General features: G+C 59.8%; 53 protein-coding genes and 2 pseudogenes (2 of these 55 only partly in view). 27 read left to right on the forward strand and 28 right to left on the reverse strand.

What is annotated here, in order from left to right:
- The 4 genes from mgtA to BK660_RS26050 all read left to right on the forward strand — a co-directional run.
- A protein-coding gene (mgtA, locus tag BK660_RS26030; RefSeq protein ID WP_123435733.1) for a magnesium-translocating P-type ATPase crosses the window boundary here: on the forward strand, positions 1–240 show its end. Its footprint begins 2,481 nt before the window's first position; 240 of the gene's 2,721 nt are visible here — the last part of the coding sequence; its start codon lies beyond the left edge, outside the window; the stop codon is at positions 238–240.
- A 140-nt stretch (positions 241–380) separates the two neighbouring features.
- Positions 381–2,036, forward strand: a complete 1,656-nt coding sequence (locus BK660_RS26040) for a Na/Pi cotransporter family protein (RefSeq protein WP_123435734.1) — start codon at positions 381–383, stop codon at positions 2,034–2,036.
- 225 nt (positions 2,037–2,261) lie between these two features.
- A complete protein-coding gene (locus BK660_RS26045; RefSeq protein WP_123435735.1) occupies positions 2,262–3,035 on the forward strand; it encodes a hypothetical protein in 774 nt (257 codons plus the stop codon).
- 95 nt (positions 3,036–3,130) lie between these two features.
- Positions 3,131–3,433 (forward strand): DUF2388 domain-containing protein, encoded by a 303-nt coding sequence (locus BK660_RS26050; protein WP_123435736.1) that lies wholly within the window; start codon positions 3,131–3,133, stop codon positions 3,431–3,433.
- 43 nt (positions 3,434–3,476) lie between these two features.
- On the opposite strand, the gene BK660_RS26055 is transcribed toward BK660_RS26050, so the two are convergent.
- Entirely contained in the window at positions 3,477–4,406 is a 930-nt protein-coding gene (locus BK660_RS26055) for a pyridoxal-phosphate dependent enzyme (protein WP_123435737.1), read from the reverse strand.
- A gap of 221 nt (positions 4,407–4,627) precedes the next feature.
- Complete coding sequence (locus BK660_RS26060) at positions 4,628–5,419, reverse strand: SDR family NAD(P)-dependent oxidoreductase (RefSeq protein WP_123435738.1); 792 nt, start codon at positions 5,417–5,419, stop codon at positions 4,628–4,630.
- A gap of 124 nt (positions 5,420–5,543) precedes the next feature.
- Between BK660_RS26060 and BK660_RS26065 the strand changes: the two genes are divergently transcribed.
- On the forward strand, positions 5,544–6,491 hold the full coding sequence (locus BK660_RS26065; protein ID WP_123435739.1) for a GlxA family transcriptional regulator: 948 nt from the start codon (positions 5,544–5,546) through the stop codon (positions 6,489–6,491).
- On the opposite strand, the gene BK660_RS26070 is transcribed toward BK660_RS26065, so the two are convergent.
- Complete coding sequence (locus BK660_RS26070; protein WP_123435740.1) at positions 6,426–7,523, reverse strand: MBL fold metallo-hydrolase; 1,098 nt, start codon at positions 7,521–7,523, stop codon at positions 6,426–6,428. The two genes, BK660_RS26065 and BK660_RS26070, sit on opposite strands and share 66 nt — an antisense overlap.
- A 107-nt stretch (positions 7,524–7,630) precedes the next feature.
- Here BK660_RS26070 and BK660_RS26075 point away from each other — a divergent pair, with 107 nt between their 5' ends.
- Entirely contained in the window at positions 7,631–8,290 is a 660-nt protein-coding gene (locus BK660_RS26075) for a methyltransferase family protein (protein WP_123435741.1), read from the forward strand.
- A 106-nt stretch (positions 8,291–8,396) separates the two neighbouring features.
- Here BK660_RS26075 and BK660_RS26080 read toward each other — a convergent pair whose 3' ends face one another.
- From BK660_RS26080 to BK660_RS26115, 7 genes are all read right to left on the reverse strand, one after another.
- Positions 8,397–9,065 carry an HAD-IA family hydrolase gene (locus BK660_RS26080; protein WP_123435742.1) on the reverse strand — a complete coding sequence of 223 codons (669 nt, stop codon included), beginning with the start codon at positions 9,063–9,065 and terminating at the stop codon, positions 8,397–8,399.
- A gap of 89 nt (positions 9,066–9,154) precedes the next feature.
- Complete coding sequence (locus tag BK660_RS26085; RefSeq protein ID WP_123435743.1) at positions 9,155–9,562, reverse strand: response regulator; 408 nt, start codon at positions 9,560–9,562, stop codon at positions 9,155–9,157.
- Between the two features lie 112 nt (positions 9,563–9,674).
- On the reverse strand, positions 9,675–11,282 hold the full coding sequence (locus BK660_RS26090; RefSeq protein WP_123435744.1) for a GMC family oxidoreductase: 1,608 nt from the start codon (positions 11,280–11,282) through the stop codon (positions 9,675–9,677).
- A 162-nt stretch (positions 11,283–11,444) separates the two neighbouring features.
- The gene (locus BK660_RS26095; protein ID WP_123435745.1) at positions 11,445–12,662 is read right to left on the reverse strand and encodes a mandelate racemase/muconate lactonizing enzyme family protein; all 1,218 of its coding nucleotides are present in this window, start codon (positions 12,660–12,662) and stop codon (positions 11,445–11,447) included.
- A 1-nt stretch (position 12,663) separates the two neighbouring features.
- Entirely contained in the window at positions 12,664–13,983 is a 1,320-nt protein-coding gene (locus BK660_RS26100; RefSeq protein WP_123435746.1) for an MFS transporter, read from the reverse strand.
- 158 nt (positions 13,984–14,141) lie between these two features.
- Complete coding sequence (gene aldA / locus BK660_RS26105; RefSeq protein ID WP_123435860.1) at positions 14,142–15,566, reverse strand: aldehyde dehydrogenase; 1,425 nt, start codon at positions 15,564–15,566, stop codon at positions 14,142–14,144.
- 283 nt (positions 15,567–15,849) lie between these two features.
- A complete protein-coding gene (locus BK660_RS26115) occupies positions 15,850–16,782 on the reverse strand; it encodes a LysR substrate-binding domain-containing protein (protein ID WP_123435748.1) in 933 nt (310 codons plus the stop codon).
- Positions 16,783–16,967: 185 nt separating this feature from the next.
- Here BK660_RS26115 and BK660_RS26120 point away from each other — a divergent pair, with 185 nt between their 5' ends.
- Complete coding sequence (locus tag BK660_RS26120) at positions 16,968–18,146, forward strand: hypothetical protein (protein ID WP_123435749.1); 1,179 nt, start codon at positions 16,968–16,970, stop codon at positions 18,144–18,146.
- Positions 18,147–18,383: 237 nt separating this feature from the next.
- On the forward strand, positions 18,384–19,259 hold the full coding sequence (locus BK660_RS26125; RefSeq protein ID WP_123435750.1) for a LysR substrate-binding domain-containing protein: 876 nt from the start codon (positions 18,384–18,386) through the stop codon (positions 19,257–19,259).
- Positions 19,260–19,384: 125 nt separating this feature from the next.
- Here BK660_RS26125 and BK660_RS26135 read toward each other — a convergent pair whose 3' ends face one another.
- The 4 genes from BK660_RS26135 to fae all read right to left on the reverse strand — a co-directional run bounded on the left by BK660_RS26135 (position 19,385) and on the right by fae (position 23,895).
- Positions 19,385–20,749 carry an MFS transporter gene (locus BK660_RS26135; protein ID WP_123435751.1) on the reverse strand — a complete coding sequence of 455 codons (1,365 nt, stop codon included), beginning with the start codon at positions 20,747–20,749 and terminating at the stop codon, positions 19,385–19,387.
- A gap of 158 nt (positions 20,750–20,907) precedes the next feature.
- Positions 20,908–22,341: an NAD-dependent succinate-semialdehyde dehydrogenase gene (locus BK660_RS26145; protein WP_123435752.1), complete on the reverse strand. Its 1,434-nt coding sequence runs from the start codon at positions 22,339–22,341 to the stop codon at positions 20,908–20,910.
- Positions 22,338–23,372: an aldo/keto reductase gene (locus BK660_RS26150; protein ID WP_123435753.1), complete on the reverse strand. Its 1,035-nt coding sequence runs from the start codon at positions 23,370–23,372 to the stop codon at positions 22,338–22,340. Before BK660_RS26150 ends, BK660_RS26145 begins: the two co-directional genes overlap by 4 nt.
- A gap of 10 nt (positions 23,373–23,382) precedes the next feature.
- Positions 23,383–23,895, reverse strand: a complete 513-nt coding sequence (gene fae, locus BK660_RS26155; RefSeq protein WP_123435754.1) for a formaldehyde-activating enzyme — start codon at positions 23,893–23,895, stop codon at positions 23,383–23,385.
- Positions 23,896–24,218: 323 nt separating this feature from the next.
- On the opposite strand from fae, the gene BK660_RS26160 reads away from it, so the two are divergent.
- Positions 24,219–25,160, forward strand: a complete 942-nt coding sequence (locus BK660_RS26160; RefSeq protein ID WP_123435755.1) for a class I SAM-dependent methyltransferase — start codon at positions 24,219–24,221, stop codon at positions 25,158–25,160.
- A gap of 135 nt (positions 25,161–25,295) precedes the next feature.
- On the opposite strand, the gene BK660_RS26165 is transcribed toward BK660_RS26160, so the two are convergent.
- A complete protein-coding gene (locus BK660_RS26165) occupies positions 25,296–26,069 on the reverse strand; it encodes a helix-turn-helix transcriptional regulator (RefSeq protein WP_123435756.1) in 774 nt (257 codons plus the stop codon).
- Between the two features lie 111 nt (positions 26,070–26,180).
- On the opposite strand from BK660_RS26165, the gene BK660_RS26170 reads away from it, so the two are divergent.
- The gene (locus tag BK660_RS26170; RefSeq protein WP_123435757.1) at positions 26,181–27,284 is read left to right on the forward strand and encodes a polyamine ABC transporter substrate-binding protein; all 1,104 of its coding nucleotides are present in this window, start codon (positions 26,181–26,183) and stop codon (positions 27,282–27,284) included.
- 84 nt (positions 27,285–27,368) lie between these two features.
- On the forward strand, positions 27,369–28,487 hold the full coding sequence (locus tag BK660_RS26175; RefSeq protein ID WP_123435758.1) for a DmpA family aminopeptidase: 1,119 nt from the start codon (positions 27,369–27,371) through the stop codon (positions 28,485–28,487).
- Between the two features lie 36 nt (positions 28,488–28,523).
- Here BK660_RS26175 and BK660_RS26180 read toward each other — a convergent pair whose 3' ends face one another.
- Positions 28,524–28,979, reverse strand: coding sequence for a cupin domain-containing protein (locus tag BK660_RS26180; protein WP_123435759.1), 456 nt, complete (start codon positions 28,977–28,979; stop codon positions 28,524–28,526).
- Positions 28,980–29,198: 219 nt separating this feature from the next.
- The gene (locus tag BK660_RS26185) at positions 29,199–29,717 is read right to left on the reverse strand and encodes a winged helix-turn-helix transcriptional regulator (RefSeq protein ID WP_123435760.1); all 519 of its coding nucleotides are present in this window, start codon (positions 29,715–29,717) and stop codon (positions 29,199–29,201) included.
- A 99-nt stretch (positions 29,718–29,816) separates the two neighbouring features.
- Here BK660_RS26185 and BK660_RS26190 point away from each other — a divergent pair, with 99 nt between their 5' ends.
- Positions 29,817–30,452 carry a cysteine hydrolase family protein gene (locus tag BK660_RS26190; protein WP_123435761.1) on the forward strand — a complete coding sequence of 212 codons (636 nt, stop codon included), beginning with the start codon at positions 29,817–29,819 and terminating at the stop codon, positions 30,450–30,452.
- A complete protein-coding gene (locus BK660_RS26195) occupies positions 30,449–32,014 on the forward strand; it encodes an aldehyde dehydrogenase (NADP(+)) (RefSeq protein ID WP_123435762.1) in 1,566 nt (521 codons plus the stop codon). Before BK660_RS26190 ends, BK660_RS26195 begins: the two co-directional genes overlap by 4 nt.
- Positions 32,015–32,030: 16 nt before the next feature.
- On the opposite strand, the gene BK660_RS26200 is transcribed toward BK660_RS26195, so the two are convergent.
- Positions 32,031–32,966, reverse strand: a complete 936-nt coding sequence (locus BK660_RS26200; RefSeq protein WP_027924718.1) for a Ppx/GppA family phosphatase — start codon at positions 32,964–32,966, stop codon at positions 32,031–32,033.
- A gap of 197 nt (positions 32,967–33,163) precedes the next feature.
- Between BK660_RS26200 and ppk2 the strand changes: the two genes are divergently transcribed.
- Positions 33,164–34,081 carry a polyphosphate kinase 2 gene (gene ppk2 / locus BK660_RS26205; protein WP_123435763.1) on the forward strand — a complete coding sequence of 306 codons (918 nt, stop codon included), beginning with the start codon at positions 33,164–33,166 and terminating at the stop codon, positions 34,079–34,081.
- A gap of 186 nt (positions 34,082–34,267) precedes the next feature.
- On the opposite strand, the gene BK660_RS26210 is transcribed toward ppk2, so the two are convergent.
- Both BK660_RS26210 and BK660_RS26215 read right to left on the reverse strand, forming a co-directional pair.
- On the reverse strand, positions 34,268–34,681 hold the full coding sequence (locus tag BK660_RS26210) for a cupin domain-containing protein (RefSeq protein WP_123435764.1): 414 nt from the start codon (positions 34,679–34,681) through the stop codon (positions 34,268–34,270).
- Positions 34,682–34,723: 42 nt separating this feature from the next.
- The gene (locus BK660_RS26215; protein WP_123435765.1) at positions 34,724–35,476 is read right to left on the reverse strand and encodes an SDR family oxidoreductase; all 753 of its coding nucleotides are present in this window, start codon (positions 35,474–35,476) and stop codon (positions 34,724–34,726) included.
- A gap of 255 nt (positions 35,477–35,731) precedes the next feature.
- Here BK660_RS26215 and BK660_RS26220 point away from each other — a divergent pair, with 255 nt between their 5' ends.
- The 6 genes from BK660_RS26220 to tcuC all read left to right on the forward strand — a co-directional run bounded on the left by BK660_RS26220 (position 35,732) and on the right by tcuC (position 44,371).
- Positions 35,732–37,315, forward strand: a complete 1,584-nt coding sequence (locus BK660_RS26220) for a winged helix-turn-helix domain-containing tetratricopeptide repeat protein (protein ID WP_123435766.1) — start codon at positions 35,732–35,734, stop codon at positions 37,313–37,315.
- A gap of 196 nt (positions 37,316–37,511) precedes the next feature.
- Positions 37,512–38,978: a DUF1254 domain-containing protein gene (locus BK660_RS26225; protein ID WP_185045217.1), complete on the forward strand. Its 1,467-nt coding sequence runs from the start codon at positions 37,512–37,514 to the stop codon at positions 38,976–38,978.
- A gap of 350 nt (positions 38,979–39,328) precedes the next feature.
- A complete protein-coding gene (locus BK660_RS26230) occupies positions 39,329–40,264 on the forward strand; it encodes a LysR family transcriptional regulator (protein WP_123435767.1) in 936 nt (311 codons plus the stop codon).
- A gap of 159 nt (positions 40,265–40,423) precedes the next feature.
- Positions 40,424–41,878: an FAD-dependent tricarballylate dehydrogenase TcuA gene (tcuA, locus tag BK660_RS26235; RefSeq protein WP_123435768.1), complete on the forward strand. Its 1,455-nt coding sequence runs from the start codon at positions 40,424–40,426 to the stop codon at positions 41,876–41,878.
- Complete coding sequence (gene tcuB, locus BK660_RS26240) at positions 41,865–43,022, forward strand: tricarballylate utilization 4Fe-4S protein TcuB (protein WP_123435769.1); 1,158 nt, start codon at positions 41,865–41,867, stop codon at positions 43,020–43,022. The genes tcuA and tcuB overlap by 14 nt, the downstream gene beginning before the upstream one ends.
- A gap of 47 nt (positions 43,023–43,069) precedes the next feature.
- Positions 43,070–44,371 (forward strand): MFS transporter, encoded by a 1,302-nt coding sequence (gene tcuC / locus BK660_RS26245; RefSeq protein ID WP_123435770.1) that lies wholly within the window; start codon positions 43,070–43,072, stop codon positions 44,369–44,371.
- A gap of 87 nt (positions 44,372–44,458) precedes the next feature.
- On the opposite strand, the gene BK660_RS26250 is transcribed toward tcuC, so the two are convergent.
- The 3 genes from BK660_RS26250 to BK660_RS26260 all read right to left on the reverse strand — a co-directional run bounded on the left by BK660_RS26250 (position 44,459) and on the right by BK660_RS26260 (position 46,158).
- Positions 44,459–44,773, reverse strand: coding sequence for an antibiotic biosynthesis monooxygenase family protein (locus BK660_RS26250; protein ID WP_123435771.1), 315 nt, complete (start codon positions 44,771–44,773; stop codon positions 44,459–44,461).
- A 43-nt stretch (positions 44,774–44,816) separates the two neighbouring features.
- Positions 44,817–45,791 (reverse strand): zinc-dependent alcohol dehydrogenase family protein, encoded by a 975-nt coding sequence (locus tag BK660_RS26255; protein ID WP_123435772.1) that lies wholly within the window; start codon positions 45,789–45,791, stop codon positions 44,817–44,819.
- A 64-nt stretch (positions 45,792–45,855) separates the two neighbouring features.
- Positions 45,856–46,158, reverse strand: coding sequence for an ArsR/SmtB family transcription factor (locus BK660_RS26260; protein ID WP_123435773.1), 303 nt, complete (start codon positions 46,156–46,158; stop codon positions 45,856–45,858).
- A 169-nt stretch (positions 46,159–46,327) separates the two neighbouring features.
- On the opposite strand from BK660_RS26260, the gene BK660_RS26265 reads away from it, so the two are divergent.
- Positions 46,328–47,572, forward strand: a complete 1,245-nt coding sequence (locus BK660_RS26265; protein WP_123435774.1) for a serine hydrolase domain-containing protein — start codon at positions 46,328–46,330, stop codon at positions 47,570–47,572.
- A gap of 104 nt (positions 47,573–47,676) precedes the next feature.
- Here the strand turns inward: BK660_RS26265 and BK660_RS26270 are convergent.
- A pseudogene (locus BK660_RS26270) lies at positions 47,677–47,997 on the reverse strand (phage infection protein); the annotation flags it as partial.
- Between the two features lie 345 nt (positions 47,998–48,342).
- On the opposite strand from BK660_RS26270, the gene BK660_RS26275 reads away from it, so the two are divergent.
- From BK660_RS26275 to BK660_RS26285, 3 genes and pseudogenes are all read left to right on the forward strand, one after another.
- Positions 48,343–48,837, forward strand: a complete 495-nt coding sequence (locus BK660_RS26275; protein ID WP_123435776.1) for a cupin domain-containing protein — start codon at positions 48,343–48,345, stop codon at positions 48,835–48,837.
- Positions 48,838–49,275: 438 nt separating this feature from the next.
- Positions 49,276–49,680, forward strand: a pseudogene (locus tag BK660_RS26280) (DUF6632 domain-containing protein).
- Between the two features lie 454 nt (positions 49,681–50,134).
- Positions 50,135–50,530: a DUF6124 family protein gene (locus BK660_RS26285; protein ID WP_123435777.1), complete on the forward strand. Its 396-nt coding sequence runs from the start codon at positions 50,135–50,137 to the stop codon at positions 50,528–50,530.
- Between the two features lie 29 nt (positions 50,531–50,559).
- On the opposite strand, the gene BK660_RS26290 is transcribed toward BK660_RS26285, so the two are convergent.
- Positions 50,560–50,994 carry a GNAT family N-acetyltransferase gene (locus tag BK660_RS26290; protein WP_123435778.1) on the reverse strand — a complete coding sequence of 145 codons (435 nt, stop codon included), beginning with the start codon at positions 50,992–50,994 and terminating at the stop codon, positions 50,560–50,562.
- Positions 50,995–51,227: 233 nt separating this feature from the next.
- Here BK660_RS26290 and BK660_RS26295 point away from each other — a divergent pair, with 233 nt between their 5' ends.
- Both BK660_RS26295 and msrA read left to right on the forward strand, forming a co-directional pair.
- Entirely contained in the window at positions 51,228–51,647 is a 420-nt protein-coding gene (locus BK660_RS26295) for an organic hydroperoxide resistance protein (RefSeq protein ID WP_123435779.1), read from the forward strand.
- A gap of 481 nt (positions 51,648–52,128) precedes the next feature.
- On the forward strand, positions 52,129–52,638 hold the full coding sequence (gene msrA, locus BK660_RS26300) for a peptide-methionine (S)-S-oxide reductase MsrA (protein ID WP_123435780.1): 510 nt from the start codon (positions 52,129–52,131) through the stop codon (positions 52,636–52,638).
- Between the two features lie 39 nt (positions 52,639–52,677).
- On the opposite strand, the gene BK660_RS26305 is transcribed toward msrA, so the two are convergent.
- Positions 52,678–53,766 carry a polyamine ABC transporter substrate-binding protein gene (locus tag BK660_RS26305; protein ID WP_123435781.1) on the reverse strand — a complete coding sequence of 363 codons (1,089 nt, stop codon included), beginning with the start codon at positions 53,764–53,766 and terminating at the stop codon, positions 52,678–52,680.
- A 39-nt stretch (positions 53,767–53,805) separates the two neighbouring features.
- A complete protein-coding gene (locus tag BK660_RS26310) occupies positions 53,806–55,107 on the reverse strand; it encodes an NAD(P)/FAD-dependent oxidoreductase (protein ID WP_123435782.1) in 1,302 nt (433 codons plus the stop codon).
- Between the two features lie 146 nt (positions 55,108–55,253).
- On the opposite strand from BK660_RS26310, the gene BK660_RS26315 reads away from it, so the two are divergent.
- Positions 55,254–56,165 (forward strand): LysR substrate-binding domain-containing protein, encoded by a 912-nt coding sequence (locus BK660_RS26315; RefSeq protein ID WP_123435783.1) that lies wholly within the window; start codon positions 55,254–55,256, stop codon positions 56,163–56,165.
- A gap of 161 nt (positions 56,166–56,326) precedes the next feature.
- Here BK660_RS26315 and ptrR read toward each other — a convergent pair whose 3' ends face one another.
- Positions 56,327–56,781, reverse strand: partial view of a putrescine utilization regulator PtrR gene (gene ptrR / locus BK660_RS26320; RefSeq protein ID WP_123435784.1) — the 3' portion only. It continues 424 nt past the right edge of the window; only the last 455 of its 879 coding nucleotides appear in the window; its start codon lies off the right edge, out of view; its stop codon occupies positions 56,327–56,329.

A 56,781-nucleotide genomic window follows, 5' to 3' on the forward strand; every position in this document is an offset into this window, starting at 1 on the left:
CTGCGCACACAGAAGATCCCGTTCTTCCAGAGCACGGCGGCGTTGCCGGTGATTCTGATGACCGGGTTGGTGATGGTGCTGGGCATCTACATTCCGTTCTCGCCGCTGGGTACGCTGGTTGGTTTGCAGCCATTGCCGTGGGCGTACTTCCCTTGGCTGGTGGGCACCTTGCTCAGCTACTGCGTCTTCGCGCAGGTCATGAAAACCCTCTACATCCGCCGCTTCAAGCAGTGGTTCTGATGACCTGCCCCCTGTAGGAGTGAGCCTGCTCGCGATGGCATCAGCACATTCAACATCAATGTTGACTGACACACCGCTATCGCGAGCAGGCTCGCTCCCACATGAACCGCGCTCAACCCTACTAAAAAAGGAGAGTTCTCATGTCGGGAACGACTCTACTGATCAACCTCGCAGGCGCTATCGCATTGCTGCTGTGGGGCACTCACATGATTTCTTCGGCGTTGCTGCGCGGCTTTGGTTCGCCATTGCGCCAGTGGCTGGGCCACAACCTGAACAACCGCTGGATGGCATTGCTGTCGGGGATCGGCATCACCGGTCTCCTGCAAAGCAGCACCGCCGTCAGCCTGATGGCGACCTCGTTCACCGCCGCCGGCACCCTCGCGCTGGCCCCGGCGCTGGCCATGATGCTGGGCGCCAATATCGGTTCGACCCTGGTGGTGCAACTGCTCAGCCTCGACATGTCGATGCTCATGCCGTTGATGCTGCTGACAGGGTTGATCGTCTTTCGCCTGCGCGATGACTCACGCTTTGAAAGTATCGGCTGCGCGCTGATCGGCCTGGGGCTGATGCTGCTGGCCCTGCACATGCTCGGTTCAACCCTGGCGCAGGTCGAAACCACGCCGGTGTTTCAACTGATCATGCAAAGCCTGGACGGCGATCTGCTGATTGCACTGTTGGTGGCGCTGCTGCTCACCTGGCTCTGCCATTCCAGCGTGGCTGTCGTGCTTCTGATCGTCTCGCTGGCCGCGACCGGCATGCTCTCGGCGACCACCCTGGTGGCGTTGGTCCTGGGCGTGAACATTGGCGGCACCTTGCCGTCAGTGATCAACGCTGGATCGAGCGTCGGCCGACGTTTGCCGCTGGGCAATCTGCTGGTGCGGGTGATCGGTGCGCTGGCGGTGTTGCCGTTTGCCGGGTGGCTGGCCGGGACGAACCTGAATCCGTCGACGCTGGTTGTGGTCCTGCACAGCGGTTTCAATGTGGTGTTGGCGCTGGTATTCATCGGCCTGACCGACGTACTCGCCAACGCCCTGACCCGACTGCTTCCGGATCCGGTACGGGAAGTCGATCCCGGAATGCCGCACTACCTGGACGAAGCCGGCCTGGAAGTGGCCAACATCGGCTTGTCCAACGCTGCCCGGGAAGCCCTGCGCATGGCGGATATGTTCTCGGCGATGCTCGGGCGCCTGTTGCAGTTGTTCCACTCCTCGGCGCCGACCTGTGTCGACGACATCAGACGCATCGATCAATCCCTGGACCTGCTCAGCGCAGCGATTCGTGCCTATCTGGCCGACATCGGCAAGGAAGGCCTCAGTGACGACGATGCCGATCGCGCCCAGGAAATCCTCTTGTTCGTGATCAACCTCGAACACGCGGCGGACATTCTCTCCAGCAGCCTCGCGCAATTGGCCATGCGCCGGGTACGCCGGGGTGAACAGTTCTCGGCGTTCGAGCTGGGCAACATCGCTCCTCTGCACGACGCCTTGCTGGAAAGCCTGAGCCTGGCGATCAGCGTGTTCCTGCGCGAAGACATTGCCACCGCCCATCAACTGATCAGTCGCAAGGAAACCGTCAGACAACTGGAAGCGCACGCCAGCCGTGAGCACTTCCGCAAGTTGCAGGACGACAAAAACACCTGGGCCGAATCCGGTGACCTCTTCCAGCGCGTGCTGCGCGATTACCGCCGCGTGCATCACCACATCGCCGCCCTCGCCTATCCACTGCTTGAACGCGCGGGTGAGCGGGCGATCGAGAACAATGATCCGGGGAAGGAAAACCCGTCATGCGCCTGCTGATTTGTGCGGATCCCGCGCTCCCTATGTAGCAGCTGTCGAGCCTGCGAGGCTGCGTTCCGCGACGCAGTCGCCGTAAACCCTGCAAATGCGGTTTTCCTGTCACACCGCGATGCCTGATTTCACGACGACTTCGTCGCCGAACGCAGCCTCGCAGGCTCGACAGCTGCTACAGGGGTTTGCGGTTAGGGGGGCTGCTGTTCAAATGAAAACTTCGAGGTAAACCTCATGCAGAAACCGACGCGTGAATTCATGTCCTTTGTGCGCAACCTGCCGCCCGTGCAAGCCCGAAGGGTGCGGCGCAATGTGTTGTTCGTCAGTATCACCCTGAGCCTGATCGCACTCCTGACGGTGATCTCCAAAGCCAAAGCGGCCGGCGGTGCGTACGTGGTGGATGATGCCGCGATCAATGCACCGGGCGAATGCAACATCGACACCTGGTACCAGAGCGGTCGCCACAATCATTCATCGAACAATGCATCGTTGTCCCAGGACTGCACGTTGACGGGGCTGCCCACCCTGCAACTCGGCGCGGCCATTGCGTACAGTCGCGATGACGCAGACTCGGAAACTCAACTGAGCCCGCAGTTCAAGACTTCGCTGTTTGCGCGAGAAGATCTCGGTCTTGAATGGGCGCTGGCAGGCGCGGCGCATTTCGCTTTCAACCGGGCACATGCCTTCGATGGCGCTGAACTGAACCTTCCCTTCACCTACCAGCCGATTCAAGCGCTGCGCCTGAACCTCAACACGGGATGGGGTCAGGCCTATGACGACGGTGCACAAAACCATCGCTGGACCTGGGGCACCGGCGTCGAATACGACCTGGCCCGGTCACTGACACTGATCGCCGAACGCTATGGCCAACGGGGTGCTGAACAGGCATGGCAGGCTGGGCCACGGTTTCACCTTGGCGAGCGTATCGACGTTGATGTGGTGGCGGGACGCAACCTGACAGGGTCCCGTGATCAATGGCTGACCACCGGAGCAACCCTGCGGTTTTGAACGAAATCGCGCGGTCAAGGAACTCCTGGCGATCGCCGTGCATCCTAAGCTATGAGGTACTTCCTATTTGCTTCACGCTTTCAGAGGACACTGTCATGCGCCGTCTGATTATCATCTCTTCCCTGATGCTGTGTTTACCCTTCGGCTCGGCTATGGCCAAAGTGGATGCGGGCGATGTTGCCACGTCGGCCGGGGTCTCGGCCTCGCTGTACTCGACGTTCAAGGACCATAAACTGATGATTCCCGCCCGGGATGACGCTTCCAGCTTCGTGGCCAGTGGCGGTGCGATTCGCGGGGTTTATCTGGAGTCGGTACTGAAAAAAATCCGTCAGGACAATCCCGGCCTCAACGCCACCGATGAAGACCTGGCTCGGGCCATCCTGATCCAGGGGCAATGAAGGCAGCGGTGGGGCTTGTGACACCTGGATAGCGTTTCCAGCCCTACTTAGCTTTCCCTGCGGACAAACGTGCCCACCCGGCGACCAATTGCGCACTGACACTCACCCCGCCACAGACCACGATCACCACGTCGTGCGCATCGGCTATGGCGGGATGGTCGAGGTACGCCACCGCCAATGACACACCGCAGGCGGGCTCCACCAATTGGCGCAGGTCGCTGGCGAAACGCACGACGCCCATGATCGCGTCCTCATCGCTTAGCACGACGCAGTGGTGAGTGAAATCGCGCAGGTGCTGCACCGGCCAGGCCGCCACTTTCGCCGCGCCCAGCGAGGTCGCCACGGTATCGATGCGCGGCAACCGGACCGGATGCCCGGCCTCCATGGCCGCTGCGAAAGAAGCCGCACCCTCGGTTTCGCAAGCGATGATCCGGCAATCCGTGCGCCCATGGCGAATCAACCCCGTGAGGATTCCCGCCAATAATCCGCCCCCGCCCACCGACGTCACTAACACATCGACTTCAGGACACACCTCCAGCACTTCATCGACCAGCGTGCTGTGCCCTTCCCACAACACCGGGTGATCGAAGGCCGGCACGTATTCGGTGTCAGCGTCCTGTGAAAGTTCTTTGGCCCGTTGATTGGCCTCGTCCCAGACCTTGCCGTGCACAATCACCTCAGCACCGGTCTTGCGGATCCTCGCGCGGGTCGATTCAGGGGTGGTGTGCGGCACGACAATGCAGGCGCTCAACCCAAGGCTGGCGGCAGCAATAGCGGTGGCAAAACCGGCATTGCCACCGGAAGGACAAACGACTCGGCGTTTGCCCTGCGCCTTGGCCTGACTGCACAGAAACCCCATGCCACGCAGCTTGAACGAACCACTGGGTTGCAGGTTTTCCAGCTTCAACCAGATCCGTCGGGTCGGTGTCGACAGGCCCAGGTGCAGGATCAACGGTGTCTTGATGTGAAGCATCGCAGGTGTCCCAAAAGTGAACCCTTCTTATCCAAGCTTAGTTCACCCTGCCCAGCTCACGGCCCCCCCGCTGAACAACTGTGGCGAGGGGGCTTGCCCCCGTTGGAGTGCGCAGCGCTCCCAGCTTTTGGGGCCGCTTCGCAGCCCAACGGGGGCAAGCCCCCTCGCCACAGGATTTGTGTCGTGATTTAAGTGACGGGGGTTTACCCGAAGCCCCTGTTTTAGCGATAACGCGGTGCGGCGCTGGAGTTGCCGAACAACCCGGAAAGGGTCTGACGCTGCGCTTCATAACGGTCCCATTGCTCGCCATCGTGCAGGCTCGGAACGGTCACCACTTCGCCATTTGCCAACCCCGTCAGCGCGGCATCGACCATCTCTTGCGCCGACATCACGATCTCTTGCGGCAGGTTTTCCACCGGGTTGCCGGCCTCGCTCCAGAAGTCGGTCGCGGTCGCGCCGGGCAATACCGCCTGGACACGAATGCCTTTGTCCGCCAGTTCGTGGTGCATTGACTGGCTCAAGCCCAGGACAAAAGCCTTGCTCCCGCCGTACACGCCGTTGAGGATTTCTGGCGCGATGGCAACGATCGACGAGATGTTAATGACAGTGCCAGTGCCACGGGCGACGAAGCCTGGCACCACGGCGTAGGCCAAACGCATCAGCGCGGTAACGTTGAGGGTGATCATGTCTTCCATCTCGTCGACCGGGCTGCCCAGTAATGGCATGACAGCACCGACGCCGGCGTTGTTGACCAACAAGGTGATGCTGGCGTCGTTACGCAGGATTTCCTCGACCCGCAACACATCGGTTTTGACTTTCAAATCGGCGGCGACCACTTCCACCGCACGCCCGGTTTCATTGCTCAAGTGGTTCGCCAGCGCGTTCAGTCTGGTCTGACTGCGGGCGACCAGAATCAGGTCGTAACCCTGCCGGGCGAGACGGTCGGCATACACCGCGCCGATGCCCGAGGAAGCGCCAGTGATCAGTGCGGTGCCTTTGGATGAGAGAGCCATGTCGAGTTTCCTTCACAGTGAGGCGATCAGTTCGCCGGGTGTGAACCGTTATAAAGTGACTTACGCTTGTCTCAAATGACGTTTAAAGTACGTATTCAGGACATGTTCTTTTGAGGGTCTGGCAATGACTAGCGTGGCATTTGTGGTGTTCGAGGGTTTCCAGTCCATGGCGCTGGCCGCCATGCCGGTGTTCGAGTACGCCAACTTCAGCGCTGGTGAGACGCTGTATGACGTCAGCGTGATCTCCGAGGATGGCAGCACACTGCGCGCCTCCGGGGGATTAAGTGTCGGGACCCAGGCGTTCGGTGAGCGGGTATTCGATACGGTCATCGTGGTCGGCGGCGATTGCATCGTCCAACAGGCGCCCGACAGCGTGCTGACCTACCTGCGCGACAACGTGAGCACCGTTCGGCGGATGGCATCGATTTGTTCGGGGGCGTTTGTGCTGGCCCAGGCGGGTTTGCTCGACGGACGGCGGGCCACCACGCACTGGGCCTATGCCCGGGACCTGCAAGCGCGCTTTCCTTCGATCAAAGTGGAAGAAGATCGCATCTACGTGGTCGACGGCTCGATCTGGACCTCGGCCGGCATGACTGCCGGCATCGACCTGGCGCTGGCCATGGTCGAGAAGGATCACGGTGCCGAACTGGCGCGTTCCGTGGCGCAGAAACTGGTGATGTACCAACGTCGTGCGGGCGGCCAGTCCCAGCATTCGGCATTGCTCGAACTGGCACCAAAATCTGACCGCATTCAGACCGTTCTTGGCTACGCCCGGGAACACCTGGCCTCGCCGTTGTCGGTGGAGCAACTGGCCGAGGTGGCGCGCCTGAGCCCGCGGCAATTCAGCCGCAGCTTTCGCGCCGAGACCGGGCAGACGCCGGCCAAGGCCATCGAAAACCTGCGTCTGGAAGCGGCGCGGCAGATGCTCGAACGTGGGCGCCTGACCCTGGATCAGATCGCCACCGAAGCCGGTTTCACTGACCGACGCCGCATGCGCGAAGCCTTTCTAAGGGCATTCGGCCAACCGCCGCAAGTGATCCGGCGCAATGCCAGGGCCGACATCAACACGTGAACGCGAGTGTGCCGCCAGCGCTGCCCGCACATCGACCGGGTCAAACAACGGCATCAATCGCAGGTTCACGCCATCGGCCAGGGCCATCGGCATTAGTCGCTGCATCGCAACATCGAAAGGGTCCATCCACTCCGGCATCGGTTGCAATCCCTTGTCGAGTGGTTCGAAAAAATCATCCCAGTGAATCGGAACCACCAGCCGCGCGCCGGTGGTTTGTACCACTTCGTGCCAGTAGTCCTGCGCGAACCGCAGGTCTTGCTTGCCGAGGGTGCCTATGCCCAGAAACACGATGTCGGCCTTGACGTCCTTGAACAGGCCCGGCGTGAAATTGGCACTGGGGTGGATGAGAATCCGCAAACCGTTGTGGTCGATCAGATAGGAGTAATTGCCACCTTCCTTGTACGCGCTGGCTTTGGCGGGCGGGGTCAGCGGCGCAGTGATGGTCCCGGGGAATTTCGCGTCAGGCGAGTGTGGCGACTGGAATGCTTGAACCTTGAAGTCGCCGAAACAGAAAGGTCGATGAGTATCGACGGACTTGAAACGTTCTGGCGCCAGGCCCGCGCCCAGGCCGATATTGGCCACCGATGCCGATCCCACCAACATGGCCCCGGTACGCGACGCGACCACCGCCGAATCGAGCGCATGGTCAAAATGGGAGTGCGCCACCATCAACGCGGCCAATGGCGGATTGCCAAGGGTTTGCAACGCCGCGTCAATGCGTTCGTTGTCCGGCCCGATCCGACCGAGCAGAACCTTGAACAGTCCCGGCCGGGAAAAAAAGCCGTCGGTCATGATCGATGTCTGTCCATCGCTGAGCATCAGGGTCGACACGCCCATGAACCGCACACTCAGCTCACCTGTCGATGACGTTGACCGCGGGAGAATGATCACTGAATAAGGTGAAAGCGAGGGTGGCGGACGTGAAGCGCACGCGACGATGCCCGCGCCAATGAGGGCGAGCAGCACCACCATGGAACGTCTGGCGATGACACCGTTGCAGGTCTTCTCGTTCGCTCGCTTGAAAGGCCACATTGTCCTCTCCTTCGCCTGACTCAACCGTCAGATGAGGCTAGCTCAATCCGATGGATCAGCCTGAGCATCTACACTCAACGTACCGGTTCAAACCAGGAACGTGTGCCATGAAAATCTCGGCCAGACTGGCGTTCTTCGCCATCGTCGGCACCCTTGCCTACCTCGGCCTCGCCGTGTGGGGCATGGGCGGGTTTGCGGCGTTTTTTGCGCATGGGTCGCTGGTGGTGGTTGCCCTCGCTACCGTGGTAATGACTGTGTTGTCGCTGTTCACCGAGGTCAATCTGAGTTCCGGCGAACGTGAAGACCGGGCCAATCGCTGGGTGCTTCCGGCGTTCGGGGTGATCGGGTTGCTCAGCGGGTTCCTGCCGGCCTACACCGACCGGATCGACTTATGGACCTTTGGCGGTGAAGGCCTGCGCTGGATCGGCGCGTTGCTGTTCTGCCTCGGCGGCGCACTTCGATTGTGGCCGGTGTTTGTACTGGGCAAGCGCTTCAGCGGCCTGGTGGCGATTCAGCCGGGGCACACGCTGGTCACCGACGGGATTTACCGGCGCCTGCGCAATCCCAGTTACCTGGGGATGCTGGTGATTGCCGTGGGCTGGGCGCTGGCATTTCGATCGGGTGTCGGGCTGTTGCTGGCGACGTTGACGGTGATTCCGCTGATTGCGCGGATTCACTCGGAAGAGGCGTTGTTGAGGGCGCAGTTTGGTGGGGAATATGAGGCGTATTGCGCCACGACCTGGCGGCTGGTTCCCGGAGTCTATTAGCCACGCCCCCGAACAAATGTGGGAGCGGGCTTGCTCGCGAAGGCGGTATGTCAGGTAAATAAATGCTAACTGACCCACCGCTTTCGCGAGCAAGCCCGCTCCCACATTAGATTTGATTGAGGCGGATATGGTGGTCGGGATCGACGGATGCGCTGACCGACTGATAGTTGGCCAACGTGGCATGTTGCGTCTGGATAGGATGCTCGTGCGTCTCGGTGATAATCACCAAATCCGCCCCCGCCGCCTCAGCAGCCTGAATGCCTACCGTGGCATCTTCGAAGATCAGGCAGTCCGTCACCTCGACACCCAGCCGCTTGGCTGCCAACCGGTAACCCGCCGGATCCGGTTTCCCGGCGCTGACCTCTTCAGCCGTCACCATGACATCCGGCTCGGGAATCCCCGCCGCCGCCATCCGGCGCAACGCCAACGCTCTGGGCGCGGACGTCACGATCGCCCATTGACCGGCCGGTAATGACCGAAGAAATGCCGCCGCCCCACGGACCTCGACCACTCCCTCCACATCCTCGATTTCCGCCTCGGTAATCCACGCGGCTTCAACTTTGGCATCAATACCCGGCAAACCCTGGCGGTTCACCGTGTCGATGGCGCGGGCGCCGTGAATGGTTGGCAGGAAAGACGCGACATCCACCCCATGGCGCACAGCCCAGATCGTCCAGATCCGCTCGGCGGCGGCAATGGAGTTGAGCACGGTGCCGTCCATGTCGAACAGGAATGCGCGGTACGGTGTGTTGAAAACGGATCGATGAGCAGACAAGGATGAGCTTCCTCTCGCAAGGGCCTGGCGGGTGTGCCGAGCAATGTAGCATTTACTTGCGAGATGGACTCATGCCGTGCAATAACGTTTCAGCTGAGGGGCTTGGACTTCAAGGCGCCCTCGACGCAGTCCAGCAATTGGCCGAGTGCCCAGGGCTTCTTGATGAACGAAACGGCATGTCTGACCCCGGAGCTTTGCGGGGTTTCGAAACCGGACATGATCATGATCGGCTTGTCGGGCCAGCGGTCGCCAAACTGATTGGCCAGGTCAGCGCCATTCAGTTTGCCCGGCATAGTGATGTCGGTGAGCAACAGGCAGACGTTGTCCGAGTGTTGTTCCAAGTACACAGAAGCGTCATCCGCGCTGGTCTGTGGCTGAACAACAAAGCCCTCTTCCTGAAGAATTTCGCAGAGAAATTCCAGGATCAGCGGGTCATCCTCGACCACAAGAATCAACCCGCCAGTTACGTTCGCGCCCACCTTCGATACTGGCCCCATGATTTCGCCACTCCCTGAATACACCCATGATTTCGCGCGATAAATCCGCTGCCTATCAAGTATGAGCAGCGGCCTTCGCGGAAATTCATTTTTGATACGGGAGATGTCGAAATCAGGCGTCCTGCAAAATCAGGTCGGCGCCCTTCTCGGCCACCATCAACACTGCCGCGTGGGTATTGCCCGACGTCACGTTAGGAAAAATCGACGCATCGACGATGCGCAATCCCTGAAGACCATGGACTTTCAAACGCGGGTCGACCACGGACTTCTGCTCGTCCGCACCCATGGCGCAGGAACCACACAGGTGGTAGATCGAACCACTGTTGTCGCGGAAATACTGCAGCATCTGTTCGTCGGTTTCGACGACCGGCCCCGGCAACACTTCTTCAACCGTGATGCCCTTGAGTGCCGGTGCCTGCATGATCTTGCGCATCAAGCGACTGCCCTGAATGACCTCGTCGATGTCCTTCTGGGTGCTCAGGTAATTCGGGTCAATCAGTGCGGCGTCCCGTGGGTTTTTCGAGGCGATCTCGATGTGCCCCCGGCTGGTCGGCCGGCACGGGTTGAAGCACAACAGGAAGCCTGAGTACGGCTCCGGCTTGAGGCTGGCCTTATTGTTTTTCGGAATCTGATACGACAGCGGGTTGAAGTACAACTGCAAGTTGGGGTTGGTTTGCTGCTCATTGCCACGGAAGAATCCGCCGGCCTGATTGACGCTCATCGCCAGCGCGCCCTTGCGGGTGAACAGGTATTTGAGACCGAGTTTGAACTGACCGAACAGCGAACTCAGCTCATCGTTGAGCGTCGGGATATTGGCCTTGTAGTAATAGCTGGCGCACAGGTGATCCTGCAGGTTCTGCCCCACCGCCGGCAGGTGCTTGACCATCGGGATCTTGTGCTTGGCCAGCAGCGCCTGATCCGCGACACCGGACAGTTGCAGGATCTTCGGGGTGTCCACTGCACCGGCGCAAAGAATCACTTCCTTGCTGGCGGTGAAGGTTCGTACCACGCCGTGCTGGGTGATGGAAATCCCGGTTGCGCGGCCGTTATCGAACAACACGCGGTCGACCAGGGCGTAATGCTCGACGGTCAGGTTCGGCCGGCTCAAGGCCGGGTGCAAATGCGCGAAGCTGCTGGAGCAGCGTTGACCATTTTTGGTGTTGACGTCGTAGATGCCCGAACCTTCGAATTTGGGTCCGTTGAAGTCGTCGCTGTGCGGGTAGCCGAGTTCATCGCAGCCTTTGAGGAACACATCGCAGATCGGATGGGTCTGGCCCTTCATCGGCGTGATGCTGATCGGGCCGCTGCCGCCGTGGTATTCGCTGTCGCCCAGCGGATGGTTTTCCAGTTTGCGGAAATACGGCAGCACATCTTTGAAACCCCAGCCTTCGTTACCGTTGGCCGCCCAATCGTCAAAGTCGTGGGCCTGGCCACGGACGTAGATCATCGCGTTGATAGAACCCGAACCGCCCTGCACCTTGCCGCGGGGTGCGTAGATTTCGCGGTTGCCCAATTGCTTTTGTGGCTGGCTGTAATACATCCAGTTGAAGCTCGGGTTGTAATACATTTTGGCGAAGCCGACCGGGATCTTGAACCACAAGGAACTGTCCTTGCCGCCCGCCTCCAGCAGCAACACCGAATATTTGCCACTGGCCGAGAGCCGGTTGGCCAGGATGCAGCCTGCGGCGCCAGCGCCAGCGATGATGTAGTCGTAAGTCATGCAGGGTTACCGCGTAAGTCGTTGTACAAAATTCGGATGGACGATGCGATCCCCTGTGGGAGCCAGCCTGCTGGCGATGGCGGCCGGACATTCAACATCAATGTCGACTGATCCACCGCTATCGCCAGCAGGCTGGCTCCCACAGGAACCGCGTCAGGCCTGTCAGCCTCTGGCTGGCGATGTGTCTTTGACGTCCGCCGGCGTCGGCGCCATTTGCAGGTGCAGGCGTTCGCCGGTGTACGGCGAATGCTTGCGCACCACGTCCATGTTCAGCTCCACACCCAGGCCCGGTTCGGTGGACGGGATGATGTAGCCGTCCTCCCATTGCAGCGGCTTGGTCAGGACCTCGGCATGGAAACCGCCCCAGGTCATGATGCTTTCCTGGATCAGGAAGTTCGGCGTGCAGGTCGCCAGCTGGAAACTCGCGGCCGCGCCAATCGGCCCGTTGTAGAGGTGCGGGGCGATCTGTGCGTAATAGGCTTCAGCCATGCTGGCGATCTTTTTCGCTTCCAGCAGACCACCGCAGCGGGCGACGTTCATCTGCAGAATCGACGCACCGCCGGCTTGCAGCAGCTTGAAAAATTCGTACTTGGTGGTCAGTCGCTCACCGGTGGCAATCGGAATCGAAGTCTTGGCCGCGACCTGCGCCATGGCCTCTTCCTGACCCGGTGGCACCGGCTCTTCGAACCACAGCGGGTCGTATTTCTCCAGGCGCTTGGCCAGGCGAATCGCCGAGGACGGCACCATTTGCCCGTGGGTGCCAAACAGCAGGTCGCACTTGTCGCCCACGGCTTCGCGGATCTTGCGGCAGAAGGTTTCGCAGCGTTCCAGCACTCCCAGGGAAATCTGGTGCCCGGAGTACGCGGTGTACGGCCCGGCCGGGTCGAACTTCACGGCGGTGAAGCCTTTGTTCATGTTCTCAATGGCGCACTCGGCCGCCAGGTCCGGGTCGTCGTAGTCGTACTCGCCCTTGCTGTTCACCGGGTAGAGGTAGGTGTAGGAACGCAGGCGTTCGTTGACCTTGCCGCCGAGCAATTCATAGACCGGCTTGTTCGCCGCTTTGCCGATGATGTCCCAGCAGGCCATTTCCAGGCCGCTGACCACACCCATCATGGTCAGGTCCGGACGCTGGGTGAAACCGCTCGAATAGGCCTGACGGAAGAAGCGTTCGATGTGGTGCGGGTCCTGGTTCAACAGGTAGCGTTCGAACACGTCTTCGATGATCGGCAACATGGCTTTGGGGCCGAAGGTCGCGGCGTAGATCTCGCCCACGCCTTCGATGCCGCAATCGGTTTTGATCTTGACGAACAGCCAGTACATCCCGCCGATGTGCGGTGGCGGTACGGCGACGATATGGGTTTCAAGGGCGACGATTTTCATCTCAGGCACCTGTTTTGTTCAAAGATTTACGGTTGATACGTGCGCGCAAGGTCAACGCCGCGAGGGTCCCCAGCAGGCCGACGAAAGCGATGTACCCGAAATACAGCTTGTAACCAAAGGCCCCCGGGAAATGCTCGGTGAGGTAGCCGTTGATCAACGGAATGAAGGCGTCCGGCAGGTAACCGACCACCGAGACAATGCCGATGGCCAGCCCCGTGATGCGCAGCGGAATGTTGCAGGTGTCGAGGATCGCCCAGTACAAACCGCGAATCGCATAGGTCATCAGGCCGATGAAAATCACCGTACCGACCAACAGGCCCATGCTGTTGAGCGCCGGGAACACGATCAGGCCGACCATCGCCAACGTCGCGCAGAACAGCGCCACGATCAGCACCGAGATGTTCGAGAACTTGTCACCCAGCCAGCCACCGCCGATGCCGCCAATCGGGCGCATCCACAGTTTGATGGTGGTGATGGTGCCGGCCATGACTGCAGTCATGCCGCCGCCCTGCAGGTAATCGGAGAAACTGTAAGTGGCCCAGAAGATGTGATAACCGCAGAACACGATGGCGGTGACCAGCCACAGCTCAGGGATTTTCACCAGGGTGGTCAGGTCGTTGAGCAGGTTGTATTTGCCCTTCTCCACCGCCGCCGTGTCTTCCATCGACTTCGGGTCCTTGATCAACACCAGCACACAGCCGATGGCGATACAGGTGAAGGCATACAGGTAGACCACGTGCTTGAAGCCTTCGGCCGCCGACTCGCCGCGAGTCTCGGTGGCGAAGGCAAACAGCCCCAGCGCGACCGTCGCCAGCAAGGCTTCAACCAGCCCGCGACCGCCATCGAGGACGCCGAAGAAGCGACCCTGCTCAGTGTGATGGGCAATCATCTTCACGCGCTTGAGCACCGAGGCCCAGAACGTCAGGCCAGTGGTCAGGCCCCAGCACCCGAAGATGATCATCAAACCGGTCATCGACGGCGCAGTGGAGTACCACAGGCCCAGGGCACCGGTGGCGACCAGCGAGAAGAAAATCAGGAAGCGTGGGGCTATGCGGTCCGCCAGCCAACCGCTTGGCAAATAGCTCAGGAGGAAAATCGTACCGAGCATCGAGTACAGATAACCCAGTTCGCTGTGGTTGATCTGGAACACTTCGAGCATGGTGGTCTGGTAAACCTGGCGCAGGTACAGGATCGGGTAGATCGCACCGGCGGCCAGCACCAATAACATCAGTTGGAAATAGCGACTGCCCTTGTCACTCTGGCTGATTGAACCCGCATTTGAACCCTGAACAGCGGCAGCAGTGGATGCTTGCTTGGACATCTAGGTGACCTCTGGCCGCCCGGTGGTCCGGGCTGGCCCTGTTAATTGTTTTTATTGGAGTGAAGCAGCTGCAAGCGGCAAGCTGTAAGCGGCAAGCCAGAGCCGGTTACTGTTCGCTTTTACTTGCTGCTTGAAGCTTGAAACTTGTCGCTGCCGCCCTAGTACTTCATGACCACGAGACGGGTCTGGGTGAATTCGAGCATGCCGTGCTTGCCGTCATCGCCGCCCAGGCCTGAGCGTTTCCAGCCCGCGTGGTAGCCCTGGTACGGGTCGGCCGGGGTGCGATTGACGTAGAGCTCGCCGGCTTCGATGGCGTTGGCGACTTTCATCGTGGTGCGGTAGTTCTCGGTGTAGAGCACCGAGGCCAGGCCGAACTGATGGTCGTTGGCCATCGCCAGCGCTTCGTCGATGTCGCGGTACTTGAGCACCGGCAGCACCGGGCCGAAGATTTCTTCCTGGATGATTTCCATGTCCTGGCGGCAGCCGCTGAGCAGCGTCGGCGGGTAGAAATGGCCGTTGCCTTGCGGGATAAAACCACCGGTTTCCAGGACTGCGCCGTCCGCGATGGCGCGCTCGACCATGGCGTGGATGTTCTGCTGTGAACTGGCGTTGACCAACGGCCCCATCAGGCTGGCGTCAGTGGCGCGGTCGCCGAACTTTACGGCGCTGATTTTCGCTTTCAGCAGCGCGAGGAATTGGTCGTAGACGCTTTCCTGCACGTAGACCCGCTCCACCGCCGTGCACAACTGACCGCAGTGGGTGGTTTTCGAGGCGACGATGGCGGTCGCGGCGGCTTCAAGGTCGGCGTCGGCTTCGATGATCGCCGGGGTTTTGCCGCCCAGTTCCAGCGATGGCTTGGCGATGTTGGCCTTGCAGTAATCGAGCACGATGCGCCCGGCGTTGACGCTGCCGGTCAGGGTGATCAGGCCCACAGCCTTGTGCGTGCACACGGCGGCCGCAGTGGCGTGATCCATGGTCAGGATGTTCACCACGCCCGCCGGCAGTCCGGATTGCACCACAGCCTTGGCGATTTCAAAGGCCGAGGTCGGTGTGTTGTTGCTCGGGCGCACCACCACGGTGTTGCCGGCAATCAGCGCCGGGGCGATTTTGCGCAGTAGCGTATAGACCGGGTAGTTGAACGGAATCAGGCACGCAACCACGCCAATCGCTTCGCGGTGCAGGAACAGGTTTTCGTTCGGGCTGTCGCTGGGAATGATCTCGCCTTCAATGCGGCGGGCCCATTCGGCGTGATAGCGGGTGATCTGCGCGGCGTAACGGGCTTCGTTGCTTGCATCCGCAACGCTTTTGCCCGACTCGGCCGCCAGGGCGGCGCCGATGTTTTCAGCGCAGGCGTCAAGGGCATCGGCGAAAGAACGCAGGTGTTCGGCGCGTTCGATGCTGGTGAGTTTGCCCCAGACCTTTTGCGCGGCGGCAGCGGCTTCAACCGCGTTGACCGCTTCGACAGCGGTGGCCGCCGAGACGTGTCCGACCAGTGCTTCGGTCGCCGGGTTATAGACTGCGATCAGCGCGTCGCTGGCAGGTTCGATGAATTGGCCGTTAACAAAATTTCGCTCGAGTCGCATGTGCATCGCCCATCGTTGTTTTTATCCAGTTCGACCAGTCTTGGCATCCTGAGCGGGTTGAACAAACGATTTATTGAGCAGGCAAACATTCGAAAAATGCAGGTTTCTCTTCGGAGCGATGAAGTCCCCCTGTGGCGAGGGGGCTTGTCGAAACGTCGCACCGCCCCGTTGGGTTGCGAAGCAGCCCCAAAATCTCTGATGCAACAAGATCCTGTGAGTGCTACGCACTCAAACGGGGGCAAGCCCCCTCGCCACAGGGCTCCTACAGGGGGATCTGTGTGGATTAGAGGGCGGCGGTTGAGGGTTCGAGCTGTCGTTGTGCCAACCAGATTTCTTCCTGCAACCACTGGCTGAACACCTGCAATTGCGGCATCAGGGTCTGCTCCGGCCGGGTGACCAGCCAATAGGACTGGTGCCCTTCCACGTGCACGTTAAGCACCTGGGTCAGCTGCCCGCTGGCCAGTTCCGGGGCGACCATGTGCCAGTCGGCGATGGTGATGCCCAGGCCGTCGATAGCCGCACGAATGGCCAGGTCCAGCAAGTCGAATTCATACCCGCCCTGAGTGTCGACACCGGTGATGCGTGCGGCGTCCAGCCAGTGTTTCCAGGTCAGGTAGCGCTGGTCTTCCCGGGCCAGTACATGCAGCAATGTCAGGCGATTGAGGTCGATGCCCTGCTCGCTCCACTCCCGCGCATACAGGGTCGGCGCGCACACCGCGATGTGCCGTTCCTGGATCAGCATCGAACTGTTCAGGCCATCCCATTCGCCATCGCCGAAACGGATCGCACAGTCGAGGGTGCTGGTTTCCGCCAGGCTGTCCTGCAAGCGCGTGGTGATGCTCAGTTCCAGCTCGGGATGCTTCTCGCGCAACCGCCCCAGACGGGGCATCAGCCAGCGATTGGTAAAGGTTGGCGGTGCGTTGATGTGCAGGCGATTGGAATGGGTTTTCTGCTGGATGCTGCGCACCGTCAGCTCGATCTTGTCGAAGGATTGATGCAACGCCCGCAGCAGCACTTTGCCGGCGCTGGTCAGTTCGAGGTGATGGTGGCGGCGCTCCAGCAGGCTCTCGCCGAGCTGTTCCTCCAGCTGACGCACTTGGCGGCTGACCGCACTCTGGGTCACGTTCAACAACTCGGCGGCGCGGGTAAAACTACCGGTGCTGCCGGCCACTTCAAACGCCTTGAGGGCATTAAGACCGGGCATTTTGCGTTTCATGAAAAGCACTCGAGGACGTTAGCTGATCGGCCAAGCATCCCATGGCCGCCACACATTGTCCTACAGGATTTTCTCAGTAACATGCATCTGAGGAAGGTTTGCGCGCATTTTTAATCGTTTGTTCAACCCACCGTTCATCGCAAGACTGGCCGGCATCTCATATAAAAATAACCGAGAGCTGTCCCATGCCCTTCTCTGCTTCCCTGCGCCTCAGTCCTCTGTACATCGCTCTGTTCTGCACCTTTGCGGCCCCTGCCATGGCCGTGCAAGTGACCGACAACCTTGACCTCGGCGGCGCGGTTCGTGCGCGCTGGGACTATGACCCGGATCGCGACATCCAGAAGTTCGGCCTGGACACGATGTTCCTCAGCGCCAAGTACAACTCCGACACCTGGATCGGCGAGGCCCAGTATCGTTTCTACGGCCGGTCCTATCCGTATCAGTACACCAAGAATTACGGTGATATCCAGTTCGCCAAGTTCGCGTGGGCCGGCTACAAGTTCAACCCCGACCAACAGGTGCAAGTGGGCCTGAACACGGTGCCGTTCGGTCTGCAGCCGTACTTTGGCAGCACCTTCTACGAAACCCTGGGCAACGTCATCGGCCTGGAAGATGTGCAACAGGTCGGCGCCAAGTACGTCCAGCAATCGGGCGACTGGAACATTCAGGCCGGTTATTACTTGCGCCCGGCGTGGCAAGGCAAAGGCACCAGCAACGGGGTGACCTACTCCAGCGTGGTGTCCGAAGCCGACAGCTACGTCGCCGACGGCAGTAACAACCAGGAGCGCAACACCGTGGTGCTGCGGGTGGCCAAGGCACTGGACCTGGGACCGTGGAAATCGGAGGTCGGCCTCTCGGGCCTGAGTTCCTCACTGGAGAACAAGGACACCAATGACGATGGCCGACGCAATGCCGTGGCCATCCATTACCTGGGCAAGAACGGCCCATGGGGTGTGCAATTGCAGGCGGCGCGGCAACAAATGTCGCCGCGTAACCTAGGCACCGATGAGCTTGTCACCCTCGGCGGGTATGACGGCACGTACAACGTGGCCAGCCGCGGCAACTTGTATGTGGCGGATCTCAGTTACGACGTGGCCGGGAAATACCTGTTCGATCAGGTCAGCGGGGTCAAGCTGTACGCCAACTACAGCGCCTTCGATAAATCCGCCAGCGAGTTCAAGACCTCGGAGCGGATGATTCTGGGCAGTTCGTTTTCGGTGAGTAAATTGTGGGTCGCTGCGGAGTGGTTGTTTGGCAAAAATGATCCGTATATCGGGGGGAGTAGTTATACCCAGAGTCTGGGGGCTGGGGGGAGTGATCAGTGGGAGAATCAGTTGTACGTGAACATTGGGTATTACTTCTGATCCGGTATTTTTAGCGCCCTTGAGGATGTCTTCGAGAGCAAGCCCGCTCCCACATTTGACCGCGTTCCAGGCAACGACTCGGTCTAATGTGGGAGCGGGCTTGCTCGCGAAGGCGTCAGCCTAAGCAACACTTGCATCAGCCCTTGGCTAATAGTCAGATAGGCACCACAGAGACCGCCACCAAAACAATAAACCGGCCCGCCGCAACACCGGAGACCGGTACGGAGCCCACCTTCGATGCGTCAACTGCCCTCGCTCAATATGCTGCGCGTCTTCGAAGAGGTCGCGCGTCATCGCAGTTTCAGCCAGGCGGCGCTGGGCCTGAACGTCACTCAAGGCGCCGTCAGCCGGCAGATCAAGCAACTGGAAGACTACCTCGGCGTCGCGCTGTTCGTGCGCACGCCCCAGGGCTTGTCGCTGACCGAATCCGGCATCGCCCTCTCCCCGCACCTCGCGGAAGCTTTCGATCACATTGAACGCGCCCTGCAAGCTGTGCGCGTGCCCAACCTGCGCCAGCGCCTGAGAATCCTCGCGCCACCGACCTGGGCGACGCGCTGGTTGTCGGCGCATTTGCGTGTGTTCTGTCAGCGTTACCCCGACATCAGCCTGAGCGTGACCAACCAGGCCGGCCACGACAGCCTCGCGGAAATCGACTGCCACATCCGCTTCGGCCTCGAAGCCAACAACCATTGCAGCAGTCAATTGCTGGTGATGGAACGGCACATCGCCGTGGCCAGCCCGGAGTTGTTCAGCGACGGTCAGCCGCCGGATCTGCGAGGCTTCCCGCTGCTGCACATCCTGCACGATGGCAAACGCCTGAAGGTCTGGGAAAACTGGCTGGCGGCCATGGGGCGCGACGATGTCGATCCGGCACAAGGGCTGGAATTCAGCACGCTGGATCAGGTGATCCACACCGCGTTGGCGGGGGGTGGGCTGGCGGTGATTGACCGGCAGATGATCGAGAAGGAATTGGCCAATGGCAGCCTGCTGCCGATTACCCCGGTGGAGGTGATCGGGCCGTATGGCTATTGGCTGGATGTGGCGAACGACAAGCAAGGGTTGTCGAAGGTGCGGTTGTTTACCGATTGGTTGGGATTAGTCAGCAATCCCTGACACACCCCCACTCTAATGTGGGAGCGGGCTTGCTCGCGAAGGCGGAGTGTCAGTCACCCTCAATATTGACTGATCCACCGCTTTCGCGAGCAAGCCCGCTCCCACATTTGAACTTTGGCAGTCAGTTAGATCGGGGCAGGGACTTTCACTGCCACTGCCGCACCGCCCTCCACCGGGCTCTGCGCCTTGCATGCCTGGCTCAGTGTCAGTGATTTGGTTTCCGGTGCCCACGCCCAGGACAGCCAGGCGCCGATGGCCAGGATCGCCGCCAGAATCCCCATCGTCGGGCTCAAGCCGATCCCCGCCACACTCACCGGCAACAGGAACGTGCTGATCGCCGAACCCAACCGGCTGACCGCCGTGGCCAGGCCGATCCCGCTGGCCCGCACTTCAGTCGGGAAGCTCTCGGCCGGGAACACGCCCACCAGGTTACTGACCGCCGACAACACCAGCGTGAACAGCCCAAACACCAACACCATCAGCAACGCTGCACTGCTCGGCAACACCGCCAGCATGAACAACGCGACCGCCAGGATGATGAACGAGTTGATCAAGAACCCGCGGCGCGAGAATTTGATCGTGCACCAGATCCCGATCAACGCACCGAGGATCAGCAGCATGTTCAGCATCAGCTCAGTGCCGAAGCCTTCGGCCAGGCCCATCTTCTGCAGGATCGACGGCAGGAAGGTGTAGATGGCGAAATACGGCATGACGATGCAGACGAAAAACAGGCAGTTGAACGCGGTGCGCTTGCGGTATTCACGGCTGAACAGCACCGCGTAGCCGGAACGGGTTTCGGTGGATTGGGTTTCGTCGAGTTCGACGTTGGCGCCCAGGTGCTTCTTGACGATCGCTCGCGCCTCGGCAATTCGGCCCTGGTTCACCAGCCAGCGCGGCGACTCTGGCGTGCCGATGCGCGCAATCAGAATCAACGCCGCAGGAATCGCTGAAGACGCCAGCATCCAGCGCCAGGCGTCATCGCCGAGGCTGAGCATGGCGGTGCCGACAAATGTCGCGGCCACGTAGCCGAAGGTCCAGATCACGCTGAACGAACCGAGCAGCACGCCGCGATGTTTCTTCGGCGCGAACTCGGCCAGCATGGCGTGGCCGACACTGAAATCACCGCCCAGCCCGATGCCGATCAACACCCGGCACAGGAACAGGCCCATGGCGGTTTCGGCGTAGAACTGCATCACCGAAGCAATGGTGATCAGCACGAAGCTGACCAGGAAGATTTTCTGCCGGCCGACCTTGTCGGAGATCCAGCCGAAAAACAGGCTGCCGAGGAACAGCCCAATCAGTGCCGAAGCGCCGATCAGTCCCTGCCAGAACGCATCCAGGTGCATCTGCGGACTCAGCAAGGTGAACGCGATGCCGATCAGGCCGAGGATGTAGCCGTCGGTGAAGTGTGCGCCGAAGGTCAGGCCGGCGATTTTCAGGTGAAAGCGCCCGATGGGCAGGTCGTCGATTTTTACCGGTTGTAAGGACATGTAAATCTCCAATTGTTGTTATTGACGGAGAAATGAAACCGATCGCTGTTTTTGTAGGAGTGAGCCTGCTCGCGATAGCAGTGTGTCAGTGGAAGCAATGTTGCCTGATACACCGCCATCGCGAGCAGGCTCACTCCTACAAGGGGTTGTGGTGGGGGTTAGAGACCGCCCATCAACAGGTATTTGATTTCCAGGTAGTCATCCAGACCGTACTTCGAACCCTCGCGACCGAGGCCCGATTCCTTGATGCCGCCGAACGGTGCCACTTCCGTGGAAATGATCCCTTCGTTGATCCCGACCATGCCGGCCTCCAGGCCTTCGGCCATGCGCCACACGCGGCCGATGTCGCGGCTGTAGAAGTAAGCCGACAAACCAAACGGCGTGTCGTTGGCCTTTTGCAGCACTTCGACTTCGTCCTTGAAACGGAAGCAGGCCGCTACCGGGCCGAAGGTTTCTTCCTGGGCAATGAGCATTTCGCTGCTGGCTTCGGCGAGGATGGTCGGCTCGTAGAACGTGCCGCCGAGCACATGACGACTGCCGCCACACAACAGCTTGGCGCCCTTCTCCAGTGCATCGCCGACGTGCAGTTCAACCTTGGCCAGCGCCGCCGCGTTGATCAGTGGGCCTTGCTCGGTTTCGCCGTCCAGCGCACTGCCGACGCGCATCGCCGCAACGGCTTCGGCGAGTTTGCCGGTGAAGGCTTCGTACACACCGTCCTGAATGAAAAAGCGGTTTACACAGACGCAGGTCTGCCCGGTGTTACGGAACTTCGAGGCCATCGCGCCTTTGACCGCAGCGTCCAGATCGGCGTCGTCAAAGACAATGAACGGCGCGTTGCCGCCCAGTTCCAGCGAGACTTTTTTCAGGGTGTCCGCCGCCTGGCGCATCAGCAGTTTGCCGGTGCGCGTGGAGCCGGTGAACGACAGTTTGCGCACAATGCTCGACGCTTGCAGCGCCCCACCTATGGCCACCGCATCGCCCGACACGATGTTGAACACCCCCGCCGGAATACCCGCCTGTTCTGCCAACACCGCCAGGGCGAAAGCCGACAGCGGCGTCTCTTCCGAGGGCTTGAGGATCATCGTGCAACCGGCGGCCAGTGCCGGGCCGACCTTGCGCGTGACCATAGCCAGCGGGAAGTTCCACGGTGTGATCGCGGCGACCACGCCGATGGCTTCCTTGACCACGATGATCCGCGCATCAGCCTTGTGGCTCGGAATCACGTCGCCGTAAGCACGCTTGGCTTCTTCGGCAAACCACTCCAGAAAACTCGCGGCGTAGACAACCTCGCCCATGGCTTCGGCCAACGGTTTGCCTTGTTCGCGGCTGAGCAGGGTCGCCAGGTCCTTCTGGTTGCTCAGCATCAGCTCGCTCCAGCGCTTGAGCTTCTGGCTGCGCTCCTTGGCCGTGAGCTTGCGCCACGACGGTAATGCGCGATTGGCGGCTTCAATAGCCCGATTGGTTTCTTCGGCACCGGCCTTTTGTACGTCGATGATCAACTCGCCGTTGGCCGGATTGAACACCGGGTAAGTCGGGCCGCCGGACGACCATTGGCCGTCGATGAAATTACCCGTGCGGATCAGCGCGCTCATGCCACAGCCTCGGTCAGGGTGAAGCGTTCCAGACCCGGACGGGCCGAACGCAAGATACGTTTGCCGGCGGTGTAATCATTGATCACGTCGCACGGGGTGTAATTGCGTTCCAGTTCGTGCAGTTCTTCGGCATCGAGTCTGGTATCGAGCGCGGCCAGGGCGCTGTCGAACTGTTCGGTGGTGTCAGCGCCCACCAGCATGCAATCCACACCCGGATGATTGGCCACCCAGGCCTGGGCGATTTGTGCGTTGGACACGCCACGGGCACGGGCCACGCGCTGCACCGAATGGGCGATTTCGAACGAGGCTTCGTCGCTGTACATCTGCTGGGTGAAGAAATCGGTCTGGTTGCGGGTCGACTGCACGTCGCCGGTCAGCAAGCCACGGGCCAGCGGGCTGAACACCGAGACGCCGAGGCCTTGGTCGCGGCAGAACGGAATCATCTCGCGTTCTTCTTCGCGGTAGGCGCAGTTCAGTTGCAGCTGCATGTTGATCGGCTTGACCCAACCATTGCGCTCGCAGGCCATGAGGATCTTCGCCAGTTGCCCGGTGAGCATGGTCGAGACGCCGATGTAACGCGCCTTGCCGGAACGCACGATGTCGTTCATGGCGCTCATGGTTTCTTCAACCGGGGTGTTCACATCGAAGTAATGCAGCATGAACACATCGACGTAATCCATGTTCAGGCGCTTCAGCGAAGCGTCGATGCTGTCCATGATGTGCTTGCGCGAATGGCCGCTGGCGTTAATGCCGTTGCGGGTGCCGTAACCGACTTTGGTGGTAATGACCAGGTCTTCGCGACGGGCCAGGCGCTTGACGATGCGCCCCACCACTTCTTCGCCTGTGCCTGCGGAATAGAAGTCCGCGAGGTCGATGAAGTTCACGCCGTTGTCGAGTGCGTGCGCGACGATTGGCTCGCTTTTCTTCTCGTCGAAGATCCACGGTTTCCAGTCCGGGGTGCCCATGTTCATGGTGCCCAGGCACAGGCGGGAGACTTGCAGGCCGGAGTTGCCCAAACGAATGTATTGCATGGCGCGGACCTCAGGCTTTTGGCGTGTAGAAAGGGTTGCTGATGTGATTGACCACATCCGCCAGTTGCGCGGTTTCCGGCTTGCCGGTCAGCGCGGCACGGATCGCCGTGCGGCAGGCGTTGTAATTGTTCAGGTAGACCAAATCGAGGTCATCGCAGGCCGGGTTGACCCAGTTGGCGGTGACGATGGCCCATTCGTCTTCGGCTTCCGGCGGCAAGGTGCCGTCCAGCAGCGCTTCAAGTACAGCCTTGGCGATACCGGCTTGGGACGCGCCCCAGGTGGCGTTGCCGTGCAGGTCGCTGCTGATCGCCGCTTTGTTGACGTAAAGGGTCATTGGCTTGACCGGAATATTCGGCTGCGCAATCACCATGAACGGGCAGTGCCCCTGGCTTGGCGACGCCAGGCTGTTGGCAAACGCCTGGCCGGCCGGGCCGTTGCGCGGGCCGATCAGAATGTTGATGTGCGCGGCGTTCACGCCCGGGCCTTCGAAACCTTCACCGATGTACAGGTCGAGTTCTTTCATGAGTCGTTACTCTTCAGGGAGTTGAGGTTGATCAGAAACGCACGCAGGCAGCGGGCCTGGCGTGGCACATGTCGGGATTCGAAGAGCGCAGCAGGTCGCTGGCGAAGACGCGGCAGAGATGATGAGTCATGGTTGCAAACGCTCTTTTTTGTTGTTGATGAGCTGGTTTGCGATTTTTTAACACTGGGGGTTTGCGGGGCTGTAACCATTAAAAGTCATGAGGGTATGAGTTCAAGTCATACCCCGCATTTGAATGCCTGTACCGCACGGTGCTCTGCATTTGTGGTTAAAATGCCGCCCCCTCAAATTGCCGACCCAGCCCGATGAATTCAGACGCACTTGCCACCCTCCACGCCCACCTGCTGAAGGCCCTGGCAACGGCCCCTGCGGAAACCCGCCGGCTGTTTCACGGCCGTGGCCGCTGCTGGCCGGGGCTGGAGCAGTTGACCGTCGACTGGTTGCAGGGCGTGGTGCTGGTCGCGCTGTTCAAAGAGCCGGAAGCGTCGCAGCTGGAAGATTTGAAACGACTGTTGATGCAGATCACCCAGTCACCCGAGTGGGCACAATCCGGCGCGCACACCTTGCTGCTGCAACATCGCTACCTGCTGCAAAGCACTACCGAGTGGTTGCTGGGCGAGGTGATCGACGAGATGACCATCACCGAGGGCGGCTTGCGTTATCGCGTGGACCTGGGCCGCAAGCAGAACACTGGCCTGTTTCTCGACATGCGTTATGGCCGTGACTGGGTGCGGGCCAATGCCCAGGGCAAGCGCGTGTTGAACCTGTTTGCCTACACCTGCGGCTTCTCGGTCGCCGCCATCGAGGGTGGCGCCGAGCACGTGGTCAATCTGGACATGTCCAGCCCGGCCCTGAGCCGTGGGCGCGACAATCACCGGCTCAACGGGCACGATTTGAGCCAGGTCAGTTTTCTTGGTCATGACCTGTTCAAGTCCTGGGGCAAGGTGATTGGCAAGGGGCCTTATGACCTGGTGATCATCGACCCACCGTCCTTTCAGAAAGGCAGTTTTTTGCTGACCAAGGATTACCAGCGGGTGTTGCGCCGGTTGCCGGAATTGCTCAGCCCTGCGGGCACAGTGTTGGCCTGCATGAATGACCCGGCGTTTGGGTCTGACTTCCTGATCGATGGGGTGATGCGTGAAGCGCCGAGTTTGCGTTTTGAGCAGCGGCTGGAGAATCCGCCGGAGTTTCCGGATGCGGATGTTGAGTGTGGCCTGAAGGCGTTGGTGTTCAAACTGGAAGATTGAGTCTTGCTCTACCTGTGGGAGCGAGCCTGCTCGCGAAGGCGGTGTGTCAGTCAACATCAATGTTGAATGTGCCGGCGTCTTCGCGAGCAGGCTCGCTCCCACAAGGGGACCTTCTGTGCAGCGATGATTTTTGGCTCAACGCGGCTGCAACACCAACGCAAACAACTCCCCATGCCCGGTCACATTGAGCTTGTGATAGACATTGCGCCGATGCACTTTCACCGTCTCCGGTGAGATACCCATGTGCTGGGCGATGGCTTTGCTGGAGAAGCCCTGAAGGATCAGCCTGGCGGTTTCGATTTCCCGTACCGACAGGCGCGCGTCGAAGCGATCGAGCAACGTCGCGAGATCGCCGGCCACCGGCTCAGCGGTCGCGCCTTCCGGTGGCATCAGTTGCAGATGACGGCGCATCGCCGACAGCACCCAGTCGCGCACGCACAGCAGTCGGCCCTGCTCTTCCAGGCTGAACCGCGTCGAACGTCCCAGCGACAAACCCAACACCGCGCCCTCCACGTTGACCATGAACTGCAACTCGTCCGCCCCCACCACCGAGCGGAAGTAGCTCAGGTAGTACTCGCTCTGCTGGAACTGGTCGGGCGCCACCGATTCGAGGCTGTGCAGGCCCTCGGCAATACCGGCGCAAGCGGCCTGGTAAAAGGGGTCGAGCAGGTACATGCCGGCGCTGTAGTCCGCCAGTTCTTCGAGCTCGGCGGCACCGCCCTTGGAGTCGAAATCAATCAGCAGATGCGGGACCCGCCCCGCGCGCATCACCGCGACCAACGCATTGTCCAGCGGCACCAGCAGCCGCAACGTGTCGACCAGCGCCCGCCAGAAACCGTCCTGGCCCAACGCGCCAAACACCCGCGCCAGCGACTGGTGCACCGGCAGCTCTTTCAACAATGCGTCCACGCACTACCCCTTTCGAGTAACCCATGATGGGAATGGGTGAGTCCCCCGCCTGCCAGTACGCTGCAAGCACCTGTTCATCACCGGCCTGCAGCAGGCCAGGAGTGCCGCATCATGAGTCGTCACCGCTCGCATATCAATCTTGGACTGGGCGCCTGTTTGTGCGTCTCGTTGTCGGCCATGGCCACGGATGCCCCGACGGTGCATGTCTACAACTGGTATGACTACATCGGTCCCAACACCCTGCACGACTTCAAGCGCGACACCGGGATCGAACCGGTCTACGACACCTTCGACAGCGCCGAAGTGCTGGAAGGCAAACTGTTGACCAGCCGCAGCGGCTACGACGTGGTGGTGGCGAGTAACTTCAGTCTGCCGACGCTGATCAAGGCCGGCGCCCTCGCCCCGTTGCCCCACGCGCAAATGCCCGACTTCAAGAACATGGACAGCGACCTGCTGGCGAAACTGGCCAACAACGATCCGGGCAACCAGTACGCGGTGCCGTACCTGTGGGGCACCAACGGGATTGGCTACAACATCGACAAGGTCCGTGCGGCGTTGGGCGACAAGGCGCCGGTGGACTCCTGGGACCTGGTGTTCAAGGAAGAGAACCTGGCCAAGCTCGGCCAGTGTGGCGTGGCGATGCTCGACTCGCCGTCGGAAATGCTCCCGGTGGCCCTGCACTACCTGGGCTTGCCACCGAACAGCACCAACCCCGAAGACTACAAGAAGGCCGAGGCGCTGCTGCTGAAGTTGCGCCCGCACATTGCCTACTTCAACTCGTCCAAGTTCATCAGCGACCTGGCCAACGGCAACATCTGCGTGGCGGTGGGTTGGTCTGGCGCGATGCTGGAAGCCAAGACCAACGCCGAGCAGGCCAACAACGGCGTGAAGATCGCCTACAGCTTGCCGAAGGAAGGCGCGCCGGTGTGGTTCGACACGCTGGTGCTGCTCAAGGACGCACCGCATCCACAACAAGGCCTGGCCTTTATCGACTACCTGATGCGCCCCGAAGTCATCGCCCCGGTCAGCGATCACCTGAACTACCCCAACGGCAACCGCAGCGCGACGCCGCTGGTGGCCGAAGCGACCCGCACCAACCCGGCGGTGTATCCATCGGCTGAAGCGCTGGCCACGTTGTTCACCCTTCAACCGCTGCCGCCGGCGACTGAACGAGTGCGCACGCGGGTCTGGAGCAAGGTCAAAAACGGGCAGTGAGTGGAGCTCCCTCGCCACAACAGCGCCCTGGCCACAACCCGCGTCACATTAATTTTCTGCCACGAATTGAAGATGAGAAACCCCATGAAACTACGTGCCCGTGACCTGAACATTCAGTTCGGCCAACTGCAACCCGGCCCTCTCAATGCCATCACCGATGTACCCGGCGTCCGTGTCGGCCACAGTGAGGTGCGCGGCCGCACTGACAGCGGTCGTGACATCCACACCGGCGTCACCCTGATCGAACCGCGTGCCGGTTCTACCAACCAGCAACCGTGCTTTGCCGGTGTGCATGTGCTCAACGGCAATGGTGACGCCACCGGTCTTGAGTGGATTCGCGAAGCCGGTCTGCTGACCAGCCCGATCGCCTTCACCAACACCCACAGCCTGGGCGTGGTGCGCGATGCGCTGATTGCGCTGGACCGACAGGCCCAGCCCGATGACGGTCGCTTGTACTGGAACATGCCGGTGGTGCTGGAGACGTTCGATGGCTTGCTCAGCGACATCAATGGTTTCCACGTCAAACCCGAGCACGTGGCCCAGGCGCAGCGCAATGCCGTCGACGGACCGGTGATCGAAGGCGCAGTAGGCGGTGGCAGCGGGATGATCTGTCATGAGTTCAAAGGCGGGATTGGCACGTCCTCGCGACGCTTGAGCCCGGCGCAAGGCGGCTGGACCGTCGGCGCCATCGTCCAGGCCAACCATGGCATTCGCAACGAGTTGCGCGTCGACGGCTATCCGGTCGGACGCTACATGGAACAGGTCGACTCGCCGTTCCTCAAGGCCTCGCTGCCGTATCCGGGCATGGGTTCCATCGTCGTCTGCCTGGCCACGGATGCGCCGTTGCTGCCGCACCAATGCACTCGCCTCGCGCAGCGCGCCAGCCTGGGATTGGCCCGCACCGGCGGCGGTAACGAAGACCACAGCGGTGACATCTTCATTGCCTTCGCCACCGGCAACCAGCACGTGCCACCTGCCGCCTATGAAGGCAAAGGCGCGCCCACGTGCGACAACCTGCGCATGGTCAACAACGATCACATCAGCGAGCTGTTTCTGGCCGCCACCGAGGCCGTGGAAGAAGCCATCATCAATGCGCTGCTGGCGTCTGACACGGTGGAAGGCAACGGCCATACGGTAAAGGGACTGGATGCGCAGACGCTGCTCAAGGCATTGCGTCAGGCGGGTTGGCCGGGCCAGCGCTGACAGGATCGCCCGATGCCAGCGTCGGGCGAACACTGATTACTCTTCCAGCACCAGCAGCGGCGTACCTTTCTTCACGATGTACGTCGCCAGCTCCGACGCTTTGCCACCACCCACGTTCTTCGCGAGATGCGCCGTGCCTTCCGGGATGTATAGCGAATCGCCAGCCTTGAGCGTGACCGGTGGCTGGCCCTCCAGCTGATACTCAAACGAACCTTCGATGACATAAGCCACTTCCACGCCCGGATGCGAGTGTTTAGGCGAGGTCACGCCTGCGTCGAAATCGACACGCACCTGAATCACTTCACGCTCGGCGGCACCCAGGTCCTTGCGCACCAGATCGGTACGGTGGATTCCGGCCTGCCAGTTTTTCGCCGGCTGTGGCTCGGGGTTTGCGTTGCCAGCCTGCGAAAAACTCGCGAAGGCTGCCAGTGAAAGAACGGCAAGGGCGATGCCTGACCGGCCAGCCGTGTTGCGGGAAGTGATACGGGACATTGCAATTCTCCAATGATTGCCACCAATGCGGTGAGCCCATTTAGAGGCTGCGGTGTATCCGGCTCGTGTCACGTAGGGCATGGTTTTGTATGCGAAGTTGGCTGCCGGCACCGGGGATACGTAGCGATACAAACCTGCGCCCGCGAAGACCGACTATCTGAAGAAATGCCCTCTGTCACCAGACAGCTAACATTTCCCGGGGACCTCACTTCAATGTGTTCATTGATCCGGATCTGCCCCACGCCCACCCTTGAAGGCGTCTCGCCGTGCCTTGCGTTCAGCGGCATAGGCGTCGCTAGGCGTGCTGATCAGCTCGCCACGGCGCAATGGTTCGCCGCAATGCGCGCACAGCGGACCCAGCCCGGCAGGATGGCGACAGGTGGTGTGGGTGTAAACCACCGCCAGCCCCTCCTCCTTTGACTTGCACCAGGTTTCCCCCCAGGCGCGCAGTGCCAGCACCACGGAATAGAACGCATCGCCTTTGGGTGTCAGGTGGTACTCGTAGCGCGGGGGGCGCTCGCTGTAGGCGCGGCGCGCGACCAGCCCGTCAGCCTCCAGGCGTTTGAGACGGGTGGCGATCATTTGCGGGGTCCCGGCGGTTTGCGCCTGGATCTCGTCGAAGCGATGGCTGCCCATGAACAACTCGCGCAGCACCAGGACCGTCCAGCGGTCGCCGACGACGGCCTCGGCCCGTGAAATCGGGCACAGGGTTTCAGGAACAGGTGTGTTTACCGACATGCGGTCTTGCCTCTTTTGCAGTTACTATGATTATCATATCAACAAGATGTCCGGGCAAGTACCGGGCATCGGCCCCTCAACATTCCTGAGAACGCAGCCATGCCAAAAGCCCTTTATCCCCTCGACAGAACCGCTTATCTGTTGGTCGATCCCTACAACGACTTTCTCTCCGAAGGCGGCAAAGTCTATCCGCTGATCGAACCGATCGCCGCACAAGTCGGCCTGCTCGACAACTTGCGCGCACTCGATCGCACCGTCCGTGCCCTCGACATTCCGGTGGTCATCGTACCGCACCACCGCTGGGAAAAAGGCGACTACGAAAACTGGGATCACCCGAGCCCTACCCAATGCAAGATCATGCACATGCATCACTTCGCTCGCGGCGAATGGGGCGGCGAATGGCACCCGGATTTCGCGCCCAAGGATGGCGACATTGTCGTTCAGGAGCACTGGGGGTCGAGCGGTTTTGCCAACACCGACCTTGATTTCCGTCTCAAGCAGAAAGGCGTTACCCACGTGATCATCGTTGGCTTGCTGGCCAATACCTGCATCGAGGCCACCGCCCGCTACGCCCAGGAACTTGGCTATCACGTGACCCTGGTGCGCGACGCCACGGCCGCGTTCAAGCCAGAAATGATGCACGCGGCCCATGAACTGAACGGCCCGACGTTCGCCCATTCCATTGTGACCACGCCAGAACTGATCGCCACGTTGACCCAAGGTGAGCGCCCATGACCTTGACTGGCAAACTCCTGATTGGCGCCCGCGATGTGCCCGGTTCTGAAGGAACGATGAAGGCGCTCAACCCCGCCACCAATCAATTGATTGAACCGGATTTCGCCTTGGGTGGCGTGGCCGACGTCGACCGCGCCGCGACCCTTGCCGATGAGGCGTTCGATGTTTACAGCCACACCTCGCTGGCCAAGCGCGCCGCGTTCCTCGACAGCATTGCCGACAATCTCGATAAAGTCCGCCAGGCGCTGGCGGCCCGAGCAGCCCTCGAAACCGGCGTGCCAGAGGCGCAACTGGAGGGCGAAGCGATAAAAGCCGCCACCCAGTTCCGCCAGTTCGCCGATGTCGTGCGCAGAGGACGCTTCCTGCAACTGGCCATCGATCCGGCACAACCTGATCGTCAGCCGCGTCCGCGCATGGACCATCGCTTGCAGAAGATCGCCCTCGGCCCGGTGGCGATTTTCGGCGCGAGCAACTTTCCCATCGCCTATTCGGTCGCCGGCGGCGACACCGCTTCGGCACTGGCCGCCGGCGCGACCGTGATCCTCAAGGCGCATAACGCGCATCCCGGGGCTTCGGAAATTCAGGCGCGGGCCATCCGCGACGCCGTGCAAGCGCACGGTCTGCCCGAAGGCGTGTTCTCGATGGTGCGCGGTGGCGGTAACGCCATCGGTGAAGCGCTGGTCGATCACCCGCTGATCAAAGCCGTGACATTCACCGGTTCGGAACGCGGCGGTATGGCGCTGTATCGCCGTGCGCAATTGCGTCCGGATCCGATTCTAGTGTTCACCGAGATGACCAGCATCAACCCGACGTTCATCCTGCCTCATGCTCAGGCTGAAAAAGGTGCGTTGATCGGCGACGGCTTTGTCGAGCGCATGCTGGTCAACGTCGGGCAAGCCTGCCTGAAACCTGCACTGCTGATTGCCATCGACGGGCCTGGTTTTGAGGCGATGCGCGCCGCGATGATCAAACGCGTCAACGAGACATTGGCGCGACCAATGCTGACACCCGGCATTCACGCAGCCTATCTCAACGGTCTTGGCCAGATCGAGGACGCAGGGGCACGGCGTATTGCCGAGGGTTCACCGGCCAGTGCGGCGCTGCATGGCGCCTCTGCGTTGCTGGAAGTCGACGGCGCGCAGTTCCTGAGCGAAACGCTGCTGGCCGAAGAAGTATTCGGCCCGGCAGCGCTGTTGGTGAAAGTCAGGAATGAGGCAGAAATGCTCGCCGTTGCGCGTTCGTTGCGCGGCCAACTGTCGGCGGCCATGCACCTTGAGGTCGAGGATTTGCCCTTGGCACAGCGCTTGTTGCCCGTCCTGGAACGCCGCACCGGGCGCATCGTCGTCAATGCCTTCGCGCATCCGCAGGAAGTGACGTTTGCCACCGTTCACGGCGGCCCGTTTCCAGCCACGTCGGACAGCCGCTTTACCTCAGTTGGCATGACCTCGATTGAACGTTTCTTGCGCCCGGTGGCTTACCAGGGCTTTCCGCAAGCGCTACTGCCTGAGGTGCTGCGAGACGCAAACCCGTTGGCGTTGCCTCGCCTCATTGACGGTGTCTAGAACGGGGGTTCGGGGTTCAATGCCTGGCCATCAGGCCATGCAGGACCCCGAACCTCAACCCGCCCTCTGAAGGCGTCATCTGCGAGATACCAAAGACCTTGAATGCCGCCAGCATCACCACCAGTCCACCCGGCAAGGTGCTCAAGCGATGGTTTTGCAGGCCGGCCAGTTTTAGCTGTTTCACATGGCCCACTTCCAGCAGGCGCAACGACAGGCGCAGAAGACCGCTGTAAGTGATGCCGCTCTCGCCGTCGTCGTTCATGCCGTTGGCCTTCAGCACTTTGGCGAGCATGCGTGCCGTCCCCGATGAGCCGATGGCCTGCTGCCAACCCAGGGCACGGTAACGTCGCGCGACTTTTTCAAACTGCAGCGTGGCCACCCGCTCCGCCTCCAGTAGCGCCGGGGCAGTGATGCAACCACCGGAAAAATAACGCGCGCCAAAGGTGCCGCTGCCAATCGCGATGCTTTCGGTCAACAGCGGTTGAGTGCCCTGGCCCAGAATCAGCTCGGTGGAGCCGCCGCCGATGTCCACCACCAATCGCATGCTTAACGGACTGGGAATCGAATGGGCCACACCGGCGTACACCAGATGCGCCTCTTCGTGCCCGGAAATCACATCGATCCGAAACCCGAGATGACGTTCGGCACTGGCCAAAAACAGTTGTGCGTTGTCAGCCTCGCGCACCGCGCTGGTTGCCACCGCCCGCACCCGGCCGGGTTCAAAGCCACGTAATTTTTTGCCGAATCGCGAAAGCGCCTGCCAGCCACGGTCCAGTGCCATTTCATCCAGCGCACCGCCCTGGAAACCCTCCGACAAACGGACCGGTTCACGCAGGGTTTTCACCTCGTGGATCATCCACTTCTGGTTCCGTTTGACCGGCTGGCCAATCATCATGCGAAACGCATTGGAGCCCAGGTCAATGGCTGCAAACAGGGAAGCGTCTCCTTTCATGGGGCGGATTCCTGGCAATTTCATCAGCCCGCGGACGGAGTTCCGCTGAGCGTTCAAGACGGTTTGCGAGGATCCTGCCATGGGTTAGGTGACACCAAGATGACACCACGGTTTTTTTCGCCATGGCCTCATCGTCATTTGTCCGTCACATCCCCAGGCCTAGCATGGCCACTTCCACCTCTGTCGGGACTCGGACCATGCTTTTAGACAACGACACCCTGATTCAACGTATCCATCGTGAGTTGCTCGACCACAGCGACGAAGAGCTGGAATTGGAGTTGATGGAGGACGGACACGATCTGAACGCGCTGTTCGATGAGCACCTCGGTGACAGCAGCGAAAAAGAACAACGCCGCCGCTATTTCAGCGAACTGTTCCGCCTGCAGGGCGAACTGGTCAAGCTGCAAAGCTGGGTGGTGAAAACCGGGCATAAAGTGGTGATTCTGTTTGAAGGACGCGATGCGGCGGGCAAAGGTGGCGTGATCAAGCGCATCACCCAGCGGCTCAATCCGCGGGTGTGCCGGGTCGCCGCCCTGCCCGCCCCCAACGACCGCGAACGCACCCAGTGGTATTTCCAGCGCTATGTCTCGCACCTGCCGGCAGCCGGCGAAATCGTGCTGTTCGACCGCAGCTGGTACAACCGTGCGGGCGTCGAGAAGGTCATGGGCTTCTGCAACGACGACCAGTACGAAGAATTCTTCCGCACCGTGCCGGAGTTCGAACGGATGCTCGCCCGCTCCGGCATCCAGCTGATCAAATACTGGTTCTCGATCTCCGACCAGGAACAGCACCTGCGCTTCCTCAGCCGCATTCATGACCCGCTCAAGCAATGGAAACTCAGCCCGATGGACCTGGAATCCCGACGACGCTGGGAGGCCTACACCAAGGCCAAGGAAATCATGCTCGATCGCACCCACATCGCCGAAGCGCCGTGGTGGGTGGTGCAGGCCAACGACAAGAAACAGGCCCGACTCAACTGCATCCACCACCTGCTGGGGCAGATGCCGTATGAAGAAGTGCAATCCCCGGTAATCGAGCTCCCGGAACGCGTGCGCCAGGAACATTACACGCGCAGCCCGACGCCACCGGAACTGATCGTGCCGCAGGTGTATTGAGACCGACGGGGGCGCAAACGCCCCCAACCGTCATCATTCTGTAACCTTGCGACAACAATACTGACGCCATACACCGCGTGCTTTTTTTTGGGCTGCCCTTTTGGGCGGCCTTTTTTTTCTGGCAATACCCGTCAAGCCACCCAATTGCCGCCCGGCTGTCGAACATTCATGAACGCGTTGACCGGCTCACTTCTTGATCGGTGTGACGAGTTCCTTTTCGTTGGTGTCGAGGACGAACACCGCCAGCAGGCGTGCAGGCTCGGTGTCGCTGGCGTTGGCGCTGACCAGGTGCACCGAACCCGGCTCCTCTACGAAGTTTTCGCCGACGTGGTAGATCTTTTCCGGCTGGCCTTTGACTTGGATGCGGAATGAACCTTCCAGGACGGTTGCATAGATGAAGGCCGTTTTCGGATGGGTGTGGGATGGCGACGCGGCGCCCGGCCCATACTCGACGACGACGCCTTTCATGCTCTTGCCAGGAAGATTGGGAATGGGACGGTCGAACACGACCGTCACCTTGCCGTGGGGCGGCTCAGCGGCGGACGCTGCGCTGATCGATAGCGCTGCGAAGGCCGCGGCCAACAGGATTCGAGTAACCATGGGATGGCTCCTTCGTGGGTGGGAATGTGAGGGTGCGAGCCGTTACCGGGCCTTCGATCGAGCGATCCAGTCTTCGAAGCGGATCGCCCCCAGCCGTGGATTCTTGCCAGGCACCAGCGATTGATCATTGAGCACGGCACCGAAGTAACGCGCGTGCACGTCCGGCAAGACCTTGCGGCTGTCCCCAGTCGCCCGCAGAAAACGCCGGGCCAGTTCGTCGATCGGCATGGCTTCCGGGCCGCCGACTTCAACCGTGCCATTGACCGGTGCTGCCAGCACGACATCGGCCAGCGCCGCCACTACATCGTCGGACGCGATCGGCTGGATCAGCGCCGGCGAAACACAAAATTCCTCGCCGACGGCGAACGACTGGACGATGCCTTCGACAAACTCGAAGAACTGCGTGGCACGCAGGAGGGTGTAAGGAATGCCGGACGCCTTGATCAGGCTTTCCTGCGCGACCTTGGCCCGAAAATAACCGCTGTCGGGAAGGCGTTCGCTGCCGACGATCGACAGGGCTACGTGATGACGAACCCCGGCGGCCGCTTCGGCAGCCAGCAGGTTACGCGTCGATGTTTCGAAGAAATCGAGTACCGCCTGGTCCTCCCACGACGGCGCGTTCGCCACGTCGACAACGATGTCAGTACCATCCATCGCTGCAGCCAGGCCTTCACGGGTGATGCTGTTCACGCCTGTGCTGGGGCTGGCGGCGACCGCGTCATGGCCGCGCTCGCGAAGGGTGTTCACAAGTTTCGATCCAATGAGGCCGGAGCCTCCGATAACAACGATCTTCATGGCTATTCTCCACGTGTCGACTGCAACCATTGCGTCGGTGTAGAGAGGTTGCGCGCACGCGCACGGCAAGTCCTTGCAGCAAGCTTGGATTTACCTTCATGAACCCTTGGATTTGCGTCCAAAGAAGTGGTTATTCGTCCATCGTCACCGTGGACCATGCAGCGGGTTTCGAGCTGCCGTATTATCAATCTCAACTAAATATCGCCAGCGGCCTGGGACACGGAGTTGAAGGCGCTTTGCCAGGGGAAGCCCGCTTTGCCATTCGCGTTTGAAGACTTCGTGCTCGATCAGGAGCGCCGGGAATTGACCTTGCGTGGGCACGTCGTGGCCGTCGGGCCACAGACCTTCGATCTATTGCAGTATCTGGTGAGCAACCGCGATTGCGTTGTCAGCAAGGACGACTTGCTCAAGGCCGTGTGGAGCGGCCGGATCGTCTCGGAATCGACGATCACCAGCCACATCAATGCGGTGCGCAAGGCCATCGGTGATACGGGCGAAGCACAGCGCCTTGTCCGCACGGTCGCCCGCAAGGGGTACCGTTTCGTCGGGCAAGTCAACGTCGACCATAGCGAGCAAGCACGACAACCCGACATCGACGAACACGCGGCCGCCACGCAAACGCCCACCTCTGCGCTGCTTCTCCCGGATAAACCCTCGATTACGGTCTTGCCCTTCCAGAACCTGAGCGGTGATCCCGAACAGGAATACTTCGCCGACGGCGTGGTAGAGGACATCATCGTCGCCCTGTCGCGGATCCGCTGGCTGTTCGTCATCGCGCGCAATTCGAGCTTCACCTACAAGGGTCAGGCGGTGGACATCCAAGGCATCGGTCAGACGCTGGGCGTTCGCTACGTGCTCGAAGGCAGCGTGCGCAAGTGCGCGAACAAAGTGCGCATCACCGGGCAACTCATCGACGCGACAACTGGCACGCACATTTGGGCGGAGCGCTTCGAAGGCCTGCTCGACGACATCTTCGAGTTGCAGGATCAAATCGCCGAAAGTGTCGTCGGAGCCATCGCGCCGCAATTGGAACGGGCAGAAATCGAACGCGCCAAACGCAAACCCACCGAAAGCCTGGACGCCTACGATTATTACTTGAGGGCCATGGCAAAACTGCACAGCGGCACCCGTGAAGCCATCGCGGATGCGCTGCCGATGTTTAACACAGCCGTAGAACTCGATCCGGAATTCGCCTCGGCCTATGGCATGGCCGCCTGGTGCCACTTCTGGCGCAAGCTCAATGGCTGGATGACTGACCGGCCGGCAGAAATTGCCGAAGGCACACGGCTCGCGCGCCTGGCGGTGACACTCGGACGCGACGATGCCGTCGCGTTGACGCGTGGCGGGCATGCGCTTGCTCATCTGGCCGGTGATGTCGATGGCGGCATAGCGCTGCTCGACAGGGCGCGCCTGCTCAATCCCAACCTCGCCCCCGCCTGGTTCCTGGGCGGAATCTTGCGTGCACTGCGCGGTGAAACAGAAGGCGCCATCAAGGACTTGACCCATGCCGTTCGCTTGAGTCCGGTGGACCCTGAAATGTTCAGGATGCAAATCGGAATGTCGCTCGCGCACTTCTTCGCCGGCCGCTTCGACCTCGCGACGCAATGGGCGGAAAAAGCCTTGGGCAACCTGCCCAATCTGCTGGCCCCGGTGGCCCTGGTGGCGGCCAGTTATGCGCTCAGCGGGCAAATGGATAAAGCGCAGCAGGCAATGCAGCACCTGCGAGAGCTGGACCCGTTGTTGCGGGTTTCCAATTTGAGGGATTGGTTGCCTATCCAGCGTGCGGAGGATCTTGCACGGTTTGCCGATGGGCTGCGGCGGGCGGGGTTGGCTGAGTGAGCGTGGGATGGCTGACCGCAGGCGTATCAAATGCTTTATCGATTCAGGCAGCCATCGGCCACAAGCGACCCTTCGCAGCAGGTGGTTAACGGCGAATAACAGTCGTTCCAGAGGGTCATGATTACGCGAAGAAGATGGGTTATCTTGTCAGCCGAATCACCTGCATCAGGTGAAGTTCATCAAGTAAGGATGCTGTATGAATCTATTGCCTCGTCGCCATGCCCTCTTCGCACTGACGCTCGTCAGTACACTCGCCGCAACCACCGCGCTGGCCGCCCAGAGCCCTGATGCCCCGGCCTCCATCGCGGGGCCTGTCGCCGGCACCAAAGTGACCGAACCCTATGTGCGCATGATGGCGCGCGAAGCGTATTTCTGGGGTTGGCCGATGGCCAATATTTTCAATCGTCGCCAGGCCTTCAAGGACCTGCCCGAACCCGGTTTGATGGGCGGCATCGTGCCGGTGGCCCCGATCAACCGATTGTCGATGCTCAGCGACTACATCGACCCGGCCGAGCGGCTGGTGGCCTGTCCGAATCAGGACGTCGTGTACGGTGCTGGCAGCATCGCCCTGGACCTTGAGCCAGTGGTGCTGCAAGTGCCGGACTTCGACGGCCGCTTCTGGGTGTATCAGGTGGTCGACCTGCGTTCCGACAGTTTCGCCGAGCTGGGCAAGATGTATAACACCCAGCCAGGTTTCTACCTGTTGGTCGGCCCGGACTGGAACGGCAAGGTGCCCCCAGGCATTACCCGAGTGTTCCGGGCACGTACCAACACCGGCTTCGTCATACCCCGGGTGTTTCAGGACGACACGGCAGCCGATCGCCAGGCCGTGCAACCGGCCCTGGCCGGTATCGACATGTACCCATTGTCCCAATATGACGGCAAGGTCAAAAAGCGCAATTGGGCCAAACTGCCGAAATTCCCGGCCCAGGCCTCGGATGGCAAAGCCGAAACCAAGTGGGTGATCCCGGAGCAGTTCTTCGACGAACTGCCGGCCCTGCTCAAGGACGCCAAGCCGTTGCCGGGTGAAGAAGCCCGCTACGCGCAAATGGCGGCCCTCGCGGCCATCGCCAAAGCCGACCCGCAACTTCGTGCAGCGATGATCGACGAAGCGAAAAAAGCCGACAGCGAAGTGATCGACCCGCTGTTGCAGTTCCGCAACTATGGCCTGCAGCTGCCGGATCACTGGAGCACTGTCAGCAACGGCGCGGCGTTCGGCACCGATTACTTCAGCCGTACCGCCGTGGCACGCTCGAATATCTTCGTGAACCAGCAGAAAGAAACCAAATACTTCTATCAGGACCTGGATCAGTCCGGCCTGCGCCTCAATGGCCAGAACAACTACAGCGTGACCTTTGCCAAGGGCAAACTGCCGCCAGTCAAGGGTTTCTGGTCGCTGACGCTGTACAACGAACAGCACTTCTTCTCGCCGAACGAACTCAAGCGCTTCTCCATCGGCACCAAGAACAAATCCCTGCAAACCAATCCTGACGGCTCGCTGACCCTTTACGTGCAAAGCGAATCGCCGGGCAAGGACAAAGAAAGCAACTGGCTGCCGTCGCCAAAGGACGCGGATTTCTCGCTGTACATCCGCGCCTACTGGCCGCAAGCCGATGCCCTCGACGGCAGCTGGACTCCACCGGCCGTGCTGAAAACCCATTGAAAAGGTTTTCGACGATGAACGCAGCCAGAAAGCGCTGACCTCACTGGCCTTGGCCTTGGCCGTTTCGGTCAGCCTCGGCGCCCAGGCAGCCACGCACTATCTTGATGAAGTTAAACACGAGCCACCCGTCGGCTTCTGACCAATTTCTACCGGTCATCACCGGCGGCTATATTGGGTTGTTTGCTGCGCTTCGCGACTGGCAACAACCGGTCAACTGCTACCAGTCCTCGACAAAGCGCACGCGCTCAACGATCAACCCAAACCTGCGACAATGCTGCCTCTTCGGGCTACGTAACTTGCGTGGCAACCGTTCAGGTAGTTGAATAACAAATTAGCGGGGAGCAGCAACATTGGAATTGAGACAACTGCGCTATTTCGTAAAAATCATCGAGCTTGGCAGCCTGGGGCGTGCGGCACTTGAACTGGACGTTGGTGTGTCAGCCCTCAGTCAGCAAATCTCCAAGCTGGAAAGCGAGCTGTGCACCCGTCTGCTGAATCGAACCTCCACCGGCGTGACCCCCACTAGTGCCGGATTTGCGTTTTTACACCATGCCCAATTGACGCTACGCCAGGCGGAAAACGCAATTTTGGCCGCCCATCGCGGGCGAATGAGCGGTTATGTCAGCGTCGGCTTACCACCCACTACCGCGACGGTGCTCGCGTTGCCGTTGATCAACGCTATGCGTGCGCGTTATCCGGACATACAACTGCATTTGGTGGAAATGCTTTCCGGCCACTTGGCGGCGCAGCTCAACGCACGGCAAATAGACTTGGCCATTCTGTTCCAGCTCGAAGGGGGTAAACGCTGGAGCGTGACGCCGCTGCTGGATGAAAAGCTGTTTGTCATTGCCTCGCCCAGCCTGCCTCAAGCGCCTTCTGGTGACAGCGTGCAGTTAGCCGACCTCGGCGGGCTGCCGCTGGTGATGCCCAGCGCGCAACATGGATTGCGCTCGACATTGATGAGCGCGTTTGAGCGGGTCGGGCTAACACCCAATGTCATTATGGAAGTCGACGGTCTCGCTGTTTTGATGAACGCCGTTCGGGCTGGTCATGCGGCAACGATACAACCGGGGGCGGCCGCTGCATTGAAAGACAGGTCCGGACTCTCAGTGATCAGGATTGCCGATCCCCATGTGGGCCGGCGTAATCTTCTGGCGACGCTGGCTGACGACGAACTTTCTCCGGCGGCGCTGGCAACGCGGTTGGTCATCGTCGATGTGGCGCGACAGTTGGTCGTCGACAAACAGTGGCCTGGAGCTACCTGGATAGAAGGGGTAGACGCGTAATCCTCTTCAACCCAGGACATCTCCTGACGACAAAGTCTTTAGAAAAACTAAACGCCCCGCGTTAAACACAGCCTTTCGGCCACTGCTTCCCCACCCTATCGTTCTCCCCACTCGCAAGGAGCACTTCGGTCCCGCTTCCTTGCAAATCGAGGAGCGATAATGATCGATGTCTTAATCATAGGGGGTGGCAACGCTGCCTTGTGCGCCGCTCTGATGGCGCGAGAAGCGGGTGCCAGCGTGATGCTGCTGGAAGCCTCTCCGAAAATCTGGCGCGGTGGCAACTCCCAACACACCCGTAACTTGCGGTGCATGCACGACGAACCGCAGGACGTGCTGATCGATGCCTATCCGGAAGAAGAATACTGGCAAGATCTGCTGAAGGTCACCGGTGGCCTCACGGATGAAAAGCTCGCACGCATTGCCATTCGGGCATCGTCCTCTTGCCGCGATTGGATGCGTTCACACGGCGTGCATTTTCAGCCGCCGCTGTCCGGTGCGCTGCACGTGGCGCGGACCAATGCATTTTTTATGGGCGGCGGCAAAGCGCTGGTCAATGCGTATTTCCGCAGCGCCGAGCGCCTCGGTGTAAAAGTTCGCTACAGCACGCAAGTGACCGACATCGAGTTGGACGAGGGTAAATTTGTTGCCGCCCATGTGGGCGAACATGAGGTCGATGGTCAGCGTTTCGCTGCAGAACGCATTGAAGCCCGGGCCTGCGTGTTGGCGGCCGGCGGCTTCGAATCCAACCGTGAATGGCTGCGCGAAGCCTGGGGTCAGAACGATCGCGGTGAATGGCCATCGGACAATTTCCTGATCCGGGGCACCCGATTCAACACCGGGATTTTGCTACGGCGCATGCTCGATCTTGGCGCCGATGTGATCGGCGATCCGACGCAAGCCCACATGGTCGCGATTGATGCCCGCGCGCCACTCTACGACGGCGGCATCTGCACCCGAATCGACTGCGTATCGCTGGGTGTGGTGGTCAATCGTGATGGCGAACGCTTCTACGACGAAGGTGAGGATTTCTGGCCAAAACGTTATGCAATCTGGGGGCGTCTGGTGGCCGGACAGCCCGGTCAGCAGGCGTATTCGATCATCGATCAACAAGCCATCGGCCGCTTCATGCCACCGGTCTTTCCCGGAACCACCGCCAATACTCTGCAAGACCTCGCCCGCCAGTTGAAGCTGCCTGAAGAAAAATTCGTCAAGACTGTCGAGGACTACAACAGCGCCTGCCGCGTTGGCACGTTCGATCACACGGCGTTGGACGACTGCCACACCCAAGGACTGACGCCCGCCAAAACCCATTGGGCGCGGCCATTGGTGAAACCACCTTTCTACGCCTACCCGCTTAAACCAGGTGTCACGTTCACCTACCTCGGCCTCGCCACCGACGAAACCGCTGCCGTGCATTTCAACGGCAAAGCGAGCCCCAACCTGTTCGTCGCGGGAGAAATGATGGCTGGCAATGTTCTGGGCAAGGGCTACACCGCCGGCATCGGCATGGCCATCGGAACCGCGTTTGGCCGCATCGCCGGTGTGCAAGCGGCCGCCTCGGTGGGCTTTGGCGTTTCATCTGCAACCACGGAGTCTCGACATGCAACTGTTTGATCCCCAAGCGTCGGGCGGCTTGATCCCGGTGTTGAATCTTGACGAAAGTGAAGTCCAGCGGCAGATGACCATCTGCAATGCCTGCCGATATTGCGAAGGCTTTTGCGCGGTATTTCCGGCGATGACCCGGCGCCTGGAATTCACTCAGGCCGACATCCATTACCTGGCGAACTTGTGCCATAACTGCGGCGCGTGCCTGCACGCGTGTCAGTACGCCGCCCCACATGAATTCGACGTCAACATACCCAAAGCCATGGCCAAAGTGCGCCTGGATACTTACGCCGAATACGCCTGGCCGCAAGTGATGGGCAGGTTGTATCAGCGTAACGGCCTGACCCTGGCGCTGGCTTCCGGTGGGGGATTGGCCTTGTTTTTATGCCTGACCCTGATGCTCATGGGCAACCTGTTCACGGCCATTCCCGGAGGCAACTTCTACAAGATTTTCCCGCATAACACCCTGGCGCTGATGTTCGGCTCAGTGTTCGGCTTTGCGGTACTTGCCCTGACCCTGGGTGTACGGCGCTTCTGGCGCAACGTTTCACCGGCCGCAGCGCCACTGCAGCTGAAGACGTCCGCTGCATTGGAGGCTACGGCCAACGTCGCGAAGCTCAAATACCTGGACGGCGGCCATGGCGAAGGCTGCAACAACGCCGACGACCAATTCACCTTGTGGCGACGCCGATTCCACCACCTCACCTTCTACGGCTTCATGCTGTGCTTCGCCGCCACCGGTGTCGCCACGCTCTTTCACTATCTGCTGAAGTGGTCGGCGCCTTATCCGATCTTCAGCTTGCCGGTGATGTTGGGTATTGCCGGTGGCATCGGCCTGCTGATCGGCCCGGCGGGTCTTCTTTGGCTGAACCTGCGTCGTAATCCTGCGCACGGTGATGAGAACCAAAAACCCATGGATCGCGGCTTCATCGCGCTGCTGTTTCTGGTCAGCGCAAGCGGCCTGGCGCTACTGGCTTTGCGTGAAACCAGTGCCTTGGGCTTGATGTTGGCTATCCATCTCGGCCTGGTCATGGCGTTTTTCCTGACCATGCCCTACAGCAAATTCGCCCATGGAATATTCCGCAGCGCAGCGCTGCTCAAACACGCCATCGAGAAGCGTCAACCCAACCCGATCAACGCCGGCAGCGACTGACGGTTAAAGCACTCATTCCAAAAACAATAGTGAGCATAACGGTAGCCATGATGAAAACAACAACGGCAACAACCCGAGCCAAGGGGTCCAAATTGGGCGCCATTTTGCGGGTCACCAGCGGTAACTTTCTCGAGCAGTTCGACTTCTTTCTGTTCGGGTTCTACGCGACCTACATCTCCCAGACTTTCTTTCCGGCCACCAGCGAGTTTGCCTCACTGATGATGACCTTCGCGGTGTTCGGCTCCGGATTCCTGATGCGTCCGTTAGGCGCCATTGTGCTGGGGGCGTACATCGACAAGGTGGGTCGTCGCAAGGGGTTGATCGTGACGCTGTCGATCATGGCCGCCGGAACCGTGTTGATCGCCCTGGTGCCGGGTTACGCCACCATCGGCGTGGCGGCACCCATTCTGGTGTTGTTGGGCAGGCTGCTACAGGGCTTCTCCGCCGGCGCGGAAATGGGCGGTGTTTCCGTGTATCTGGCGGAAATTTCCACCCCCGGCCACACCGGTTTCTACACCAGTTGGCAATCGGCCAGCCAACAGGTGGCGATTGTCGTCGCAGCCGCGTTGGGCTACACGATCAATGCCACGATGCAAGCCGCTGAAATCGCCGATTGGGGATGGCGTATTCCGTTCTTCATTGGCTGCGTGATCATCCCGTTCATTTTCATTATTCGCCGTTCACTGGAAGAAACCGCTGCCTTCACGGCTCGCAGCCATCGTCCAACAACTCGCGAAGTTTTTCGCTCGATGCGTGACAACTGGCGAACCGTACTGGCAGGCGGTTTGCTGGCGTCCATGACCACCACCACGTTCTACCTGATTACGGTTTACACACCAACGTTTGGCAGGACAGTCCTGAACCTGAGCACCACCGACAGCCTGGTGGTCACACTGCTGGTCGGCATCAGCAACTTTATCTGGCTGCCTATCGGCGGCGCCCTCTCAGACCGCATTGGCCGTCGGCCACTGTTGCTGGCGATATCGTTGCTGTGCATCTTCACTGCTTATCCCGCCATGCACTGGCTGGCAGAGGCGGCGAGTTTCGAACGACTGCTCGCTGTTCTGCTGTACTTTTCATTCTTCTTTGGCATTTATAACGGCGCCATGGTCGCGGCACTGACCGAAGTCATGCCACAGAACGTGCGGGTAGTCGGGTTTTCACTGGCCTTTAGTTTGGCCACCGCGGTGTTTGGCGGTTTTACCCCGGCAATCTCGACGCTGCTGGTCCAGGCTACGGGCGACAAGGCATCACCTGCCTACTGGCTGATGTTCGCGGCGGTGTGCGGGTTCACGGCGACGACAATTCTGTATCGTCGGCAAAAAGCGTTGGCAGTCAGAACCGTTTAGTTCCTCGATGACCGACGCTTTTCAGGCGTCGGTCCACGACGGAAAACTTCTTCAGGCTTCGGCATTTACCCACGCTAACGGCGCTGCTCAAACCATCTGTCCGCCAGCAGAAAAAGCGGCGCCTTCAATATGATAAACCGTCGGTTCTTCCGAAAAATATTCCTCCAGGCCCAGCATGAACAGCCGATGGTCTTCACTCTCCTCGAAGCCTGGCGTGTGATCCTCGAGTGAAGCCCAACGCACGATCAGGTTGAATCGCTCGGGGGTTTCAATCCCTTGCGCGAGCAAGTGGCCGCCGTAACCTTTTGCGCGGGTGAGCAAAGGAGCGACCTCGGCAAATGCTTGCCTGAATTGTTCAGTGCGTTCTTTGTAAACGGGGAGCAAAGCGATTTCATAAATCATGACGTGCCTCTGATATGACCTGAACGGATAAAAAAGCACGCGCTTACGGGATGAGCGAGGGCTCGACCGCAATCACGATTTTTCCTTGAAGGCCGTTGTTGCGACTCTCCAACCGGGCATGGGCGAGTCCAATGTCGGCAAGCGAATAGACGGCGCCAACGTGTGGCCGCAACTGACCGCGCGCGACCAATGCGCTCAGCTCATCAAGCTTGCCGCGGTTCTGTCGGGTGAACACGAAGTGATAACTGGCGTTCTTGCCCCAGGCCTGAACGACGTTTTGTGGCTGAGCAATGTCCACGATCGAGACCACGCGGCCCAGTTGTGCAAGCACGTCGGGGCTGCGCGACAGGGTGTTGCCGCCGATGGTGTCGAACACCACATCGACGCCGCGACCACCCGTTTCCCGGAGGATGGTGTCGACGTAATCGTCTTTTTCGTAGTCGATGACCCCATCGGCGCCCATGCTTTTTGCGAACTCAACGTTCGCCTCGCGCACGGTCGTGTACACCCTTGCACCCATGGCCTTTGCCAACTGGATCGCCACATGACCGACGCCCCCCGCGCCGCCGTGTATGAGGATGCTCTCCCCCACCCTTAGCGCGGCACGCACGACCAGTGCTTCCCACGCCGTCCCGCCCACCAGGGTCAGGCTCGCCGCCTCAAGATGGCTCAGTGAAGGCGGCTTCTTCCCGATAATGCTTTCAGCCGCAACGTGGTACTCGGCATAGCTTCCTGGCCCGTCAAATATTTGCGGGGTGTACCAGACTTCATCTCCCGGAACGAAGGCTGTCACCCCCTGCCCCACTGCTTCGACAACGCCCGATACGTCGTGCCCGGTGATGGCCGGCAGTGGCACCAGGTCGGAATAGTCGCCACGTCGAACCTGATAATCCAGGGGGTTGATGGAGGTTGCGTGCACCCGCACCAGGACTTGTCCGGCACCCGGTACTGGCTTGGGCACGTCGCAGAGTTCAAACGATTCCGGGCCGCCAAATGAGTCAAGCAACATCGCTTTCATGGAAAAATCCTCGTATCGACAAAAAGGGATATCGAGATATCTCGATATATTGTGGTAAAAAAAACTACAGATCCTTCCCTATGATCTCGGCAAGCGCACTGATGGTTGCTTCGTTGCGCTTGTAGTAGGTCCACTGACCAATGCGCCTGACTTCAACCAGGCCCACCCGTTGCAGCGTTGCAAGGTAACCGGACACCGTTGACTGCGACAGCCCGATACCTTCTTGAATACTGCTGACGCAAACCCCCACCGTGAGAACGTCTCCTTCATCCTGCGGAGGGAAGTTCTTAACGGGATCCTTCAAGCCTTTCAGGATTTCAAGACGTGTAGGGTTTGAGAGGGCTTTGAATATTTCGAGTAGGTCCATGAGCAGAGGATATCGAGATTTATCGATATGTCAATACAAGTGATCCTTGGCGGATGTGAACAGCGTCGCCCTTCAGCCCGCGCAGCGTATTGCCCATGCGTAGGCTATGGTTCAAGCGGACGCGTTTCCTGACGTCCGTGAATGGCAAAAACAAAAAAAAGGATAGGTTATGCACTCATCCGCTGTTTCTCGTCCGGCTGCGCCTGGTCGCTCGCTGCTTCTCTCGCTGGGTGTGCTCGCTGCGGGTATAACCTCGGGCGCATGGGCTGACGATTATCCCCACGCCCATGAACCGATTGGCACCGTGGAGCAGATCTATGACGGCGCCATGCTCCCCGATCTGGCGGTCAGTACCTACCGGAACATAGACCGGCTGTTCCCTACCCACAGGATCAAAGCCGGCGATCACCCGTATGCGCTGCCGAAATCGGACAAACAATTGCCCAATGTTCACTTCACTGTCGGGGACAAAAAGTACGACCTGTATGACGTCATCGCACTGGACAGCATTACGGCGATGCTCGTGCTCAAGGACGGCAAGATCGTGTTCGAGACCTACCAGCGTGGCAACACCGAGAAAACCCGATGGATGTCGATGTCGATGGCCAAGTCCATCACCTCCACGCTGGCGGCTGCGGCGATCAAAGACGGCCTTATCAAAGGCCTCGATGCGCAAGTGGTGGATTACGTTCCCGAGCTCAAGGGCAGCGCCTATGAGGGTGTGACAGTGCGCAACGTGCTGATGATGTCTTCGGGCGTGAAGTGGAACGAGACCTACACCGATCCGGCGTCTGATCGTCGCGCGCTACTCAAGGCGCAAATATCGCAGAAACCGCATTCGGCCATGGCGTTGATGGCCAGTTTGCCGCGAGCGGCGGAGCCCGGCACGGTCAACAATTACAGCACTGGCGAAACGCAGGTACTCGGCGAGATCGTTCGTGGCGCTGTGAAGATGCCACTGGCCGACTATCTATCGCAGAAGATCTGGCAGCCGTTCGGTATGGAGAGTGATGCCCGATGGTGGCTCGATTCGCCTGACGGCGTGGAAATCGGTGGCAGCGGTATCAGCGCCACGTTGCGCGATTATGGACGCTTCGGGCTGTTTTTCATGAACGGCGGCAAGATCAATGGCACGTCGATTTTGCCCGAGGGCTGGATCAAGGAGGCGACGCTGCCCACCGCCCTCAAAGGCGGCAAGTCCCTGGACTACGGCTACATGTGGTGGACGGCGTGGACCGAGCCTTCGGTGAAAGACGGCGCTTATTCGGCGGTCGGTATCCAGGGCCAGAACATCTACGTCAATCCCGCCAATAACGTAGTGATTGTCACCTTCGGTGCCCAGCCCAAGCCGGTTGATAAAGAGCCGATCGACCCGATGGTGTTCTTCGATGCCGTGGTAGCCGCGTTGAAGTAACTGTGCGCGCCGGATGACATTAATCTCATCCAGAGCAATGACCATGAAAAAGCCCGGCTGATCAGACCGGGCTTTTTGGGGATTGCGGTGACGCGATTTGTTTATGCGGCGCGGCTTTCGATCAGGCGATCCGAGCCACCTTCGGCAACGCGTTTCTCGATCAGACGGTCCGAGCCACCTTCGGCAACACGTTTCTCGATCAGACGATCCGAGCCACCTTCAGCTACACGTTTTTCGATCAAACGATCCGAGCCACCTTCGGCCACCCGTTTTTCGATCAAACGATCCGAACCACCTTCAGCAACACGACTTTCAATCAGACGATCCGAGCCGCCTTCAGCCACAACCGGGTGAGTCGAGGTAGAGGCATAAGCGTTAACTGCAAAAACCGAGAAAGCGATGCTGAGGATGGTTTGGCGTTTCATGATCGTGTGCTCCGGGGGTGTTGTTGGTTGGTGTGGAGCAGATGTTACGCCGCGGATTTTTTAAGAGAACTTCATTGACGTGATGGTGACCATCGACGGCATTGATAGGGCAAGCTGCCTACCTTTGGTAAGCGTGATGTTGGGGGGGCAGCCTTCACAACCGGCATGTGACCGCGCATTGATTACATTGCGTATCAACTGTAATGCGCGACAACGCCATTCTCATTGTCGCCAGTGACAAATACAGTAAGCCGCACGCGACTCGCCACGATTTTGCCCACCGGATGTACTCGGCGGCATAGGCGACGATCTCAATGTGTTTACTGCGTAAATAAGGTGCCTTTCATGATTCGGAGCATTATGAACACTGCGGGTCTGGCCGCACTTCTTGTCGCCAGCGCAGCACTGCCGTTCGCCCAAGCCCAACCATTGCCACTCGATAAAGTCGGTGCTTTGCACAATGAAGACGTGGAGTGGCGCAGCTTTCCAGCGTTCCCGAAGGAAGTGAAGCTGGCTGTATTGGCCGGCGACCCGAGTAAGCCAGCACCCTATGTGGTGAGAGTCAAAGTGCCGAATGGCACAAAATTAATGCCCCATACCCATCCTGAGGATCGTATCTACACCGTCATGTCTGGTGTTTTCTACATTGGCTTCGGCACCGTTTTCGATCCGGCCAAGCTGGTGGCTTATGGGCCAGGCAGCGTAGTGATACTTCCGGCCAATACGCCACACTTTCACTGGGCTAAATCAGGCGAGTACATCTCACAGGTTTACGGAACGGGTCCGCTAGGCCTTGAGTATGTTGATAGCCAGGATGATCCTCGTAAGGCTGCAAAGTAGCTTCACTTGAAATAGCCTCTATCCGGATCGTTCGGGTAGGTCTTTGACACCCTGGTGAAGCAGTCTTGCAAGCAACCACTTTTGGCCAATGGGTGGCTGTCGCAAAGGGCCGTAATCCACAACCCAAAGCAGCCATTCGCGGAGTGCGGATTACGACCCAAAGCTGCCTGTCACGACAGGCAGCAATCGGCCAGCAGCAGCCGGTGGACGGAGCGATAGCTAATGAGTAGCTATGCTTGGTCTACTGCCGGAACTGATTGAGCAGATTGGGCTTTCCATCCATGGTGTATATACCCCTTCAGCGGACACTCGACTGTCACAATGCCCGGTCTAGTCAGGGCTAGACGACAGAACAAGGAATGTTCTCCACCAAGCCCGCGAAGGTGTTATCACCCCACTTGGGGTCAATTCAGAGTCAGGCCCAAAGAGGAGTTCGCCATGACCGTAGTCGATCGCCTCAGGTATTTGCGCGTCGTTCTGGTTTTGGCTGGCCTCGCGTGCCTTGCTCTCTACCCCCTTATGTTGTTCTAGCCGTCCGGCTGGGTCTGGCACGTCGGTCACTCGGACTACCCGATGATGATCGTTGGCCTCTACGCCACACTTGGCGTGTTCTTGATTCTGGCCGCACGTGATCCATTAGCCAATCTGAGCCTGATCTGGTTCACCGTGTGGTCTAGCGCCGTACACGGAGGAATCATGACCGTCCAGGCGGTCACCCAGCCGGAGCAAATGGGGCACTTGGCAGGTGACGTGCCGGCGCTCTTCATCGTGGCGGTTGCCTTGGCCATCTTGACGCCGCGCTCACAATTGGCCGCTCGGCCCCGGACACACAATGGGGCCTGAGAGCAGGTTTGACTGTCAGGATCGGGACGAAAATCGCGTTTCTACGCTATCTAAAAAGATGTCGGACATTTCCTCGATTTCTGGAAAGCTTTCACGCGTTTAATGGCGCCTGTTTAAAGACATCCGAAGTTACTTCCCAAAGGCTACAAGACCTTGCGCCGTTACCTACGGCTAAGCCAGAATCCGCCGGCTTGTGCGTCGATGGCTTGGGTTTTATCGTTTCCCTGTCGCTGAAAAACAGCGATCGGGTTTGGTAGCCCGTCCTTCACATGTCGCATAACGTCACCTTTTACAGATGCTTTTTCGGCATTCGTTTTTATGGTGGCCATGCGCAGGGCGCCCTCGGGCGCGCCGGATTTTCCATGTGGGCCGGTCTACCAACCTTCGTATGGTCACCACCCTTCGTTTGGTAGCGAGGGTGATGGCTCCGATAATCCCATATGGAGTTTCATCTATGTTCAAGGTAACGCCCAATCCACCCGACGCCGACTCACCCGAAACCGACACCGAAACCGAAACCGATCCGGCCTCTCCCTACTCATCCCTCGATTCCAAAAAACTCCATGCCGCCGCCGAGCGTGCCCTCGATTTCTACCTCAACCCGGCGGCACTCATGAACGACATCCCACGCAAACCCAGCACCATTTACATGATTGCCCCGGATGTCGACCATGAAACCTTGCTGGTGCAAACCTGCGAGAACCTGGCGTCGGCCAGTGTCATGGCCAGCAACGTGGCGGCGTTGTTAGAGGGCACCCACCGCAGCACCGTGCTGGCGCTGCAACAGGTCATCATGCTGGGGGAGTTGGCGGTGAATCGAATGCTCGATAACTTCGTTCCGCCCAAGTAAGCACTCGCGCTGAAGCCGAACTCACCCGGTCAGGCGTTTGCATTGCCCGACCGGGTGAACGAATACCGATCGATATCGGTCCGGAGCGTCCAGCCCTGACGCTGCCAATAGCGGGCCGCCGCCTCATTGGTCTTGAACACATCGAGATGGCATTTAAGGATGCCAAGTGACTCCAGACTCGACAGACAACGCTCCACCAACTCACTCGCGATGCCCTGACGCCGAAACACCGGTTCAACGATCAGGTGCTGCAAGTAACCTCGACGCCCGTCGTGGCCCGACATGATGCAACCGCACACCGCGCCGCCGACTTCAGCCACGAAGCTCAACCCGGGGTTTCGTTGCAGATAACGGGCGGTGGATTCACGCGAGTCTGCGTCACGCAACGAGACGCCTGGCGTGCGCCGCATCAGTTCGATAACCGTCTCGTAATCGCCCAGGGTCATGACACGAATGTTGAACATTGAGGGCGCCTGAAGGTGGGAGTTATCTGGCGCAGAAGCCTACCAGATGCGATTCCGGCGGGCAGAATTGTATCGATCTGTATGTTCGCCGGTGATCTTACACAGCGATACACAACGACCGGTTCCAGACACATACGCACGACATGAGGGTGCAAAAGTGCGCCACGTCGCAAGGACTTCCCTGAACCCGCGACCTGAACTCACAAGCCCTCAACCCTCAGCAGGAACTTGCCATGATCAATCAAATCGACACCGTGCTGTACACCGGCAAAACCCACACCACCGGCGGCCGTGATGGTCAGTCCAAAAGTTCGGATGCACGCCTGGCCATCAAGCTGTCCCCGCCCGGTTCTTCGGGCAGCGGCACCAATCCGGAACAGTTGCTGGCGGCCGGTTGGTCGGCGTGTTTCATCGGTGCCATGGGTAAGGCGGCGGTGGCGTTGAAAGTGACCCTGCCGAGCGATGTCGCGGTGGATACCGAAATCGACTTGGGCAAAACCGAGAATGCGTTTTTCCTCCAGGCACGCCTCAATGTCAGCCTGCCGGGCCTGGATCCAGCCGTTGCTCGGGCCGTCGTGGATGCCGCTCATCAAACCTGCCCGTACTCCAAAGCGACCCGTGGCAACATCGATGTCGAGATCAATCTGGCTTGATCCGGCCCGCTGGAACAGCCTGCCTTGCGGGGTGGGCTGTGCCGATAGCAGTTTTCCGTCCTGCGGTGTTTTTCACAGGACGAAATCGGTCTAAAAACGGCGCTGTACACAGCGCATGCTTTGCTATTCTCAAGGTGTAGGTGAAGACGCAGACTGATGCGCAAGCGGATAGCAAGGAGACGTGGGGCACGTCCCGAAGGGTACACGGTTAGAAAGGTCTCCGCGCTGAGACCCAGCCCTTACGCCGTGTGAAGCAGAAGCACATTACACTTTTCTGTCAGAGTCCTGATAAACCTTGTAAGCCAGAAACCAGCACTGGCCACCTACTCGAAATCCGAAGCCCGCCTTGTGCGGGCTTTTTCGTTGTTCGTTCATTGCCCTCCTCCACGTGCCTCCCGGATGAATTCACAAAGAAGCAGAAAGTAGTCGCGAGGCTGCGCAATAATCGGGTCAAATCGATGAACACTGAGGAGTGAGTTTTATGACCACGCAATCCGAAACCGCAATTCTGGCCGGCGGCTGCTTCTGGGGCATGCAGGATTTGATCAGGCGAATGCCCGGCGTGCTGTCTACCCGGGTCGGTTACTCGGGCGGCGATGTGCCCAACGCCACTTACCGCAATCATGGCACCCATGCGGAAGCCATCGAGATCGAGTTCAATCCGGCGGTGATCAGCTATCGCCAGATCCTCGAGTTTTTCTTCCAGATTCATGACCCTTCCACGGCCAATCGTCAGGGTAACGACATCGGCCTCAGCTACCGTTCGGCGATCTTCTATCGCAACGAAGATCAACGCGATATCGCCGAGGACACCGTGGCCGATGTCGATGCCTCTGGCCTGTGGCCTGGCAAGGCCGTGACCGAAATCGCCCCCGCCGGCCCGTTCTGGCAGGCCGAGCCGGAGCATCAGGATTACCTCGAAAAAGTGCCCAATGGCTACACCTGCCATTTCATTCGGCCGAACTGGAGACTGCCGAAACGCGCACTCTGAAGCAGTGACTTGGGTCCCGATAACGGGACCCAACGTTCATCAGGTATTGGTCTTCAACTTGGTCCACAACCGGGTACTCAGCCGTGCGATGGCCGCCGGCAGTTCCTCTACGGTGAACAGTTTATCCAGCACACTTTTCGGCGGGTAAATCGCTGCGTCCTCTTTCACCGCCGGTACGACGTAGGCATCGGCAGCACTGTTAGGGTTGGCGTAATGGATGCTGTTGCTGATGTTGGCAATGACTTGCGGCGTCAGCAGGTAGTTCATGTAGGCGTAGCCGTTCTTCTCGTGGGGCGCGCTCTTGGGCATGACCACCATGTCGAACCACAGCGTCGAACCTTCGTCCGGAATCGAATACGCGATGTCGATGCCATTGTTGGCTTCCTTGGCACTGGCGGCGGCTTGCACAATGTCGCCGTTGAACCCGATCACCGCGCAGACATTGCCGTTAGCCAGGTCGCTGATGTACTTGGAGGCATGGAAGTACTGCACGTAGGGCCTGATTTTGAATAATGCCTGTTCGGCTTTTTTGTAGTCCGCCGGTTCGTGACTGTGCGGTGGCAGGCCCAGGTAATTAAGGGTGATTGGCAGAACTTGCGTCGGGTTATCGATAATCGCCACCCCGCACGTACTCAACTTTTTGATGTTGTCTTCATCAAAAAACATTTTCCAGGAATGGGTGATGTCGGTGTTGCCGAAGATCGCTTTGATCTTCTCGACGTTGTAGCCAATGCCCGCCGTGCCCCACATATACGGATAGCCATACTGGTTGCCGGGGTCGTTGACCTCAAGCTTCTTCATTAACGCAGGGTCAAGGTTTTTCCAGTTCGGCAACTGGCTCTTGTCCAGTTTCTGGATTGCCCCGGCCTTGATCAGTCGAGACAGGAAATGGTTCGACGGGCTGACCACGTCATAACCGGTGTTGCCGGTCATCAACTTGGATTCCAGCACTTCGTTACTGTCGTGAATGTCGTAAGTGGCCTTGATCCCGGTGGCCTTGGTGAAGTTGACCAGGGTGTCGTCGGCGATGTAGCCGTTCCAGTTGGAAATATTGACCTGGTCGTCGGCAAACGTGGCCACCGAAAACGTCGTGAGCAAGGCCATCAGGGAAAGCGTTTTAACGCGCATGTTCAATCACCTTTTTGTTCTTTTGTGATAAGCGGAGGTCTAGATTTCTGTCTTTGCCCGGATGGCCTCTACGCGCATCCGCAGCATGGCACCGATGTCGAGCAAGGGTTTGGGCGGCAGCCAGCCGGGCTGTGCCCTTCGCATCACTGAATCGAGCATTGGCGAGTCAACGCCCGACGCCAGTTCGGCGAGCAACCGCCCCCACAACGTGCCGCGCGCCACGCCGGAACCGTTGCAACCGGCCACGGCAAATACGCCCTCTTCCACCTGCGAAAAAAACGGCTGTCCGGAGCGCGAGGCGCTCAGGTGACCGGTCCAGGTGTAGTGGATGTCTTGCTCGCCCAGCCAGGGGAAACGCCGTTGCAGGCCGAGCACATGGTGTTGGCGGCGGATCGACAGCTCGCTGGCGGATAAATCCCGCGAGCGGTATTCCGCGGTGTTGCGGATCATCACGCGCCGATCCGGGGTCAGCCGCACCGTGGCGCCCAGCGGTCGGGTGGACAAAACGCCCCACGGTTCGACGCTGCCCATGTCGCGAAACTCGGCGTCGGTCAGCGGCCGTGTGAGGCTGGCGCTGAGCTCCATGGCAAAGGTGCCGCTGTCCTGAATGCCCGCGCGGGGCACGAAGGCGTTGAGGCACACCAGCACCTGTTTCGCTTCGATGCTGCCCTCGATTCCGTTGGCGCGCAGGCGGCCTTTGCCCAGGCGTTCAAGGCGGGTGATGTCGGTATTTTCGTAAACAGTGACCGACTGGGGCAGCGCATCGAGCAAGCCCTTCACGTACTTCGCCGGTTGCAGCAGCGCGTTGCCTTTGCCACACCAGATCGCCGCGCGGTAATGCCCGGTGCCGAGTTTTTGCACCAGCTGCTCACCTTCCAGAAACTGCGCAGAAGCACCCAGTACCCGCAGCGTTGTGAGCTTTTCCTCGACATGGGTCAATTTACGCGGATCACTGACAGCGAAGAAATAGCCGGAATCCTTGAAGTCGCACTCAATGCCGTGACGGGCAATCATCTCGCGCACTTCAGCGCTGGCAGCGCGTGAAATCGTCGTGTCCACTTCAAATTCGGTGAACCCGGCGCTGCCGAGCAACTCTTCGTTGCCCGGATGTTCGTGAGCCACTACAAATCCGGAATTGCGTGCCGAAGCGCCTTGCGCGGCGCGCTGGCGGTCGACCACCACGATGCGCGCCTGCGGGTGCAAGTGTGCGAGGGCATGGGCGGCGCTCAGGCCGGTAATGCCAGCGCCGATTATCAGCCAGTCAGCTTTTTGCGCACCGCTCAGACGATCACGCACCGGCGCGTTTTGAACCTGCGCGATCCAGCCACATTCATTTTTCATGCATCACCTGCCTGGAGTGTCGTTCCCGGCCTGCGCATGCAGTAATCGCATAGGCGATGATTGATGGCAGCCGTCAGGGCTAGAATCTATTCGGTCTTCGGTGATACAACCAACGTTATAAAATCATTGAGCCATTCTGAAAACGCATGGATAAAATCCGCCACGTCCCCAATCTCCAGGCCATGCAGGCGCTGGTTGAAGTCGCCGAGGCCGGCAGCTTTACGCAAGCGGCGCACACACTGTGCCTGACCCAAAGCGCCGTCAGCCGGCAGATCCAGCAATTGGAAAGTCACTTTGGTGTGGCGCTGTTTGTGCGCAGCAGTCGCCGCCTGCAAATGACGCCGGAGGGTGAGCTGGTGCTGGCCAGCGCGCGCACTATTCTCGAGCAACTGAAAACCCTTGAAGATCGGCTGTCCCCACAAAAACGCACCTTCCGCATTCGCATGCATGTGTCGCTGGCGGTTCGTTGGTTGCTGCCGAAACTGAGCGATTTTTATCGCCATCACCCGGATGTTTCCCTGTCGATCGAGACGGTGGCCACCGAGATTGTCGAGCCGGCCAGCGACAGTGACGCGTACATTCTCTATCTACCCGAACCGTCCAGCGATCCGACGTGCCTGACCCTGTTCGAGGAATCGCTGATTCCGGTGTGCGCTCCCGGTCTTGGCAGTCCGAGCCGGCCACTGAACTCGGTGGAGGATCTGAGCGGGTTTGCGTTGCTGCATCGTTCGGCGGACAAGCAAGCGTGGATCGACTGGCTGGCGGCCAATGGCGGCCAGTCGCTGGAACACTACCGGCACATCCCCTTCAACCTCGACGAGTTGGCGCTGGACGCCGCCGCACGCGGACTTGGGGTGGCGATGACGGACCTGACCCTCGCCGAGGAATCGATCGAGCGCGGGGTGCTCGTTGTCCCGTTCGGCCATCCATTGAAGACCCGGGGATGTTATTCGCTGTGCCTGCAACCTTCGGCCGCGTCGCACCCGGCGTGCGCGCTGATCATGCAATGGTTTGCCGGGCAGGCTGAGGGAATTGCCAGTCTCAGCGAGACCACCTGACAGATATGGATCCAATGTGGGAGCGGGCTTGCTCGCGAAGGCGGTGGTTCAGTCGACATTACTGTTGAATGACAGTCCGCATTCGCGAGCAAGCCCGCTCCCACATTAGATATTTGCAGTTTCAGAAGTGAGTTGTGTCAGATAGGGGCTCTGAGTTCGCCTTAGGCTGATTGCTGCACCACCCCACGCTCTTCCAGCAACCGCACAAACATGGTCAGGCTCTGCGACACCGTCCCCCGCCGCCACACCAGCCACGTGCGCAAATAGCGGAACGATTCCGACAGCGGCCAGATACTCACCGTCGTGCACCCCGGCATGCTTGCCAGCATGCTGCGCGGCATCAGCGCCAGGCCGGCACCGGCGCTGACGCAGGCCAGCATGCCGTGATAGGACTCCATTTCGAAAATCTTGCCCGGCACCGCCGCGTCCTTGCTGAACCAGCTCTCGAAGTGGTGCCGGTACGAGCAATTGGAGCGGAAGGCATAGATATTTTCGCCGTTCACATCCTGCGCGCGGTGAATCGGCGAATGGTTGAGCGGCGCGATCAGCACCATCTCTTCCTCAAACGCCGGCACGCCTTCCAGCGCTGGGTGCAGCACCGGCCCGTCGACAAACG

Origin of the sequence: Pseudomonas brassicacearum, from assembly GCF_003732265.1 — a bacterium.
Classification (GTDB): Bacteria; Pseudomonadota; Gammaproteobacteria; order Pseudomonadales; family Pseudomonadaceae; genus Aquipseudomonas; species Aquipseudomonas brassicacearum_D.

Excerpts from the sequence above, each read along its gene's own strand:
- BK660_RS26200 (WP_027924718.1), bottom strand. The coding sequence starts at position 32,966 with ATGAAAGGAGACGCTTCCCTGTTTGCAGCCATTGACCTGGGCTCCAAT.
- BK660_RS26275 (WP_123435776.1), top strand. The coding sequence starts at position 48,343 with ATGATTCGGAGCATTATGAACACTGCGGGTCTGGCCGCACTTCTTGTC.
- BK660_RS26195 (WP_123435762.1), top strand. The coding sequence starts at position 30,449 with ATGACCTTGACTGGCAAACTCCTGATTGGCGCCCGCGATGTGCCCGGT.
- BK660_RS26250 (WP_123435771.1), bottom strand. The coding sequence starts at position 44,773 with ATGATTTATGAAATCGCTTTGCTCCCCGTTTACAAAGAACGCACTGAA.
- BK660_RS26060 (WP_123435738.1), bottom strand. The coding sequence starts at position 5,419 with ATGGCTCTCTCATCCAAAGGCACCGCACTGATCACTGGCGCTTCCTCG.
- BK660_RS26065 (WP_123435739.1), top strand. The coding sequence starts at position 5,544 with ATGACTAGCGTGGCATTTGTGGTGTTCGAGGGTTTCCAGTCCATGGCG.
- BK660_RS26310 (WP_123435782.1), bottom strand. The coding sequence starts at position 55,107 with ATGAAAAATGAATGTGGCTGGATCGCGCAGGTTCAAAACGCGCCGGTG.
- ppk2 (WP_123435763.1), top strand. The coding sequence starts at position 33,164 with ATGCTTTTAGACAACGACACCCTGATTCAACGTATCCATCGTGAGTTG.
- BK660_RS26295 (WP_123435779.1), top strand. The coding sequence starts at position 51,228 with ATGATCAATCAAATCGACACCGTGCTGTACACCGGCAAAACCCACACC.
- BK660_RS26050 (WP_123435736.1), top strand. The coding sequence starts at position 3,131 with ATGCGCCGTCTGATTATCATCTCTTCCCTGATGCTGTGTTTACCCTTC.
- tcuB (WP_123435769.1), top strand. The coding sequence starts at position 41,865 with ATGCAACTGTTTGATCCCCAAGCGTCGGGCGGCTTGATCCCGGTGTTG.
- msrA (WP_123435780.1), top strand. The coding sequence starts at position 52,129 with ATGACCACGCAATCCGAAACCGCAATTCTGGCCGGCGGCTGCTTCTGG.
- BK660_RS26180 (WP_123435759.1), bottom strand. The coding sequence starts at position 28,979 with ATGTCCCGTATCACTTCCCGCAACACGGCTGGCCGGTCAGGCATCGCC.
- BK660_RS26265 (WP_123435774.1), top strand. The coding sequence starts at position 46,328 with ATGCACTCATCCGCTGTTTCTCGTCCGGCTGCGCCTGGTCGCTCGCTG.
- BK660_RS26260 (WP_123435773.1), bottom strand. The coding sequence starts at position 46,158 with ATGGACCTACTCGAAATATTCAAAGCCCTCTCAAACCCTACACGTCTT.
- BK660_RS26070 (WP_123435740.1), bottom strand. The coding sequence starts at position 7,523 with ATGTGGCCTTTCAAGCGAGCGAACGAGAAGACCTGCAACGGTGTCATC.
- BK660_RS26210 (WP_123435764.1), bottom strand. The coding sequence starts at position 34,681 with ATGGTTACTCGAATCCTGTTGGCCGCGGCCTTCGCAGCGCTATCGATC.
- tcuA (WP_123435768.1), top strand. The coding sequence starts at position 40,424 with ATGATCGATGTCTTAATCATAGGGGGTGGCAACGCTGCCTTGTGCGCC.
- BK660_RS26095 (WP_123435745.1), bottom strand. The coding sequence starts at position 12,662 with ATGAAAATCGTCGCCCTTGAAACCCATATCGTCGCCGTACCGCCACCG.
- BK660_RS26085 (WP_123435743.1), bottom strand. The coding sequence starts at position 9,562 with ATGGGGCCAGTATCGAAGGTGGGCGCGAACGTAACTGGCGGGTTGATT.
- BK660_RS26285 (WP_123435777.1), top strand. The coding sequence starts at position 50,135 with ATGTTCAAGGTAACGCCCAATCCACCCGACGCCGACTCACCCGAAACC.
- BK660_RS26090 (WP_123435744.1), bottom strand. The coding sequence starts at position 11,282 with ATGACTTACGACTACATCATCGCTGGCGCTGGCGCCGCAGGCTGCATC.
- BK660_RS26160 (WP_123435755.1), top strand. The coding sequence starts at position 24,219 with ATGAATTCAGACGCACTTGCCACCCTCCACGCCCACCTGCTGAAGGCC.
- BK660_RS26100 (WP_123435746.1), bottom strand. The coding sequence starts at position 13,983 with ATGTCCAAGCAAGCATCCACTGCTGCCGCTGTTCAGGGTTCAAATGCG.
- BK660_RS26255 (WP_123435772.1), bottom strand. The coding sequence starts at position 45,791 with ATGAAAGCGATGTTGCTTGACTCATTTGGCGGCCCGGAATCGTTTGAA.
- BK660_RS26150 (WP_123435753.1), bottom strand. The coding sequence starts at position 23,372 with ATGCAATACATTCGTTTGGGCAACTCCGGCCTGCAAGTCTCCCGCCTG.
- BK660_RS26175 (WP_123435758.1), top strand. The coding sequence starts at position 27,369 with ATGAAACTACGTGCCCGTGACCTGAACATTCAGTTCGGCCAACTGCAA.
- BK660_RS26115 (WP_123435748.1), bottom strand. The coding sequence starts at position 16,782 with ATGAAACGCAAAATGCCCGGTCTTAATGCCCTCAAGGCGTTTGAAGTG.
- BK660_RS26190 (WP_123435761.1), top strand. The coding sequence starts at position 29,817 with ATGCCAAAAGCCCTTTATCCCCTCGACAGAACCGCTTATCTGTTGGTC.
- tcuC (WP_123435770.1), top strand. The coding sequence starts at position 43,070 with ATGATGAAAACAACAACGGCAACAACCCGAGCCAAGGGGTCCAAATTG.
- BK660_RS26290 (WP_123435778.1), bottom strand. The coding sequence starts at position 50,994 with ATGTTCAACATTCGTGTCATGACCCTGGGCGATTACGAGACGGTTATC.
- aldA (WP_123435860.1), bottom strand. The coding sequence starts at position 15,566 with ATGCGACTCGAGCGAAATTTTGTTAACGGCCAATTCATCGAACCTGCC.
- BK660_RS26305 (WP_123435781.1), bottom strand. The coding sequence starts at position 53,766 with ATGCGCGTTAAAACGCTTTCCCTGATGGCCTTGCTCACGACGTTTTCG.
- BK660_RS26225 (WP_185045217.1), top strand. The coding sequence starts at position 37,512 with ATGAATCTATTGCCTCGTCGCCATGCCCTCTTCGCACTGACGCTCGTC.
- BK660_RS26040 (WP_123435734.1), top strand. The coding sequence starts at position 381 with ATGTCGGGAACGACTCTACTGATCAACCTCGCAGGCGCTATCGCATTG.
- BK660_RS26185 (WP_123435760.1), bottom strand. The coding sequence starts at position 29,717 with ATGTCGGTAAACACACCTGTTCCTGAAACCCTGTGCCCGATTTCACGG.
- fae (WP_123435754.1), bottom strand. The coding sequence starts at position 23,895 with ATGAAAGAACTCGACCTGTACATCGGTGAAGGTTTCGAAGGCCCGGGC.
- BK660_RS26215 (WP_123435765.1), bottom strand. The coding sequence starts at position 35,476 with ATGAAGATCGTTGTTATCGGAGGCTCCGGCCTCATTGGATCGAAACTT.
- BK660_RS26315 (WP_123435783.1), top strand. The coding sequence starts at position 55,254 with ATGGATAAAATCCGCCACGTCCCCAATCTCCAGGCCATGCAGGCGCTG.
- BK660_RS26120 (WP_123435749.1), top strand. The coding sequence starts at position 16,968 with ATGCCCTTCTCTGCTTCCCTGCGCCTCAGTCCTCTGTACATCGCTCTG.
- BK660_RS26055 (WP_123435737.1), bottom strand. The coding sequence starts at position 4,406 with ATGCTTCACATCAAGACACCGTTGATCCTGCACCTGGGCCTGTCGACA.
- BK660_RS26125 (WP_123435750.1), top strand. The coding sequence starts at position 18,384 with ATGCGTCAACTGCCCTCGCTCAATATGCTGCGCGTCTTCGAAGAGGTC.
- BK660_RS26135 (WP_123435751.1), bottom strand. The coding sequence starts at position 20,749 with ATGTCCTTACAACCGGTAAAAATCGACGACCTGCCCATCGGGCGCTTT.
- BK660_RS26045 (WP_123435735.1), top strand. The coding sequence starts at position 2,262 with ATGCAGAAACCGACGCGTGAATTCATGTCCTTTGTGCGCAACCTGCCG.
- BK660_RS26075 (WP_123435741.1), top strand. The coding sequence starts at position 7,631 with ATGAAAATCTCGGCCAGACTGGCGTTCTTCGCCATCGTCGGCACCCTT.
- BK660_RS26170 (WP_123435757.1), top strand. The coding sequence starts at position 26,181 with ATGAGTCGTCACCGCTCGCATATCAATCTTGGACTGGGCGCCTGTTTG.
- BK660_RS26145 (WP_123435752.1), bottom strand. The coding sequence starts at position 22,341 with ATGAGCGCGCTGATCCGCACGGGTAATTTCATCGACGGCCAATGGTCG.